The sequence below is a fragment of the Streptomyces sp. NPDC048623 genome, assembly GCF_040650755.1.
Lineage (GTDB): Bacteria > Actinomycetota > Actinomycetes > Streptomycetales > Streptomycetaceae > Streptomyces.
In genome coordinates this window covers 1-57,025 of sequence record NZ_JBEZHV010000006.1, presented here as the reverse complement: position 1 = coordinate 57,025, position 57,025 = coordinate 1, and the positions used below count along the sequence as shown (strand labels likewise).

49 protein-coding genes and 1 tRNA gene (1 of these 50 cut by a window edge) are annotated in these 57,025 nt (G+C 72.7%); 27 read left to right on the top strand and 23 right to left on the bottom strand.

Features of this window, described 5'->3' with window-relative positions; all coding sequences use genetic code 11:
• Together AB0C73_RS10955 and AB0C73_RS10950 are read right to left on the bottom strand one after the other, a co-directional pair.
• Positions 1-1,062: the 5' portion of an STM4014 family protein gene (locus tag AB0C73_RS10955; RefSeq protein WP_362528015.1), read on the bottom strand. It extends 45 nt beyond the left edge of the window; the window shows 1,062 of its 1,107 coding nt (coding positions 1-1,062); the start codon lies at positions 1,060-1,062; its stop codon lies beyond the left edge, outside the window.
• A gap of 113 nt (positions 1,063-1,175) precedes the next feature.
• The gene (locus AB0C73_RS10950) at positions 1,176-2,141 is read right to left on the bottom strand and encodes an STM4015 family protein (protein WP_362527372.1); all 966 of its coding nucleotides are present in this window, start codon (positions 2,139-2,141) and stop codon (positions 1,176-1,178) included.
• A gap of 294 nt (positions 2,142-2,435) precedes the next feature.
• Here AB0C73_RS10950 and AB0C73_RS10945 point away from each other — a divergent pair, with 294 nt between their 5' ends.
• The 5 genes from AB0C73_RS10945 to AB0C73_RS10925 all read left to right on the top strand — a co-directional run bounded on the left by AB0C73_RS10945 (position 2,436) and on the right by AB0C73_RS10925 (position 11,107).
• Positions 2,436-3,251, top strand: coding sequence for an SIMPL domain-containing protein (locus AB0C73_RS10945; protein ID WP_362527370.1), 816 nt, complete (start codon positions 2,436-2,438; stop codon positions 3,249-3,251).
• Between the two features lie 272 nt (positions 3,252-3,523).
• A complete protein-coding gene (locus tag AB0C73_RS10940) occupies positions 3,524-4,723 on the top strand; it encodes an MBL fold metallo-hydrolase (protein ID WP_362527368.1) in 1,200 nt (399 codons plus the stop codon).
• A gap of 112 nt (positions 4,724-4,835) precedes the next feature.
• Positions 4,836-5,957, top strand: coding sequence for a substrate-binding domain-containing protein (locus tag AB0C73_RS10935; RefSeq protein ID WP_362527366.1), 1,122 nt, complete (start codon positions 4,836-4,838; stop codon positions 5,955-5,957).
• Between the two features lie 126 nt (positions 5,958-6,083).
• On the top strand, positions 6,084-9,860 hold the full coding sequence (locus tag AB0C73_RS10930) for an endo-alpha-N-acetylgalactosaminidase family protein (RefSeq protein ID WP_362527364.1): 3,777 nt from the start codon (positions 6,084-6,086) through the stop codon (positions 9,858-9,860).
• Positions 9,861-10,048: 188 nt separating this feature from the next.
• Positions 10,049-11,107, top strand: coding sequence for a LacI family DNA-binding transcriptional regulator (locus tag AB0C73_RS10925; RefSeq protein WP_362527361.1), 1,059 nt, complete (start codon positions 10,049-10,051; stop codon positions 11,105-11,107).
• A gap of 16 nt (positions 11,108-11,123) precedes the next feature.
• Here AB0C73_RS10925 and AB0C73_RS10920 read toward each other — a convergent pair whose 3' ends face one another.
• A complete protein-coding gene (locus AB0C73_RS10920; protein WP_362527359.1) occupies positions 11,124-13,058 on the bottom strand; it encodes a DUF2264 domain-containing protein in 1,935 nt (644 codons plus the stop codon).
• Positions 13,059-13,357: 299 nt separating this feature from the next.
• On the opposite strand from AB0C73_RS10920, the gene AB0C73_RS10915 reads away from it, so the two are divergent.
• The 4 genes from AB0C73_RS10915 (at position 13,358) to AB0C73_RS10900 (ending at position 17,659) form a co-directional block, all read left to right on the top strand.
• A complete protein-coding gene (locus AB0C73_RS10915) occupies positions 13,358-14,707 on the top strand; it encodes a sugar ABC transporter substrate-binding protein (RefSeq protein WP_362527356.1) in 1,350 nt (449 codons plus the stop codon).
• A gap of 35 nt (positions 14,708-14,742) precedes the next feature.
• Positions 14,743-15,645, top strand: coding sequence for a sugar ABC transporter permease (locus AB0C73_RS10910; RefSeq protein ID WP_362528012.1), 903 nt, complete (start codon positions 14,743-14,745; stop codon positions 15,643-15,645).
• Entirely contained in the window at positions 15,642-16,556 is a 915-nt protein-coding gene (locus AB0C73_RS10905) for a carbohydrate ABC transporter permease (protein WP_362527354.1), read from the top strand. Before AB0C73_RS10910 ends, AB0C73_RS10905 begins: the two co-directional genes overlap by 4 nt.
• A gap of 122 nt (positions 16,557-16,678) precedes the next feature.
• Positions 16,679-17,659 carry a hydroxyacid dehydrogenase gene (locus AB0C73_RS10900; RefSeq protein ID WP_362528010.1) on the top strand — a complete coding sequence of 327 codons (981 nt, stop codon included), beginning with the start codon at positions 16,679-16,681 and terminating at the stop codon, positions 17,657-17,659.
• Positions 17,660-17,712: 53 nt separating this feature from the next.
• Here the strand turns inward: AB0C73_RS10900 and AB0C73_RS10895 are convergent, their stop codons facing one another.
• Positions 17,713-18,000 carry an alpha/beta hydrolase gene (locus AB0C73_RS10895; protein ID WP_362528007.1) on the bottom strand — a complete coding sequence of 96 codons (288 nt, stop codon included), beginning with the start codon at positions 17,998-18,000 and terminating at the stop codon, positions 17,713-17,715.
• A 20-nt stretch (positions 18,001-18,020) separates the two neighbouring features.
• Entirely contained in the window at positions 18,021-18,998 is a 978-nt protein-coding gene (locus AB0C73_RS10890; RefSeq protein ID WP_362527352.1) for a winged helix-turn-helix domain-containing protein, read from the bottom strand.
• Positions 18,999-19,087: 89 nt separating this feature from the next.
• Between AB0C73_RS10890 and AB0C73_RS10885 the strand changes: the two genes are divergently transcribed.
• From AB0C73_RS10885 to AB0C73_RS10875, 3 genes are all read left to right on the top strand, one after another.
• Positions 19,088-20,425 (top strand): MFS transporter, encoded by a 1,338-nt coding sequence (locus tag AB0C73_RS10885; RefSeq protein WP_362527349.1) that lies wholly within the window; start codon positions 19,088-19,090, stop codon positions 20,423-20,425.
• Positions 20,422-21,006, top strand: coding sequence for a DinB family protein (locus AB0C73_RS10880; protein WP_362527347.1), 585 nt, complete (start codon positions 20,422-20,424; stop codon positions 21,004-21,006). The genes AB0C73_RS10885 and AB0C73_RS10880 overlap by 4 nt, the downstream gene beginning before the upstream one ends.
• Before the next feature lie 193 nt (positions 21,007-21,199).
• A complete protein-coding gene (locus AB0C73_RS10875; protein ID WP_362527345.1) occupies positions 21,200-21,952 on the top strand; it encodes a class I SAM-dependent methyltransferase in 753 nt (250 codons plus the stop codon).
• Between the two features lie 42 nt (positions 21,953-21,994).
• Here AB0C73_RS10875 and AB0C73_RS10870 read toward each other — a convergent pair whose 3' ends face one another.
• From AB0C73_RS10870 to AB0C73_RS10845, 6 genes are all read right to left on the bottom strand, one after another.
• Positions 21,995-23,104 carry a peptidoglycan-binding protein gene (locus AB0C73_RS10870; protein ID WP_362527342.1) on the bottom strand — a complete coding sequence of 370 codons (1,110 nt, stop codon included), beginning with the start codon at positions 23,102-23,104 and terminating at the stop codon, positions 21,995-21,997.
• Positions 23,105-23,313: 209 nt separating this feature from the next.
• Positions 23,314-24,150, bottom strand: coding sequence for an SAM-dependent methyltransferase (locus tag AB0C73_RS10865; RefSeq protein ID WP_362528005.1), 837 nt, complete (start codon positions 24,148-24,150; stop codon positions 23,314-23,316).
• 8 nt (positions 24,151-24,158) lie between these two features.
• Positions 24,159-24,803 (bottom strand): cysteine hydrolase, encoded by a 645-nt coding sequence (locus AB0C73_RS10860; RefSeq protein WP_362527339.1) that lies wholly within the window; start codon positions 24,801-24,803, stop codon positions 24,159-24,161.
• Complete coding sequence (locus AB0C73_RS10855; RefSeq protein ID WP_362527336.1) at positions 24,800-25,891, bottom strand: isocitrate/isopropylmalate family dehydrogenase; 1,092 nt, start codon at positions 25,889-25,891, stop codon at positions 24,800-24,802. Before AB0C73_RS10855 ends, AB0C73_RS10860 begins: the two co-directional genes overlap by 4 nt.
• Before the next feature lie 77 nt (positions 25,892-25,968).
• Positions 25,969-26,502: an EF-hand domain-containing protein gene (locus tag AB0C73_RS10850; protein ID WP_362527334.1), complete on the bottom strand. Its 534-nt coding sequence runs from the start codon at positions 26,500-26,502 to the stop codon at positions 25,969-25,971.
• 177 nt (positions 26,503-26,679) lie between these two features.
• Positions 26,680-28,068 (bottom strand): DUF3533 domain-containing protein, encoded by a 1,389-nt coding sequence (locus AB0C73_RS10845; RefSeq protein ID WP_362527331.1) that lies wholly within the window; start codon positions 28,066-28,068, stop codon positions 26,680-26,682.
• 224 nt (positions 28,069-28,292) lie between these two features.
• On the opposite strand from AB0C73_RS10845, the gene AB0C73_RS10840 reads away from it, so the two are divergent.
• From AB0C73_RS10840 to AB0C73_RS10810, 7 genes are all read left to right on the top strand, one after another.
• Positions 28,293-28,970 carry a MerR family transcriptional regulator gene (locus AB0C73_RS10840; RefSeq protein WP_362527329.1) on the top strand — a complete coding sequence of 226 codons (678 nt, stop codon included), beginning with the start codon at positions 28,293-28,295 and terminating at the stop codon, positions 28,968-28,970.
• A 124-nt stretch (positions 28,971-29,094) separates the two neighbouring features.
• Positions 29,095-29,547, top strand: coding sequence for a YbhB/YbcL family Raf kinase inhibitor-like protein (locus tag AB0C73_RS10835; RefSeq protein WP_362527327.1), 453 nt, complete (start codon positions 29,095-29,097; stop codon positions 29,545-29,547).
• A 505-nt stretch (positions 29,548-30,052) separates the two neighbouring features.
• Complete coding sequence (locus tag AB0C73_RS10830) at positions 30,053-32,071, top strand: ATP-binding protein (protein ID WP_362527324.1); 2,019 nt, start codon at positions 30,053-30,055, stop codon at positions 32,069-32,071.
• A 6-nt stretch (positions 32,072-32,077) separates the two neighbouring features.
• Entirely contained in the window at positions 32,078-32,512 is a 435-nt protein-coding gene (locus AB0C73_RS10825; RefSeq protein WP_362527322.1) for a roadblock/LC7 domain-containing protein, read from the top strand.
• A gap of 2 nt (positions 32,513-32,514) precedes the next feature.
• Positions 32,515-32,886, top strand: a complete 372-nt coding sequence (locus AB0C73_RS10820; RefSeq protein WP_362528002.1) for a DUF742 domain-containing protein — start codon at positions 32,515-32,517, stop codon at positions 32,884-32,886.
• Entirely contained in the window at positions 32,864-33,517 is a 654-nt protein-coding gene (locus AB0C73_RS10815) for an ATP/GTP-binding protein (protein ID WP_362527320.1), read from the top strand. Before AB0C73_RS10820 ends, AB0C73_RS10815 begins: the two co-directional genes overlap by 23 nt.
• Positions 33,514-34,086 (top strand): GAF domain-containing protein, encoded by a 573-nt coding sequence (locus tag AB0C73_RS10810; RefSeq protein ID WP_362527317.1) that lies wholly within the window; start codon positions 33,514-33,516, stop codon positions 34,084-34,086. The genes AB0C73_RS10815 and AB0C73_RS10810 overlap by 4 nt, the downstream gene beginning before the upstream one ends.
• Before the next feature lie 90 nt (positions 34,087-34,176).
• Here the strand turns inward: AB0C73_RS10810 and AB0C73_RS10805 are convergent, their stop codons facing one another.
• On the bottom strand, positions 34,177-35,385 hold the full coding sequence (locus tag AB0C73_RS10805) for an acyl-CoA dehydrogenase family protein (protein WP_362527314.1): 1,209 nt from the start codon (positions 35,383-35,385) through the stop codon (positions 34,177-34,179).
• Positions 35,386-35,905: 520 nt separating this feature from the next.
• On the opposite strand from AB0C73_RS10805, the gene AB0C73_RS10800 reads away from it, so the two are divergent.
• Positions 35,906-35,982, top strand: a tRNA-Pro gene (locus AB0C73_RS10800).
• A 103-nt stretch (positions 35,983-36,085) separates the two neighbouring features.
• Here the strand turns inward: AB0C73_RS10800 and AB0C73_RS10795 are convergent.
• A complete protein-coding gene (locus AB0C73_RS10795) occupies positions 36,086-36,739 on the bottom strand; it encodes a DUF1326 domain-containing protein (RefSeq protein ID WP_362527312.1) in 654 nt (217 codons plus the stop codon).
• Positions 36,740-36,860: 121 nt separating this feature from the next.
• Here AB0C73_RS10795 and AB0C73_RS10790 point away from each other — a divergent pair, with 121 nt between their 5' ends.
• From AB0C73_RS10790 to AB0C73_RS10780, 3 genes are all read left to right on the top strand, one after another.
• Positions 36,861-37,673, top strand: a complete 813-nt coding sequence (locus AB0C73_RS10790) for a DUF2182 domain-containing protein (protein ID WP_362527310.1) — start codon at positions 36,861-36,863, stop codon at positions 37,671-37,673.
• A gap of 335 nt (positions 37,674-38,008) precedes the next feature.
• Positions 38,009-40,099: an RICIN domain-containing protein gene (locus AB0C73_RS10785; RefSeq protein WP_362527308.1), complete on the top strand. Its 2,091-nt coding sequence runs from the start codon at positions 38,009-38,011 to the stop codon at positions 40,097-40,099.
• An 89-nt stretch (positions 40,100-40,188) separates the two neighbouring features.
• Positions 40,189-40,785 carry a hypothetical protein gene (locus tag AB0C73_RS10780; protein WP_362527306.1) on the top strand — a complete coding sequence of 199 codons (597 nt, stop codon included), beginning with the start codon at positions 40,189-40,191 and terminating at the stop codon, positions 40,783-40,785.
• Here the strand turns inward: AB0C73_RS10780 and AB0C73_RS10775 are convergent.
• The 8 genes from AB0C73_RS10775 to AB0C73_RS10740 all read right to left on the bottom strand — a co-directional run bounded on the left by AB0C73_RS10775 (position 40,782) and on the right by AB0C73_RS10740 (position 49,269).
• Positions 40,782-42,257, bottom strand: coding sequence for an NADH-quinone oxidoreductase subunit C (locus AB0C73_RS10775; RefSeq protein ID WP_362527303.1), 1,476 nt, complete (start codon positions 42,255-42,257; stop codon positions 40,782-40,784). The genes AB0C73_RS10780 and AB0C73_RS10775 overlap by 4 nt on opposite strands.
• A 2-nt stretch (positions 42,258-42,259) precedes the next feature.
• A complete protein-coding gene (locus AB0C73_RS10770; RefSeq protein WP_362527300.1) occupies positions 42,260-43,891 on the bottom strand; it encodes a proton-conducting transporter membrane subunit in 1,632 nt (543 codons plus the stop codon).
• The gene (locus tag AB0C73_RS10765; protein WP_362527297.1) at positions 43,891-44,583 is read right to left on the bottom strand and encodes a hypothetical protein; all 693 of its coding nucleotides are present in this window, start codon (positions 44,581-44,583) and stop codon (positions 43,891-43,893) included. The genes AB0C73_RS10770 and AB0C73_RS10765 overlap by 1 nt, the downstream gene beginning before the upstream one ends.
• Positions 44,584-44,600: 17 nt before the next feature.
• Entirely contained in the window at positions 44,601-45,545 is a 945-nt protein-coding gene (locus AB0C73_RS10760; RefSeq protein WP_362528000.1) for an NADH-quinone oxidoreductase subunit H, read from the bottom strand.
• 5 nt (positions 45,546-45,550) lie between these two features.
• Positions 45,551-47,590 (bottom strand): proton-conducting transporter membrane subunit, encoded by a 2,040-nt coding sequence (locus tag AB0C73_RS10755; RefSeq protein WP_362527295.1) that lies wholly within the window; start codon positions 47,588-47,590, stop codon positions 45,551-45,553.
• The gene (locus AB0C73_RS10750; protein WP_362527293.1) at positions 47,587-48,069 is read right to left on the bottom strand and encodes an oxidoreductase; all 483 of its coding nucleotides are present in this window, start codon (positions 48,067-48,069) and stop codon (positions 47,587-47,589) included. The genes AB0C73_RS10755 and AB0C73_RS10750 overlap by 4 nt, the downstream gene beginning before the upstream one ends.
• 159 nt (positions 48,070-48,228) lie before the next feature.
• Complete coding sequence (locus AB0C73_RS10745; RefSeq protein ID WP_362527291.1) at positions 48,229-48,591, bottom strand: metalloregulator ArsR/SmtB family transcription factor; 363 nt, start codon at positions 48,589-48,591, stop codon at positions 48,229-48,231.
• 180 nt (positions 48,592-48,771) lie between these two features.
• Positions 48,772-49,269, bottom strand: coding sequence for a pyridoxamine 5'-phosphate oxidase family protein (locus AB0C73_RS10740; protein ID WP_362527288.1), 498 nt, complete (start codon positions 49,267-49,269; stop codon positions 48,772-48,774).
• A 227-nt stretch (positions 49,270-49,496) separates the two neighbouring features.
• On the opposite strand from AB0C73_RS10740, the gene AB0C73_RS10735 reads away from it, so the two are divergent.
• From AB0C73_RS10735 to AB0C73_RS10725, 3 genes are all read left to right on the top strand, one after another.
• Positions 49,497-49,988, top strand: coding sequence for a hypothetical protein (locus tag AB0C73_RS10735; protein ID WP_362527285.1), 492 nt, complete (start codon positions 49,497-49,499; stop codon positions 49,986-49,988).
• A 222-nt stretch (positions 49,989-50,210) separates the two neighbouring features.
• A complete protein-coding gene (locus AB0C73_RS10730) occupies positions 50,211-50,894 on the top strand; it encodes a vitamin K epoxide reductase family protein (RefSeq protein WP_362527282.1) in 684 nt (227 codons plus the stop codon).
• Between the two features lie 62 nt (positions 50,895-50,956).
• The gene (locus tag AB0C73_RS10725) at positions 50,957-53,131 is read left to right on the top strand and encodes an NB-ARC domain-containing protein (RefSeq protein WP_362527281.1); all 2,175 of its coding nucleotides are present in this window, start codon (positions 50,957-50,959) and stop codon (positions 53,129-53,131) included.
• Here the strand turns inward: AB0C73_RS10725 and AB0C73_RS10720 are convergent.
• Positions 53,119-54,819 (bottom strand): translation initiation factor 2, encoded by a 1,701-nt coding sequence (locus AB0C73_RS10720; protein WP_362527279.1) that lies wholly within the window; start codon positions 54,817-54,819, stop codon positions 53,119-53,121. The two genes, AB0C73_RS10725 and AB0C73_RS10720, sit on opposite strands and share 13 nt — an antisense overlap.
• A 182-nt stretch (positions 54,820-55,001) precedes the next feature.
• The gene (locus AB0C73_RS10715; RefSeq protein WP_362527276.1) at positions 55,002-55,664 is read right to left on the bottom strand and encodes a class I SAM-dependent methyltransferase; all 663 of its coding nucleotides are present in this window, start codon (positions 55,662-55,664) and stop codon (positions 55,002-55,004) included.
• 558 nt (positions 55,665-56,222) lie between these two features.
• Here AB0C73_RS10715 and AB0C73_RS10710 point away from each other — a divergent pair.
• The coding region (locus AB0C73_RS10710) for a cyclic nucleotide-binding domain-containing protein (protein ID WP_362527274.1) at positions 56,223-57,025 on the top strand (803 nt) is incomplete at its 3' end.

Here is a 57,025-nt window from a genome sequence, read left to right as displayed (position 1 = left end):
TCGGGTACGAGTGCGGGTACGGGTACGGGTACGGAGCAGGGCGGCGACCTGGGCGGCGTAGGTGTCCAGGCCCTCGGCGGCGCCGCCCGGCAGTCCGGTGAGGCCGGGCAGCAGGTCGCCGAACGCGTTGACCTCGCCGACCGAGAAGCGCCGCCAGCCGGCGGCGGGCAGCAGGTCGACGCCCACGCACCGGGTGCCGGGGAAGGCGGCCGCGGCCCGCTCGCAGACGTCGAGCGCGTCGGCGAACCGGCCGCCGGCCGCGACGGTCGCCGCCCGGATGGCGGCCAGGTCGCCGCGGGCGCCGCCCAGATGCAGGTTGGTCAGGGGGGAGCGGCTGGTGCGGACCACCGCGTGGGTGGCCCGGCCGTCGACCACCACGACCCGCAGGTCGGCGGCCCGGCCGTCGAGCGCGGCCTTCGGTATCCAGCGTTCGATGTGCAGCCCGTCCGGGGCCAGGGCGTCCACCAGGGCGGCGACCTCGGCCTCCGTACCGTAGCGGCGCACCCGCAGCGAGTTGAACAGACGCCCGTCCGCGGCCCGTTCCACCGAGGTGGTGGCCTGGGCCCGGCCGCCGCCCGCCGTCTCCACGGCGAGGACGCCCGAGGCGGACGACCCGTGGGCGGGCTTCACGAACACCCGGGCCAGTCCCGCGTCGGCCATCAGCGCCCGCACGTCCGCCCAGCCCCGTACGGGCGGCGCGCCGGAGCCCGAGGTGGGGGAGTCCGGCACGGGGACGCCGGCCGCCCGCAGCCGCCCGTGGGTCAGCCGCTTGTCGAACAGGACGGGCGTCTCGGCCGGGTCGTCCACCAGGACCGCCCCGGCCGCCGCCACCCGCGCGGCGAGCTCCGGCAGGGCGTCGGTGAACCGCTCGTACCAGCGCCGCGAACCCTCCACCCGGGTCGGGTCCTCCTCGCCGCGCAGCAGCAGGTCCACCTCCGGGTCCTCCCCGGGGGTGTCCACCCGGACGGTCTCGCCGGCGTGGAAGACCGCCGTGCCGCGCAGCACGTCGAGCCACGGCACCACCCGCGCCGCGGGCAGCCCGGCGGCCGCCACCGCGTCCAGGAAGAACCGGACCCGGCGGCTCCCGGCGTTGCCGACGACGGCGAGGCGGAGGTCCGATTCGAGGTCCGAGCGGAGGCCCGAAGGGAGGCCCGAGCGGAGGTCCGCGGCGGAGGTCACTCGCCGACCGCGGTGTAGCGGTAGAGCCGGCCGTCGTACTCGTCCGGGACCTGCCGGTCGCTCACGTCCACGTCGACGCCGTGCGGCGCGAGGGCGTCCGCGACCCGCTCGGCGGTCTCCTCGGACAGGTAGTGGTGCGACAGGTCGAGCCGCCTCAGATGGGTGAGCGGCTGCCCCGCGAGCAGCGCCTCGGCGCCCTTGTCGGTCAGCTCGCCCATCGACAGGTCCAGTTCCTCGACGCGCGCGACGACGGGGGCGTTCGCGACGGCGGCCGCCACGTCGTCCTGGGTCTCGCTGTTGCGCAGTCCCAGATACCGCAGCGCGGGCAGCCGGGTGCCGGCCAGGATCGGCTCCAGGTCCGCGGGCGTGCAGTCGTTGCCGTAGTCCTGGCGGCCGAGCCACAGCTCCAGGTGCTCCAGGGCAGGGAAGTCGCAGGCACCGATGTCCCGGACCACGGCGGCCGGCAGACCGCCGCTCTGCACGACGAGCCGGCGCAGGCCCTCGTGTCGCAGCGGCGGGAACGCGAGTCCGCTGGCACCGCGCACGGCGAGGGTGCGCAGCCCGGGGTAGGCGGCGAGCAGCGGGGTGACGTCGGACTGGATGATCCAGGAGATCTCGCAGTCCTCGGACAGCATGTCGCCGAGGAACACCGCCTCCAGGGCGGGCAGTCGGTCCTTGGCCGCGACCAGCGCCTCGACGATGGCGGCCGAGGAGTTCTCGTACGCCTCGTCCCAGCCGCCGACGACGACGGCCCGGACCTTCGTGGTGTCCACGGTGTCGAGGAAGCGCGGGAAGAGCTGCTCCCACTCCTCGTCCTCCGGCTCGCTGTACGTCGGCGCGGAGAGCCGCCAGGCCACCGAGGCGGGATCGGGCAGCGAGGCCGCCTGGGCCTCCCCGCCGGGAGCGGGGAACTCGAACACGGGCAGGTCGTGGAACACCCGCAGGTAATTCCCGATGGTCATGAACGCTCCAGACACCAGAGGGGCCGCCGGACGGCGTGGACGGCGATGTCAGAAGTTCTACCAAGCGGCACTGACAACGCCCGTACCGGGCCGGGGGCGTGGGCGGCGACGGGCTGCCGCGGCGGCCCGTCGCCCTCCCCGAGCCGCTCAGGCCCTGGTACGGAGAGGTGAAGGACGCCGTCGTACGGTCGTGGCGCGGGGGCGGGGCGGGCGACTGCTGGTGGGATGTGCGCGGCCGGAACGCCGACATCCGGCCAGGCCGTGAACTCGGAACCACCCGCGAAGGGAACCTCCATGACACCCCGTCACCCACACGACCTGCCCGCGAGACCGACAGCGGCAGCGCGAGCGACACTCCTCGCCGGAACGATTCGCGCCCTCGCCGTCGGCGCCGCCCTCGGCGGCGTGCTGTTCGGTGCCGCGGCCCCCGCGACCGCCGCCGCGCCGGGTGCGGTCGCCCCGCCGGCCGCCGTACGGGCCGCGGAGCCGGGCACCGTGACGGTCACCGGCAGCGGGCGGGCCGCCGCCGCGCCCGACCTGGCGGTGATCTCGGTCGCCGTCGAGGCCGGCCGCAAGACCGCGAAGGAGGCCATGGGCGCCCAGAACACGGCGTCGAAGGCCCTGGTCGCCGCGCTGCACGCCCAGGGCGTCGCCGACCGTGACATCCGCACCGAGAACCTGTCCCTCACCCCCGTCTACACCCAGACCGCCGGGGGAGAGAGCAAGGTCACCGGCTACCAGGCCGGGCAGATCTTCTCCGTCAAGGTCCGCGACATCGACCGCACCGGTCAGGTCATCGGCGCCGCCAACGACGCCACCGGCGACGCGGGCCGGGTGAACGGCGTCGTCTTCGACGTCTCCGACCCCACCGCGCTGCGCGCCACCGCCCGTGAGGCCGCCCACCGCGACGCCCACGACAAGGCCGCCCAGCACGCCGAGCTCAGCGGCCGGCGGCTCGGGCGCCTCGTCTCGCTCACCGAGGGCGAGAGCGTCCGCCCGGCGCAGGGCGCGGCCCCGGCCGCCTCCGCCGACGGCGGCGCGAGCGTGCCGCTCGCACCGGGCGAGATCGAGGAGCACGTGACGGTCACGGCGGTGTACGAGCTCCTCTGAGGCTGTGCGGCGCCGTGCTGTGCCGTGCGGCGCCGTTCCGCTCCGGTCCTGCCGGCCCGGCCACGGTCCCGCTCCGGTCCTGCCGGTCCCGCCGGCCCGGCCACGGTCCCGATCCGGCCCGGCCCGGCCCGTGTCCCGCACGGGCCGCGGGCATCGTGGCGGGCGGGATAAGCGGGACCGCCGCGCCCGGCACATGACAAACACCTGATCGCCACGGCGCCGGAACCGGCGGTCCGCCCATAATGAAGGGACCCCCAACCTCAGGAGGCCCTGTGACCCGCACTGGCTCCGACCCCTCGCTCCGGGCCCGGCTGCGCGCGCTGCGCCCCGCGGCCTTCGGCGCCGACCCGAGCGGAGAGCGGCTGGAGCGCATCCGCCGCTCCCCCAACTTCGCCGACGGGGTCTTCCAGAACCCGGAGCAGGCCAGGACCCGGCCGTCAGGCTCGACCCTGGAGTTCGCCAAGATCTACTTCGAGGCGGAGGCACGGGCGCACCGGGCCCCGCACGCCCGCATCCCCGTGCACCCGACCACGATCGCCGACCTGGCCAAGCCGCCGGCCACCGGCCTGCGCCTCACCTGGATGGGCCACTCCAGCGTCCTCGCCGAGATCGACGGGCGCCGGGTGCTCTTCGACCCGGTCTGGGGCGAGCGCTGCTCGCCCTTCGCCTTCGTCGGGCCCAAGCGCCTGCACCCGGTCCCCGCGCCGCTCGCCGCGCTCGGCCCGGTCGACGTCGTGGTGATCTCCCACGACCACTACGACCACCTCGACCTCCCGACGATCAAGGCCCTGGCCGGTACCGACACCCTCTTCACGGTCCCGCTCGGCGTCGGCGCCCACCTGGAGCACTGGGGCGTGTCCCCGGCGCAGCTGCGCGAGCTGGACTGGAACGAGTCCACCGAGGTCGGCGACCTGCGCCTGACCGCCACCCCGGCCCGCCACTTCTGCGGCCGCGGCCTGCGCAACCAGCAGCACACCCTGTGGGCCTCCTGGGCCGTCGAGGGCCCGGAGCACCGGATCTACCACAGCGGCGACACCGGCTACTTCTCCGGCTTCCAGGACATCGGCGCCGCCCACGGCCCCTTCGACGCCACCATGATCCAGATCGGCGCCTACTCCGAGTACTGGCCCGACATCCACATGACCCCCGCCGAGGGCCTGCGCGCCCACCTCGACCTCCAGGGCGGCCGCCCGCACGGTGTGCTGCTGCCGATCCACTGGGGCACCTTCAATCTGGCGCCGCACCCGTGGGCGGAGCCGGGGGAGTGGACCAGGGACGAGGCGGAGGAGGCCGGCCAGACGGCGGCGTTCCCTCGTCCCGGCGACCCGTTCGAGCCCGCGGGCAAGCTGCCCGAGGACCCGTGGTGGCGCGGGGTGTCCCGTCCCCTCGCCCGCCCGTGGCGCCGCCCCCGGCCGGTGGAAGCTCCGGCGGAGGCGCCCAGGCGCGATCTCGACCTCGCGGGAGACCGCTGACGGCGGGGGAAGGGGAGGATGACTTCAAAGAGGCCGTGCGCCGGACCGCACCCCGCTTGCGCCCCGGGCGGCCGGACGGGTCAGCGATCGAGCTCTGTGAACGGGGGAGTGGATGGAAGCCCGACCGCAGTCCGCACGCGAGCTGAAGTTCCGGCGACTCGCCGCCGAGCTGCGACGGAGGGTTCTCGACGGGACCTGGCCCCAGGGCAGCAAGCTGCCCACCGAGCAGGCGCTGGCCGCCGAGACAGGGCTTTCGGTGACCACGGTCCGGCGGGCCTACGAAGTGCTGGTCGAGCAGCGGCTGATCGAGCGGCGCCAGGGCGCCGGGACCTTCGCCGCGGTACGGCCGGGCGAAGGCCGTTCCCCCGGCCGGGTGGTGGGGGTCCTGGTGCCGACGACATCGTTGTACTACCCACGGGTGCTCCAGGGCGTCGAGATGACGCTGGCGGCGGCCGGTGCGCGTATGGTGCTCGCCTGCTCGCAGTACGACCGGGCCGTCGAACGCGAAGCGGTCGAACGTCTCGTGGGGTCCGGCGTCGACGGGCTCCTTCTGGTGCCCCTCCTGCACGAGTTGGCCGATCCGCTCGAGCGCGCCGCCGAGTTGATGCGGCTGCCCGTGCCCGTGATGCTGATGGAGCGCCGGCTTGCCGCGGCCGGGTCACGTGATACCACCGAGCATGTGTGCACGGATCACGAGAGCGGTGCCTATGACGCCGTGCGGCACCTGTACGACCTCGGGCACCGCAGGATCGCTCTGCTGCTGCGCGGCGACGGTCCGCACGCCGCGGCGATCACGAGCGGCTTCGACGAGGCGGTGGCGGAGCTGGGTCTGCCGGAGACCGTTCCCGTCAGCGAGTCCAGGGACGACTGGGATGCCGAGCAGGCCGACATGGCCGTCGACATGATCAGGGCCGACGGGGCGACCGCCGCACTGTGCTTCGGCGACCGGGAGGCCGCACTGCTGCTCGGGGCCGCACGCCGGGCCCGCGTGCGGGTGCCCGAGGACCTCGCCCTGATCAGTTACGACAACGAGTTCGCGGACGTGGCCGAGATACCGCTCACCGCTGTCTCCCCGCCGAAGCACCGCCTGGGACGGCTCGCCGCGGAGCTCCTGCTGCAGCGGCTCGCCGACGACGGAACCGGTCCCGTGCACCAGGTGCGGTTGCGGCCGAGGCTGGTGGTGCGGGCATCCTGCGGCGGCGCGTCTCCCTGGTCGTCGCGCAGTTCTCGTTGATTCCTCTCTTTCCCCCTCAGCAGCATGGGCCGCCGTCCCCAGGGAATCACGGAGGAACTCCCCATGCCCCGAAGAGCACGACCACGCATACCCCGAAGGCTTGCCGCGGCGGTGGCCTGTCTGGCCGTGACCGCTCCCCTGCACGCGGCGACCACGGGTACCGCGTACGCGGACACCGGCTCGCTCACCCTCTCCACGCCGGAGATGACCGTCCAGGTCGACCCGGCCTTCCCGGCCGTCCAGCGCTACACATGGACGGCCGACGGCTCGGTCCTGTACGGCCGCGCCGGCGGTGCCGACCAGATCGTCGTCAACGGGAAGGCGTACACCCCCACCGTGCACAGCACGGCCGGGGCCGACGGCGTCGACTACGTGCTCCAGGTCGGTGAGCTGAGTCTCACGCTCCGGGCGCGGCTGTCGGTCAGCGGCCACGTCCTGACGTTCAACGTCACGGGCATCGAGGAAGGCGGCGCCGAGAAGCTCCGCACCCTCGCCATCCCCGACCAGGGGCTGATCTCCGCGCACGCCGACCAGCCCGGTGCCGAACTCGCCGACGCGCGACTGGCGTTCAGCGGCGCCTACGAATCCGAGACCGACATCGACCGGCACACCGCGCTCGTCGACGCCCCGCTCGACGCGGCACCGCGCGGCACCAGCTACGCGATCCTCACCACGGGCCGGCTCGCCGCCTCCGTGGAGTCCAACTCGCTGGAGGACCAGTCGCGTCTGCTCGTCCGTACCACGCAGACCGACGGAACGAAGTCGACCTCGGTGTCCAGCGGCACCTGGACCTGGCGGCCGGAGCCCGTCGCCGGCCAGGACCCCGAGCCCACCGAACTTCCCCATGCCAAGGTCGTCCTCACCGGCGACCGCAACGCCGACGCGGCCGTGGACTGGCAGGACGGCGCCATGGCGTACCGGGAGATCATGTACCGTCCGCTGGGCGCCGAGAAGACCAAGGACTACGTGGTCTCCAACATCGAGTACAACACCAACAGCTTCGCCAGCCACCCCTTCACCCGCGTTCTCGACGACATCAAGAAGGGCAGTCTGCTCACCGACGGGCTCGGTCAGCTCGTCCAGTTGAAGGGCTACCAGGCCGAGGGGCACGACAACGGACATCCCGACTACGGCGGGCACCTGAACGAGGGCGCGGGCGGCCGGAAGGACCTCGCACTCCTCGTCGAGAAGGCCAAGAAGTACGGTGCCGCCGTCGGCGTGCACATCAACTCCACCGAGGCGTACCCGGACGCGAAGAACTTCCGCTGGGACATGACCAACGGCGAGAAGGACACCGGCTGGATCTACCGGGACGTCTCGTACCACATCAACCGCGACAAGGACGTCCAGTCGGGCGCCTTCGGCAGGCGCCTCGACGCCCTCGCCGCCGACGTGCCCGGCCTGTCGTTCATCTACAACGACGTGTACTTCGGCCGCGGTTACAACGCCTACCAGCTGGCCCGGCTCCAGCACCGCAACGGCTGGATGGTGCACACCGAGTTCGAGGACTACCTCGACCGGGACACGCTCTGGTACCACCGTGCCGGACAGTACGAGGGCAACGGGGTCCGGTCGCAGATCGTCCGCTTCATCCAGAACACCGACCGCGACATCTGGTACCGCAAGGACGCCACGCTCCTCAAAGGCCTGTCGAACCTCTCGTACGGCGGCTGGATGGGGCAGACCGACCTCGACGCCTGGCAGCGGAAGATCTTCACCAACAACCTGCCGACCAAGTTCATGCAGCACTTCCCCATCACCCGGTGGACGGACCACAGGGTCGACTTCACCGACGGCGTGTACTCGACGGACGCGTCCGGCACCTGGCAGCTCTTCCAGGGCGACACCAAGCTCGCCGAGGGCGACACGCTGTTCCTGCCCTGGGACCCGAAGAAGCAGGACAAGATCTACCACTGGAACGACGCGGGCGGCACCAGCACATGGAAGCTGCCCCCGGCATGGCGGGGCCAGGACTCCGTCGTGCTGTACCGCCTCACGGACACCGGACGCCAGGACCGCACCGTCCTCAAGGTCGAGGACGGCACGGTCACGATCACGGCCGACGCCCGCACCGCGTACGTCCTCTACCGGCACAAGGCCGCGCATCAGAAGACCGTCTGGGGCGAGGGGGCGATCGTGAAGGACGGCTCCTTCAACAGCCACACCTTCGACGCCTGGTCACGGGAGGGCGACGCCCGGATCGAGACCAGCGCCAAGGGCTGGCAGTTCGCACGCTTCGACGGCCCGGAGGCCGGCCGGCTGACGCAGACCCTGAAGGGGCTGGCGCCCGGCACCTACGCGGCCTCCGCGTACGTCCGGGTCACGGGCGGCCGCACGGCCACGCTCGCGGTGGACGCCCCCGGCGCCGCACCGGTGAGCCGGTCCACCGACACCTCGCCCGCCGACCTGAAGGACCCGGTCAACGTCTGGTCGGGCACCCGGTTCCAGAAGGCGACCGTCACCTTCACCGTGCCGGAGGGACACGGCACCGCCGAGATCGGCCTGTCCGGCGCCGCGGGCGCGGACGGCACCTCCGCCGACTTCGCCGACGTACGGGTCACCCCCACGAAGGTCTCCCCGAAGGCCGCGGAGCACTACTTCTACGAGGACTTCGAGGCGGCCGACCGGGCCTGGGGCCCGTTCGTCAACAGCGAGGGCTCGGGCAGCGACAACCCGCACAGCCACCGCGCGGAACGTCACGAGGGCTACACCCGGGACACCATCAGCGGCGACTTCTCCTTCAAGTCCTTCCAGATCGGCAGCGGCGAGGTGTGGCGGACCGTTCCGCAGACGCTGGAGTTCAAGCCGGGCCGCACCTACCGTGTCGGGCTGAGGTACCAGTCGGACCGCGCCGGCCAGTACCGGCTGCAGGTCCGCTCGGGCGGCGCGGGTGCGGGGGACCGGGCCCTGGTCGACGACCCGTTGCCCGCCACGACCGACCGCGCGCTGGACAGCTGGCCGTCCGCAGCCGATCCCCGGCCCGCGGGCTGGGACGACAGCGCGCCTCCCCAGGACAGCGCGCCCGGCAAGGAGTACGGCACGGTGTTCTCCACCGGCGCGGAGGCGTGCGGCGACGCGTACCTGGCGCTGACCTCGGCCGGCGGCAGGGGCGCGGTGACCGTGGACGAACTCGTGGTCGACGACCTCGGCCCGGCCCCCGAAACCGGCTCCGGGTGCCCGCTGACGGGCGCCCTGACCCTGTCCGTCGACGGCGTCAAGGCGAGCCCGGGCCTTGAGGTCCCGTTCACGGCGACCTTCACCAACCACGGCGCCGCCCCGGCCACCGACGTCGAGGTGAAGCTGACGGCGCCCGCCGGGTTCACGCTGAAGCCGTCCTCTCCCACCACCGCACGGAGCGTGGCGCCCGGCGAGACGCTGAAGATCTCGTACACCCTGCTGGCCCCGGCCGGCCTGAGGCCCGGCTCGTACGACATCACGGGTGAGGCGACCACCGGCTACCTGGGCCTGTCCGCCACCGCCCTGACCCACCAGAGGATCACGGTCGACTGCCGGCCCGGTATCCGCTGCGAGGCGGAGGACGCGGTACTGAGCGGTGCGTCGGTGGAGACACTGGCGCGAGGACAGAGCGGCGATGCCTACGTCAACTACCCGTCCGGAGCGGGAAGCTTCATCGAGTGGACCGTGAACGCGGCCGATGCCGGCGACCACACCCTGGCGATCCGCTACGCACTGCTGTCCGGCGTCCGCCCGCTCACCTTGTCGGTCAACGGCCGCACGATCAGCACGAGCACCTACCCGGTCACCGGGTCGTGGTCCACCTGGTCCGACGTGACGGCGACGGTGCCCCTGAAGGCGGGGGCCAACACCGTCCGGCTCACGGCGGCCGAGAACGACGGACCGAACATCGACTACCTGACGGTCAGGGCGGGCGGTGACGGCTGAGTCCCGGCCCGCTGACCGACGGTCCGTGCCCGGCGGTCTCCACCGCCGGGCACGGACCGTCGCCGTTCGCCCGGCCCGACGGCAGCGCACGCCTGCCGCACCACGCCGATCGAATGATACAAATTGATCTGACAGGGGCCGCGCACAGCGGCGATTCGCCCACGTACGCGCGGCAGGCAGGGGAAATCATGGCTCTCACCGCCGAGGAACGTCGGGCGCGGATCCTTGATGCTGTCCGCGAACTCGGTACGGTCCGCGTGGTGGACCTCGCGGAGCGCCTCGGGCTCGCCGCCGTCACCGTACGCCGGGACATCGCCGCGCTCGCCGACAACGGGCTGCTGCACCGCTCGCACGGCGCCGTGTCGCTGCCGCGCGGAGCGGCCGCGCCGGCCCCCACCGGTCGTGACCGGGTCATCGGCATGCTCGTGCCCACCGTCGGCTCGTACTTCGACGAGATCATCGACGGTGCCCGCACGGCCGCGACCGCCGCCGGGGCGCGCCTGGTCCTCGGCATCGCGCCCTACGGGGCCACAGAGGACCGCGCCCAGGCCGAGCAGCTGCTCGAGTCCGGTGTCGACGGTCTGCTGGTCACCCCCAACTGGACCCCGGAGGGCCCCGGCGGCGTCGGCGCCTGGATCGGCGAACTCCCCCTGCCCACCGTCCTCGTGGAGCGCCGCGCCCCTGCCGACAGTGCCGGGGCGGGCCTGGACTCGGTGGCGTCCGACCATCGCCACGGCGTCATCCTCGCCCTGCGCCACCTGACCGGACTCGGTCACGGTGCGGTGATGCTCGCCGCGCGACAGGACACCTGGACGGCCTTCCAGGTGCGCGCGGGCTACGCCGAGGGCGTGCGGCTGCTCGGTCTGGAGCCGCAACCGGTGATCGGCATCGAGCACCCCGGCCAGGACTCCGAGGCCGTCGCGGAGCGGATCGCCGAGGGTGTCGCGCAAGGGGTGCGGGCGGTTCTCGTGCACAACGACCAGGAGGCCATCCAGCTCGTCCCGATCCTGCGTGCGCGTGGCCTCCGCGTGCCCGAGGACGTGGCGATGATCTCGTACGACGATGTGTTCGCGGCCCTGGCCGCGCCGCCGCTGACCGCCGTGGCCCCACCGAAGCGGGCCGTCGGCGGGGCGGCCCTCGAACTGCTGCTGCGCCGGCTGGACAGCGGCGACGCGGGACTGCCGGTGCATCATGTGGAGCTGCTGCCGGAGCTGAAGATCCGTACCTCCTGCGGCGGCGTCGGCTGATCCCCTCGTACGGCGGTCAACTCGCCTTGCGTACGGTCACGGTGACGGCCTCCGGTGCGAGCAGGGCCTCGACTTCGGTGCCATCGGGCCGGTGCACACGGATCCGGGTTCCCGTGACGCGCACGCGGAGTGCCGCGTGGGACTGGGACCCGGTGCCGGTCAGCCTCGCCGTGCCGACGAACAGCGAGTCCCCACCGCTCGTCCGGCCGTCGAGGGCGGGTACCGCGCCCACCGTTCCGTAGGCGGTGCCGGCCGGCAGGGGGTGGGTGTCGGCCGCGGTGAAGCCGTGGACGTTCTCCATCGACGAGAGCAGTCGCGTGCCGTCGGCGGTGGTGGCCACGACCCGGGCGGACAGGCCGTCCGCGCGCTCCTCGACCGCCGTGCCCGCCGCCGCCCAGCCGCTGTGCCGCACCTCGGTGCCGGCGTGGGCCCCGGTGACCAGGTGCGCGTGGACCTCGTCGGCTCCCGCGACCAGGACCACGGAGGTGACGGTGACTCCGGGGAGTTCACCGCCCCGGACGCGCGGGTGGTGCGCGGAGGCGGCCCAGCCGTCGCCCGCGCCCAAGGGGCTGATCCGGCCGCGCCGGCTGAGCTCGCCGCCGACCAGCACGCCGAAGTGGTTGTCGGGCGTGCCGTCGAGGACCGGGCCGGTGACGGTGGAGTGGGCGAGGCGGGCGTACAGCGGGTTGTCGGGCTCCACGTGATCGGCGGGCTGGTCGTCGCTGCCGTGGTTGTGGAGCCGGACGATTCCGTCGGCGGCTGTGGACTGGATCAGCCACCCGGGCCTCGGGAGCGGGACCACGGCGTCGGCGCGTTCGACCGGGGCCGGCTCCTCCACCGCCGTCCACACCGGATGTCCGGGGGGAAGGAGGAGCCCGAGGAAGCCCTTGCTCGCCCAGTACGGCGAGGCGGGCCCCGAGTACTCCTGCACGAGTGGCAGGTGGGGGCCGTGCCAGCCCAGGGTGAGCAGCCCGTTCTCGTCCAGGGCGCCGCGGTCCATGAAGTGACGCAGCACGCCGGAGGCGACACGGCGGGTCGCGCCCGGTGCCAGCGGGGTGCTGTCGGTGAGGGCTCCGGCCCACAGGGGCGCGGTGGCGGCGAAGCGATAGGTGAGGGAACGGCCCTGGTGCATCGGGGAGCCGTCGGCGCCGAAGGTGCGGGCATAGCCGTCGAGATGCGCCGCGAGCCGGGGACCGTACACATCGAGCAGGCGCGTGTCGTCGCCGAGGTGGGCGTGCAGGACGGGGTAGAGGTGGAAGGCCCAGCCGTTGTAGTGGTCGAAGGCGCGCGGACGGCCGTCGGTGTACCAGCCGTCGCCGAGGTACCACTGCTCGATCTTCGCCAGTCCGCGGGCGACGGCGGCCCGCGCCGCGCCGTCCTGGTCCGCGCCGGCGTCGGCGAGAAAGCCCCCGACCGTGAACGGGAAGAGCCACCAGTTGTTGTCGACGGGGGTGTGGCGCAGGGCGCCGGTCAGCCAGGCCCGCGTCCGCTCGCGCACCTGCTCGTCGAGCCGGTCCCAGAGCCAGGGGCGGGTGATCCGGAGGGCGAGCGCGATCGACGCGGCCTCGACCATGGCCTGGCCGCGGTCGCCGATGGCGAGCCAGGAGGCGGGATCGCCCGGGGTGAGGTCGGGGTCGGTGGTCGGGGCCCTGGTCCCGGCTGCCAGACCCTCGGCGTAGCGGGGCAGGAAGCCGTGCGGATCGTCGCCGCCGGCCCCCGCGATCCGGAAGGCCGCCAGCAGGAAGGTCCGGGCGAACCCCTCGAGGCCGTCCGAGCGCGTCCCCGAGATGCTCGGGCGGGGACCGGGCAGGGAGATCAGGGCGTGTTCCGGACCGGCGTGGCGCAGGACCGCCGTCAACAGCCCGTCGGCGACCGCCTCCCAGTGCCGTCTGGTCCAGCCTGTGTACGGGCTGAGCACGCGGTCTTCCGGCGGAAGCGGGATCGAGGACATGGGGCCGCTCCTTGGTCCGATCAGGCGGACCGAATCTAGGGAGAGTCAGATCGAACGTCAAGGGATCGACCGAATGCTCTGACAACCGCCAGGTTGAGCTGCCATCAATCCTGTTGAAATCAGGGGTTGTTCCCCTTGGGGCGCCACCCCTGGGTGATCACATGGGCTCATTTGATCTGAATCTCTTGACTTCGATCAGAGGGAGTCGCACGATGGCGCCACTCGCACCGGCCGGCGACGGTTCGCCGACCGGGGCCCCTCCCTCACGGGCGCGCCGCCCCATCCACAGGAGCCGAGCCATGTCCTTCAGAAGCAGCTCACGCCGCGGTCGCAGAACCCTCCGGCTCGCCGCCGCCGTCACCGTCTCCGCGTTGTCGATGGGGCTGGTCGCGGCCTGCGGCAACAGTGACCCGGCCGGCGACGACGCGGGCGGATCCCCGGTCACGATCACCTTCTGGGGATGGGCCAAGGGCACCGAGGACGTGGTGAAGGCGTTCAACGCCTCCCACAAGGACGTCCGGGTGGCCTTCGAGCAGATCCCGTCCGGCAACGCCGGCGGCTACGCCAAGATCTCCAACGCGGTCAAGGCGGGCAACGCCCCCGACGTGTACAACGTCGAGTACGGTGCCCTGCCGGACTTCGTCAGCCAGGGCGCCGTCCAGGACATCACCCCGCTCGTTCCGGACACGCTCAAGGCGAAGTACCTGCCCCAGTCGGTCGAGCTGACCACCCTCGGCGGGCGCACCTGGGCGCTGCCCCTCGACGCCGCCCCGCAGGCGTTCTTCTACCGCAAGGACCTGTTCGCCAAGGCGGGCATCACCGCCCCGCCGAAGACCTGGGACGAGTACCGCACCGCTGCCGAGAAGCTCAAGGCCATGTCACCGAAGACCCGGATCGGGACCTTCTTCCCGGACGACCCCGGCGTCCTGGAGGCACTGGCCTGGCAGAACGGGGCGCGCTGGTTCGCTGCGTCCGGCGACACCTGGACCGTCGACCTCGACGGCCCCGAGACCAAGCAGGTCACCGACTTCTGGCAGCGGCTGGTCTCCGACGACCTGGTCCACTCCCAGGCGTCGTTCAGCCAGCAGTGGACGGCCTCGCTGCAGAAGGGCGAGACCGCGGGGTACGTCGGGGCCGCCTGGGGCGGCGGCGTGCTCAGGAGCACGCTCGCCGACACCCCCGACGCGAAGGGCAGGTGGGCGGTGGCCCCGGTCCCGACCTGGGACGGAAAGCCCGCCGGCGGCATGCTCGGCGGCTCCACCTTCGCCGTCTCCAAGGACAGCAAGAAGGCCAGGGCCGCGGTGGAGTTCGCGACGTGGGCGACCACCACCCCGGAAGGGATCCGGGCCCGCATCGCCTCCGGTACCTCCTCGATGTTCCCCGCCTCCCCTGACCTGGTACCGGTGGCCAGGGCCGCGTTCAACACCGACTTCTACGGTGGCCAGGACATCTACGCGGTCTTCGTCGACGCCGCCAAGTCGGTCAAGCAGGGCTGGCATTGGGGTCCCGCCATGGGCACCACCAACTCCTCGATGAAGGACGCCTTCGGCAAGCTCGGCGCGGGCGGCACCATCCAGTCCGCCGTCGACGCGTCCCAGCAGGCCACTCTCACCGAGATGAAGAACCGCGGACTCAAGGTCGCCCAGTGAGCCGGCCCGACACCACCGCCTCCCGCGCCGTCGCCATCGGGCGGCGGCGCGGGAGGCGCGGGGCCCCGGCGCTGCTGCTCGCCCCCTTCTTCGCGCTGTTCACCGCGGTGACGCTGGTCCCGATCGGCTACGCGGTCCACCTGAGCCTGTTCACCGAGCGTCGCTCCGGACTGGGATTCGGGGACGCCGAGACGGTCTTCACCGGTCTCGGCAACTACACCCGGGCGCTCGGGGACGGGGCCTACCGGGACGGATTCCTGACCATCGGCCGGTACTGCCTGATCTACCTCCCCCTCATGCTCGGCCTGTCGCTGGTCATGGCCCTGCTCCTCGACTCGGCCCTCGCCCGGGCCAAGCGCTTCTTCCAACTGGCGCTGTTCCTGCCGCATGCCGTACCGGGCATCATCGCCGCCCTGATCTGGACGTACCTCTACACCCCCGGCATCAGCCCGGTGATCAGCGCGCTCGACTCGGCCGGCGGCCGGCTCGACCTGCTCGGCCATCCCCTGCCCGCCGTGGTGAACATCGCCGTGTGGGAGTGGACCGGCTACAACATGGTCATCTTCTACGCGGCGCTCCAGGCCATCCCCCGCGAGGTGCTGGAAGCCGCGGTCGTGGACGGCGCGAGCCCGTTGCGGACGGCCCTCAGCATCAAGATCCCGCTGATCCACGCCTCGATCACCATGGTCGGCATGTTCACCATGATCGGTTCGCTCCAGCTCTTCACCGAACCGATGATCCTGCACGCCACCACGCCGGCCGTGGTCAGTTCCTGGACGCCCAACATGTACGCCTACACAGCGGCCTTCGAACGCAACGACTACGGCCTCGCCGCCGCCTCCTCCGTGCTGCTCGCGCTCGTCGCGGCCGCCCTGTCGTTCCTCATCACCCGGGCCACCCGAGTCCGGTCCCAGCCTCGCGCGGAGGCCGCCGCATGACCACCCTCGCACCCGGGAAGCGGGCCGTCACGCGTCCCTCCCGGCCGGGACCGGCCCCCGGAACGCGCGCGGGGCGGCCCTGGACCCTCTCCAAGGCGGCCGTCAACGGCGCGCTCCTGCTCGCCACCCTCTACACCCTGCTGCCGCTCGGCTGGCTGCTCACCGCCGCCGCCAAGAACACCCCCGACCTGCTCGGCGGCAACGCCCTCACTCCGTCCGCCTTCCACCTCGGACAGAACCTGCACGACCTCGCGACCGCGGACGGCGGCATCTACTTCCGCTGGTACCTCAACTCGCTGCTCTACGCCGGACTCGGCGCCCTGCTCTGCGCGTTCCTCTGCGTCTGCGCCGGCTACGCCTTCCACGTCTACGCCTTCCGCGGCAAGGAGAAGCTGTTCGGGCTCGTGCTGCTCGGCGTGCTGGTGCCCACCACCGCGCTCGCTCTGCCGATGTACCTGCTCGCCTCCGAGGTCGGCATCGTGAACACCTTCTGGGCCGTCTTCATCCCCTGCCTGGTCAACCCCTTCGGGGTCTACCTGGCGCGGGTCTTCTGCGCCGGATACGTGCCCGGTGAGGTCCTGGAGGCGGCCCGGGCCGACGGCGCCGGCGAGCTGCGCACCTTCTGGTCGATCGGCCTGCCGATGGTGATGCCCGGCTACGTGACCATCTTCCTGTTCCAGTTCACCGCGATCTGGAACAACTTCTTCCTGCCTCTGGTGATGCTCTCCGACAACCGGCTCTTCCCGGTCAGTCTCGGTCTCTACTCCTGGAACGCCGAGACCCGCGCGTTCCCCGACTTCTACCCGCTCGTCGTCACCGGTTCCCTGCTCGCGGTCGTTCCACTGGTGGTCGCGTTCATCGCCCTCCAGCGGCACTGGAAGGCCGGCCTCACCGCAGGCAGCGTCAAGTGACGCTCCCGCCCCGCCACTTCGACCCCCTGCCGGAGAACCACGTGCCCCACCGGACGAACCCGCCCGTCGCGCCACCGCGCGCCCCCGAGCCGCCGGACCACCGCCCCAAGGCGCTTCTTGCCATGCATCCGTGGCTCGCGCCCCGGCTCATCGACCGCCCCACCCTGGACCGCCTCACCCGGCTGGCCGATCTCGACCCGTCGCTCGTCCTGGACGATTTCACCACTCCTGAGGCGGTCGCCGCCCTCGCCGACACCGAGGTCATCATCAGCAGCTGGGGGTGCCCGCCGATCACCGAGGACGTGCTCGCCGCCGCACCCCGGCTGCGGGCGGTGCTGCATGCCGCCGGATCCGTGAAGCACCACATCACCGACGCCTGCTGGGAGCGGGCCGTCCGGGTCACCTCCGCCGCCGATCTCAACGCCCTGCCCGTGGCCGAGTACACCGTCGCCGCCGTGCTGTTCGCCAACAAGAAGCTGCTGCGGATCAGCAGGGACTACCGAGAACGGCGTGGCCCGTTCGACTGGGAGTCCGAGTACCTGGACATCGGCAACTACCACCGCACCGTCGGCATCGTCGGCGCCTCCCGGATCGGCCGCCGGGTGATCGAGCTGCTCCGCCCCTACGACCTCCGGCTGCTGGTCCACGACCCGTACCTGGACGAGGACGGGGCCGCGGCCCTCGGCGCCCGTCTCGTACCCCTCGACGAACTGTGCGCACAGAGCGACGTGGTGAGCGTCCACGCCCCGCAGCTTCCCGAGACCCGGCACCTGATCAGCCGGGAGCGGCTCAGCCTGATGCGTGACGGCGTCACCCTGATCAACACCTCGCGCGGATCGCTGATCGACCAGGAATCGCTGGTCGAGGAGCTGGTCTCCGGCCGGCTCGACGCGGTGCTCGACGTCACCGAACCCGACGTCCTGCCGGCGGACTCACCGCTGTACGACCTGCCCAACGTCCTGCTCACCCCGCACATGGCCGGCTCGCTCGGCAACGAACTGCACCGCATGGCCGCGGCCGCCGCCGACGAGCTCGCCCGCTACACCGCGGGCCGGCCCTTCGCGCACCCGGTCCACCGCGAGCAGATCCACCGGACGGCCTGACAGGCCCGCCCCAGGAGGAACTTCGTGGGCACATCCGGCCACGCGGCCAGGGGTCATGGCTTCATGAACGGTGTGGCCGACTGTGCGCGCGTGTGCTTCTGGGCCTCGGCGGCCAGTGCCGGCGGTGTGTCGTGGTGGAACAGCAGGTCCACCGGCACGCCGTCGCACACCAACGGCGCGGTGAACCCGCCGAAGGAATGGGCCACCAAGATCAGGTCGGTGCGATCGCCGATGGCGTCGACCACGGTGTCGGCGTACTCGGCCAGCCCGGCCGAGTCGTCGTCGCAGGGCAGGTCCACCGCCACCACGTCATGGCCCCGCCCCCGCAGCTCGGCCTCCAGCAGATGACTGATCCGAGCCCTCAGCCCGAACCGGCGACCAGTGCCTCGCCGAGCGGGGTGCGCCGGTAGAGCACCGACCGTCCGGAGCGGGCGCGGACGAGCAGCCCCGCGTCTCGCAGGATGGCGAGGTGGTCTCCTACCGCGCCGGGTGCCATGGCGAGACTTCGGGCGAGGTGGCTGGTACTGGCCGGGGCGTCAAGCGCCACCAGCAGCCGGGCTCGGGCCCGGCCGACCAGAGCGGTCAGCGCGTCCGGCCGGGGGACGGTCTCCTGCCCGTCCCACAGGGCGGCGGTGCCGCGGGCCGAGTAGATCAAGGTCCTGGGCCAGGGGTCTTCCATGTGGGCGGCGACATGCCCGACGAAGACCGAAGGGATCACCAGGAGCCCGTCGCCGGCGAGGCGGATGGTTCCGCCTCGGAGGAAGCCGATCTCGATGCCGCCGGCGCGCCAGGCGATGCCCGGGTGCAGGCTCTCGATGGCCGCGGCCCAGCCGTGTTCACCGATCACCCCCACCCGGTGCACGACATCGCGCTCACAGATCGCGCGCAGTTGCGGCCAGTCCGCGGCGAGCAGCTCGTGCCACGCCCGGTCCATCGCCTCGGCGATCCTGGAGACGGCGTCCGGCGAGTCCAGCACCTCGCGTACGCGGGGATCACGGGCGGACGGGCCGGTCGCGGTGGCGGCGCATTCATGGCGGGCCGTTTCCAGCGGTGTGGCCCGGATCATGGCCAGGTCGTCCGCCCAGGTCTGGTTGAGGCGGCGCGGGGGCGGGGCGACGAAGTTCGGTCCGCCCTGCGGGGTCTGCAGGGCGAGGACGGCGTCCAGTTCGGTCTCGCGGCGAAGCCGTTCGAAGGCCGGCAGGAGCCGGGCGGCCCAGGCTCGCGGCAGCGGCCGGCCCTGGCCGGAGAGCGAGCGCAGCAGCAAGCAGAGGTCCAGCGCGGGCGACAGCGCGAAGCGGCTGCGCAGCAGGTCATCGACGGAGACTTCGAAGCGCAGCACCCGGCCAGGCTACCGCGGCACCTCTGCTCCGATTCGTCCAGCGACGAATCATTGGTGAGTGGCACGGGCGCACGCCGAGGCTGGGCGTCATGACCCCGACCGCCGAACCCGCGCAGGGCGACCACCGTGCCACCTACCGGGAGGTGCTGGCCGAGCCGCGATTCCGGCTGCTCTTCTCGACCCGTGCCGTCGCGATCACCGCGGACGCGCTGCGGATCACCACCTTCTCGGTGCTGGTCTTCGCGGCCACCGGCTCCGCGCTGTTGAGCGCACTGGCCTTCGGCATCGGCTTTCTCCCGCAGTTGCTCGGCTCGCTGCTGCTTGGCTCACTGGCCGACCGACTGCCGCCCCGCGCGCTCATCGTCGGCGGCTACGCCCTGGAGTGCGCCGCCGCCCTGCTGCTCGCCCTGGTGCGGATGCCGGTCGCGGCGAGCCTCGGGGTCGTGGGGCTGGTCGCCCTCGCCACACCGGTGTTCAGCGGCGCGTCGGGTCGGCTGGTCGCGCAGTGGCTGGAGGGCGACGCGTATGTCCTGGGCCGTTCACTGAACAACATCGCCGCCTCCGGCGCGCAATTGTCCGGTCTGGCGCTGGGAGGCGCGGCCGTCGCGGTACTCGGCCCGCACCGGGCACTCGGGGTGAGCGCCGCCCTCTACCTCGGCTGCGCGCTCGCCATCCGCATCCGGCTGCCCCGACTGCAGCCGGGAGAGTCCGACGGCGGGGCCGTCCGCGCAAGCCTGCACGGTGCCGGCCGGCTGCTGCGCGGACGCACCGTACGACGTCTGATGCTGGCCCAGTGGCTACCGCCCGCGTTCGTAGCGGGAGCGGAAGGCCTGATCGTCGCCTACGCGGGAGGACGCCACTTCGCGCCCGGCTGGTACGCGGTGCTGATGGGCTGTCTGCCGGTCGGCATGCTGGTCGGTGACCTGCTGGTGGGGCGACTGCTGCGGCCACCCACCCGGGAGCGACTGGTGGTCCCGTTGACCGCGCTGATGGGACTGCCGCTGGTCGGCTTCGCCGCCGAGCCCGGAGTGGGCGTCTCGTCCTGTCTGCTGCTGCTCTGCGGCTTCGGATTCGCCTACGGTCTCGGCCTGCAACGCCCGTTCCTGGACGCCCTGCCGCCGGACGGCCAGGGCCAGGCCTTCGGCCTGCTCGGCTCCGGCAGCATGACGCTGCAGGGCGTCGGGCCGGCCTGCTTCGGCGCGGTGGCCGCAGGCATCGGAACAGGCGGCGCCATCGCCCTGGCAGGCGGCGCGGCGGCGCTCACCGCCGGCTGGATTCACTTCTGGCACCCGCCCACCTCCCGGGTCCCCGTCCCGAACTGCTCAACGGGATCGGAGAACGGCACCGAACAGCATGCGCCGGCCGTTGCGGACCATGTACGGGATCTTGAGACCACGAACAACCGAAGGAAGGCTCATTCCGCATGATCGATGAATTCGCGAAGGACAACCTGCACGGGAGACTGCGGCGGGACCGCGAGGCACTGCTCTGGAAACTCGACGGGCTGTCCGAGTACGACGCCCGCCGGCCTCTGACGGCGACCGGGACCAACCTCCTCGGCCTGGTCAAGCATGTGGCCACCGTCGAGGCCAGGTACTTCGGCGAGGTCTTCGACCGCCCCTCCCCGGAACCGCTGCCCCGGTGGCAGGACTCCGACGGCAGCGACCAGTGGGCGGCCGAGCACGAGACCCGCGACCAGATCATCGCGTTCTACCGGCGCACGTGGGAACACTCGGACGCGACGATCGACGAGCTCGCCCTCGACGCCCCCGGCCACGTGCCGTGGTGGCCGGAGCCTCACCTCAACACGAACCTGTTCGCCGTCATGATCCACGTCCTGGGCGAGACCGTCCGGCACACCGGACACGCCGACATCCTGCGCGAAAGCGTCGACGGCCGGACCGGGATGCGCCCCGAACACGAGAAGCCGATCGACGTCGAAGCCCGTGCCGCCCACCGCGCGAAGATCGAGCAGGCCGCCAGGTCGGCCGCACAAGTCAAGGCGTAGCCGTGGTCATCGGCGTGAGCGGAGCATGGCGGAGCTTCGCGGTCGCCGAGTTCGAGACGTACGCCGGCTGGCCCAGGGGCAGAGCCGAAGCCGCTGATCGAGTGAGGGCCCGGCCGGGCCGCCGGGCCCTCGTCGCGCTCGTGGACGCAAAATGCGTCGACAGCGCCCTCGATTCCCGGCAGAGTGGCCGTCCGTGACGAGCAGTGAGCTGTGGAGCCGTGCGACCGCCGACCGCTACGACGCCGAGGACGCCGAGATGTTCTCCGCCGCCGTACTCGGACCGACTCTCGCCTTCCTCGCCGAACTCGCCGGAGAGGGCCGGGCGCTGGAGTTCGCCATCGGGACCGGACGCGTGGGCGTCCCGCTCCGGGAACGCGGCGTGCCGGTCGTGGGCATCGAACTGTCCGAGCACATGGCAGCGGTGCTGCGGCGCAAGATTGACGAGGACACGCTCCCGGTGGTCATCGGGGACATGGCCACCACCGTCGTTCCCGGCGGGTTCACCCTGGTCTACCTCGTCTACAACACCATCACCAACCTGCTCACGCAGGACGAGCAGGTCGAGTGCTTCCGCAATGCCGCACGTCACCTGGAGCCCGGCGGCCGATTCGTCATCGAGCTGGGTGTGCCGCCGCTGCGGTTCCTGCCGCCCGGCCAGGTCGCGGTGCCGTTCGACGTCTCCGAGCGGCATCTCGGCTTCGACACCTTCGACCTGGTCGAGCAGATCCTCGTCTCGCACCACTTCACCCGCGACGGCGAAGGCGAGGGCGACGACGGCCGCTACCGTCGCGACAACTCCCGGCACCGCTATGCCTGGCCGGCCGAGCTCGACCTGATGGCGAGGATCGCCGGGCTAGAGCTCGAACGGCGCGTCGCGGACTGGGACGGGGCTCCGTTCACCCAGGACTCCGCGAAGCACATCTCCGTATGGCGCAAGCCGGCCTGAGGCCGCCCGGACGAGGACGGGCGGCCGTCGGGGCCGTTCGTGTCAGCGGCTGCCGAGCAGCGTCCGCCAGGTCTGCGGGCCGACGATGCCGTCTGCCTGCAGGCCGTGCTTCTTCTGGAAGGCGAGCACGGCCGACTTCGTGTTCGCGCCGAACGCGCCGTCGACCTTGAGGGCGTAGCCGTAGACGTTCAGCTGCGTCTGCGCCGCCTTCGCCGCCGGGCCGGACGAGCCGTACTGCACCGTCTGGATCAGCTTGGACCAGGTGTTCGGGCCGATGACGCCGTCCGCGGCCAGGGACCGGGACTTCTGGAACTGGACCACCGCGGCCTGGGTCTTGGGGCCGAAGGCGCCGTCGGCGTCGACCTTGTAGCCCCGCGAGGTCAGCAGCTGCTGGGCGGACTGCACGTCCGCGCCCCGCGAGCCGCTCTTGAGCACGGGCCAGGAGGCGCTCGGGGCCGGGAGCTGCCCACCGCCCCCGCCCGTGCTGCCGCCGTTGCCCAGCTTGACCGGGCGGAACGGGTCGTAGTGGTCGTTGCCGATCCCGTATCTGAGCTGCCGGTGGGTCGTGCCGTACGTACCGCGCTGTTCGAATGCCCAGTAGGCGCTGTGGGACGTGTCGGCCCACTTCTCGAAGATCACCACGTGCCGGAAGTCGCCGTCGTCGGTCCGGTAGTCGATCAGCAGGTCACCCTTCTGGAGCTGGCTCACGCTGCTGAGCCGGGTGGTGACGCCGTTGCGCGAGTCGGCGAGGCCGACGGTGTTCAGACCGGGCTTGCCGAGTCCGAGGGCCATCGAGACGAAGCCGGAGCAGTCCTGGCGGTAGCCGTCCTTCCAGACGCGCTCCATGCTGTACGGGACAGGGCCCCCGCCGTTGGCCGTGAGCCAGGTGCGGGCCCGGTTGATCATGGTGTCGCGCGAGAGCGTGGCGGTGGCCAGGGTCGTGAGTTCGCCGGGCTGGGTGACGAGTTGGCTGTCGGCCTCGGGCTCCGGCCCGTACGCCGCCTCCTGCTGCCCGGCGGCCGACGCCGGATCCGAGGCGCCGTTGTCGGCGAGCGACGGGACGACGGCGATCGCGGCGGCCACGACGCCTCCGGCGGCGACGCCTATGAGCGTGAGCCGTGCGCGGCGGGTGAGCCGGCTGGGAAGAGACATGATTCCCCCGAATTCCCTTTGTTGTGGGAGGACTTGGTGAAGCTGAAGTCCCTGACGAGGCATCACGATGGCAAAGTTTGCGGGCAGCGCCCAGCGTTGTGCGGAAGCCGGATCGGGTGGTGACATGGCCGCGACATTGTCCGGACTGCGCGGCGGATCGCGTCACAGCCGCCCCCGGAGGGCGACAAGCGCTCCGGGGGCGGTGAGCGTCACCGGCGGGGTTTGCGGGCGAGGACCCAGCGGTTGGCGGCGAGGGCGTCGTCCGGTTCGGGGAGCGGGCCGCGGCCGTGGCGGCGGCTGAAGTCGTACGGGGTGTGGTCCGCGGCGGACCAGCCGCGCCCGACCAGGTCGGCGCGGGTGTCCGGCCGGGGGTCGCCGTCGAACAGGGCGAGGAGGTCGACGCCGATGCGGACGCGCGCGGCCGTGTAGACCGGGTGGGAACGGACGGCGTCCGACTCCAGTCCGATTTTGGCCTCGTAGGCCAGCGTGCTGCCGCCGGCGCTGAGCCGGTCGACCGTGTCGACCAGGGACCGCTCGGCGGCGGACGGCAGGTAGAGCAGCAGGCCCTCGGCCAGCCAGGCCGTGGGTGCCTCGGGGCGGAGGCCCGCCGCGAGCAGGGCCGCGGCCCAGTCCTCCCGCAGGTCGACCGCCACGGGGACCCGGCGGGTCGCCGGTGCGGCGCCCCGCCGGTCGAGGACGTCCTGCTTGAAGGCCAGGACAGCGGACCGGTCGAGCTCGAAGACCGTGCACCCGCGTGGCCAGCCCAGCCGGAACGCCCGGGTGTCCAGGCCGGCCCCGAGCAGGACGACCTGGCGGGCGCCGGCCCGGGCGGAGGCGAGGAGATGGTCGTCCAGGACCCGGGTGCGCAGACCGAAGTAGCGGCCGAGCCGCCCCCAGAGCGGGTCGGCCTCGCCGCCTGGGACCTGCCGGGGGTGGACCGGCCAGTGCGCGGAGGCGTGGGCCGCGCGCACGAAGTGCTCGGCGTACGGATCCGTGGCCAGGGCATCGGGGCGATGGGTCTCGATCGCCCGGGCCGCAGCGACCATCAGCGCGGTCAGACCGACGCCGGACTCGACTCCCGCGCCCACTCGTCCTCCTCCCCGGGGCCGCGCGTCCACTCGCCGGTCCGGTCGTGGGTGGTGACGCGGGCCCCGTAGAACCGGCTCATGAACCGCAGGACCGACTCGTCGGGCAGGAGGAGCGCCGCGGTGCAGTCCCGCAGCACGGTGACGTGGAAGCCCTTCTGGAAGGCGGTGCGGGCCGTGGAGTCCACGCAGACATCGGTGAACAGCCCCGTGAGGACGAGATGCCCGACCCCGCCGCCGACGAGGTGCTGCTCGAAGCCGTCGGCGAGGAAGGCGTCGAAGCAGGCGTGCTTGGTGAACACCGCCTCGCCCGGGGCCGGCTCCACCCGGTGGAACTCCGCACCCCGGCTGCCGTCGAGGCACTTCGGGCGCTTGCCCTGGACGGCGTCGCGGTGCCGCCAGCTCGCCCGTTGGAGGCGCACGTCGCCGAGGAAGCGGACGAACACGACCTCGATGCCGTGCGCGCGGGCAGCCGCCACGGCCCGCTCGGTGCCGGCCGCCACCCGCTCCAGGCGGGCGGGGTCTCCGGGGAAGCGGGCGGCGGCGACCGGCCCGGTGCAGAAGTCCTTCTGCAGGTCGACCACGACCAGTGCCGTGCTGCTCGCGGCGCTCATGGGCGGAGCCGCGATGCGAGCGCGTCGAGGAGGGCGGTGACCGTCGCACCTGTGGAGTGGCGGCCACCGAGGTCCGGTGTCCGGATGCCCCGGTCGTACACGGCGGCCAGCGCCGTCTCCACGGCGGCCACCGCACCCTCGCACCCGCCGTGCCGCTCCGCGACCAGCGCCGCGGCCCGCACGGTCGCGGTGGGGTTGACGGTGTCGGTCCCTTCCAGGTCGTCGGCCGATCCGTGCACCGTCTGGTACTCGACCAGTCCGTTCAGCTCCGGGTGCAGGTAGACGTTCTCGGTGCAGCGGTTCTCCTGCCGCTCGGAGCCGAACCGGTCGAGCAGCACCACGTGCATGATGTCGGCCCACTCGTTGCCCGCGACGATGACGGTGCGGTCCGCGAGACCGTGCGCGATCATGTTGCGGTTCACGGTGTCGGGCTGGAACAGCCGGACGTCGACACCGTGCCGGGCCCGGAAGGCGGCGACCCAGTCGTCGAGGACGCCGTCCAGGAGATGGAACTTGTACGCCATCAGCACCTGGTCCGGCCCTTCCCCGGGCCACTCGTCCCTGGCGCGCTCGACCGCGAACCGGAGGATCTTCTCGGTGGTCTCCCGGCTGAACTCCATGGTGCGGGTGACCGATCCGGGCGCGTGGCGGTTCTCCCCGGTGTAGAAGCCCTGGGCCTGGTCCCGGACCAGGAGCACCGAGGCGTCCCCGGCGGCGAGCCTCTCGACCTTGACCGCCTGCAGGCGCTGCCGCACGAGGTAGAGCGACTGGGCGTTGATCGCGGTACGGAACACGGCGGCGGTGCCGAGCCGCGCCTGCTCGCGGCAGAACCGCTCGTAGTGGACCGCGTCCTCGTCGGTCAGCCGGGCGATCTTCCCGGCGTCCCCCTCCTCGGCCTTGAGCGAGACGTACGAGTGGTACGTGCGCGGGGACCGTACGACCTCGATCCCGGTCCGGGTCCCGGTACGGCTCCCGGTCCGGGTCCCGGTCCCGTCAAGGTGCGTGATCCTGTTCAGGACCTGCTCGAAGACGGCGGCGAGCTCCGCCCCCGTGCCCCGGCCGACGGCGAGTCCGATGACCGGCTTCACCCTGTTCCCCTCCTGCGGTGTGCGACGGCGTCCCGGGACGGCCTGTGCCGCCCCGGGACCTTGGCGAGCGGGCTGGATCAGACGGCCGGTGCGGCCACCAGCCGGTCGCCCGGGATTCCGGCCTTGTCCGGCGCGTAGTAGTCCTTGATGCCGGCGGCCCAGGCGGCCACGGTGATGCGGTCCTGGGCGTCCCGGCCGAAGGCGTCGAAGAGCGCGTGGACGTTGGCGTCCTCGAAGCCGATCGCCGTCATCAGCGCCACGAACAGCGGACGCTCGACCAGGCCGTCCCCGTCGGGGTCGCCGAGCGTCGAGAGAGCCCTGGCGAACTCGGCCACCGTGGGGCCGAAGCGCGCGGGGTCGAGCACGAACGGGCGGAACTCGTCGGCGGTGATCACACCGTCGCCGTCGGCGTCCAGCTCGGTGGCCAGCGTCGTCCAGTAGCGGCGGAACGCGGCCCGGACGGCTTCCTTGGCGCCGTCGTCCGATGCGGCCGCCGCCTCCAGAACGCGGCCTGTCATGAGGTCGAAGTCGTCGGAGTCGATGACCCCGTTGCCGTTGGTGTCGAAGAGGGAAAAGACCAGTTCGACCCGCTGGGTGGCCTCGGTGCGCATGCCCGTCACCTGTCTTCCACGGCCCGTCCGTCCGGGCCTGGTTCGATACGTGCCCCTTCGTAACTGTGCAGTGAGGGACAGGTGACGGTGGCGCGGTGGCCTCCACCGGAAAGGGGGAGTTCGTCGAGCATCCGTCCGGGGCGGGGCGGGGCGGGGCGGGGCGGGGCGGGCAGCGGGTCAGCCGACGGGGACGGGCGTCGGGGTGGGAGCGGGCGCGGGCGCGGGGGCCGGGGTCGCGGACCGGTGCAGTCCCCTGCGGTCGTAGAGGCGGGTGACGACGAGGCCGAGGAGGAGCGAGACGGTGAAGCCGAAGCCGACCATGGCCCAGGCGCGGGCGAGCCCGGCGTCGGCCTGCGCGTCGAAGTAGAGGAGGGCGCGGACGCCGTCGACGACCTGGCGGAACGGTTCGAAGTCGGCCAGCCAGCGGTAGAAGCCGGGCAGGGCCTGGAGCGGGATGGTGGCGCCGGCCGACGGGATGGCCAGGCCGATCAGCACGAGCATGGAGACGATCGGCCCCGGGCTGCCGAAGGCGGCGAGCAGGGCGAGCGCGGTGATGCCCATCGCGGCCGTGGCGCACGTCCCGAAGATCCACAGGTGGGCCAGATGGGCCGCGTCGATACCGACGACTCCCATGGCCGCCGCCATGGCGAGGGCGGAGGTGAGCATGGACAGGACGCACATGAGGACCGAGCCGACCAGGAAGTGGCGTACGCGGCTGATGTGCTGCACGGGCTTGACGGTGCGGAACGGGCCCGTGTCGCTGGGCAGATAGCCGAGGGCGGTGTCCACCTGGGCGTGGATCACGTTGGCGCCGAGCATGCCGCCGAGGACCAGGACGAGGGTGTAGAAGAACGCGCTGAGTCCGAGGCCGCTGTGGGCGCCGAGCGGGTGGCCCTCCGTGACGACGGCCCTGACCGGGTCGGCGATCATCAGCTGCGCGGCCGCGCCAGGCGCGGCGGGCCGCTCGGCGGCGCCGGACGCGGCCCGGCTCCCGGCCTGCCGTTCCAGCTGCCGGGTGAGCTGGTCGCCCACCTGGGCGGAGGTCGTCCTGACCACCTCGCGGTTGATCTCGGCGGCCATGGACGAGCCGAAGCTGCCCGCGGCGGGGTTGGTGAGCACCGTCATGGTCGGCGGGTGCGGCTCGTGCTGGAGCGGGCCGGCGAGGGCCGCGACGGAGGCGGAGAAGTCCTTCGGGACGACGAGTGCGCCGAACACCTTGCCCTGGCCCATGAGGTCGTCGGCGCTGCGGCGGTCGACCTGCTTCCAGGCGACCTTGCCCTTCAGATCGGGGGATGCGGCGATCCGCGCGGTGATCTGCGCGCCCAGGTCGACCTCCCGGCCCGAGACCTGGGCGCCCCGGTCCTCGTCGACCAGGGCGATCGGCAGGTCCTTCATCGAGCCGACCGGATCGTTGTTGGCGCCCAGGTAGAGCAGCGACAGGACGAACGACAGCAGCCCGAGGACCACCGCCGACGGCAGCCACAGGCTTCGCCTGCGCAGCAGTCCGCGCGCGCTCACCCTGAGCGCGCGGGGCGGAGTGGTTCCGGTGGGGTGTGGGGCCGGCATGGTGCTCCCGTGACGAGGCCGCGCCGTGGTGGCGCTGGATGGGTGTGGACGGGGAAAGGGACTGGTTCCGGGCGCCGTGACGGGTCGGGCGCACACTGGAAACCACGACTTTCCAGCTCGATAGTGGCACTATCGAAGAGGGGCGTCCACCTGGGGGAGTGGGAGACAGGTCACACTGGGAACGTGGTCGTACACAGAACAGAACCGTTCGAGCGAGTGAGCGCATGAAGATCTCCGACCTGAGCCGCCTGACCGGTACGCCGATCGGGACCATCAAGTACTACCTGCGGGAAGGGCTGCTGCCGCCCGGCCGCTCCCTGGGAGCCACGCTGACCCTGTACGGCGACGAGCACGTCCGGCGGCTGCGGCTGATCCGCGCCCTGACCGCCCGCGGCGGTCTGTCCATCGCCGCCACCCGCGAGGTCCTCGCGGCGATGGACCAGCCCCTCGATCCCCTGAGCACACTCGGAGTCGTCCACTACGCCCTGCCCGTGCCGGTCGACGCCGCGGAGACCGACGCGGTCGACGAGCAGACGCCCCAGGTCGACGAACTGCTGCGGGCCATGGGCTGGGAGATCTCCGAGACGTCCCCGCACCGCCGGGCGCTCGCCGCCGGCCTGATGGACCTCAGCCGTCTGGGCATGGCCTTCGGCACCGAGGACCTGCTGCCCTACGCCGAACTGGCCGCCGCCGCGGCGCGGCTGGACCTCGACCTGCTCGACGGCGTCGACGACCTCGACGACCGCCTCCGGCTCGCCGAGCACGCCGCGATGGTCGTGCTCCTCCTCGAACCGGTCCTGGCCGTCCTGCGCCGCCTCGCCCAGGAGGACGAGACCCGTCACAGGAAGCCCTGGGCCCGCCCCGAGGTCCGTCCGGAGGCCCGCCCAGAAGCCCGCGGCTGAGGGCCGGCCGCCGAGAGCCGCGAAGACCCGCCCGGCGCGCGTCCGGCGGGTGGGGCGCCGCTGATCGGGTGGTCGGCGCGGTGGGCCGGTGTCCGCGGCACCGCACGCGGGTAGGGCGCCGCCCATGACCGGAATGGAACTCAGCAGTGCCGCGTTCGGCGACCACACCGCCATCCCGCGGCGGTACAGCGGGGAGGGGGAGAACGTCTCCCCGCCCCTGACCTGGTCGGGGGTGCCCGAGGGGACCGCGGAGCTGGTGCTGCTCTGCGAGGACCCGGACGCACCGGGAGGCAGCTTCCTCCACTGGCTGGTCACCGGCATCGATCCGGGGATCACCGCGGCCGAGGAGGGGCAGAAGCCCCGGGGCGGGCTGCCGTGGCCCAACGGGTTCGGACGTCAGGGATGGGGCGGCCCGATGCCTCCGCCGGGCCACGGGCCGCACCGCTACTTCTTCCGGCTGTACGCGCTCTCCGCGCCGCTCGCCCTGCACGACCGGCCGACCGTCGACACCGTGCACCGCGCGGTCAAGGGCAGGGAACTGGCCGTCGGCACCCTGGTCGGCACGTATCAGCGCTGACCGGGGGCGTGAGCAGGCGCCGTCGTGCGCTGTGCGTCGCACGCTCCCGGTGTCCGTCCGCCGTGTTCGTACGGGACGCGAAGATAGCGAAGATCGCCTAGAACGCGAAGGATGCGATAGCGAATACGGACCGGGCCGGTCCGCACCGGAATGCGGTGCGGACCGGCCCGTGACATAGGAACCGGAGCGTGGCATGCACCGGATTCCGGTCAGGGCCGATGCGGGTCCCGGGTGACGCCGAACGGGCCCTGGCCCGGCCTCCGGCCGGTGTGCGCGCATCCGTGAGCGACGAGTTTCGGCCAATCATTCCCGGCCGATGGCGCATCGGCGATACCAGACCGGGGCGGTCTACGGGTAAGTTTGCCAACTGCGCACCGGACGTGAACGGTTGACGACTATCGTGGCTGCTTGGTGATCATCGGTAGGCTCATCTCACTCACGTAACACCTCCCCCGAAGTGCACCCCCGTCGTACGCCGATTCCTGGGCACGTACCAAGGACACTCATGTCTCAACTTCGCGCACCCGCCGCGCGGTCCGACCGCCGCGAGGGCGGGCGGCACGGCCGGTCAGGCGCCCGCACGCCCGCCGGCCCGACCGGCGCCGGCCCCACCCAGTCCCCGGCGCCGTCCCCCGCGCCGCTTCCGGCCGAGGCCCGGATCCGCTCCCAACTCCTGCGTACCTCCGTGCTTCCGGCGGTCGCCGTCGCCCTCGGCGGCGCCGCGGCCGAGCTGTTCACGATCCGTACCACCGGGGCCGAGGCCGGCCCCGGCCTGTGGGCCGCGCTCACCGGAGCCGCGGCGATCACCGTCGCCTCCGTGACCGCCGCCGCCATCGGCGCCGACCGCGCCGCCAAGGGCATCCTCGACCGGGCCGGCGCGCTCCGCCGCAACAGCGTCCGCGGACAGGACGAACTGCGGGCGATCGTCGAGCAGTTGCGCAGGGGCGAGACCCCCGCGCCGCGGCCCGCGCTGCCCGCCGGCACCCCTGCCGGTGACGAGTTCGACCGCCTCGCCGAGGAGCTGACGCGCTCTCACGAGGCCGCCCTGGACGCCGTGGTGCAGGCCTCGCAGCTCTCCAGCAGCGTGGGCAACGAGCAGAAGGTCGAGGTCTTCGTCAACCTGGCCCGGCGCCTCCAGTCCCTCGTCCACCGCGAGATCCAGCTGCTCGACGAGCTGGAGAACGAGGTCGAGGACCCGGAGCTGCTCAAGGGCCTGTTCCACGTCGACCACCTCGCCACCCGCATCCGCCGCCACGCCGAGAACCTCGCCGTGCTCGGCGGCGCCATCTCCCGCCGCCAGTGGTCGAATCCGGTCACCATGACCGAGGTGCTGCGCTCCTCCATCGCCGAGGTCGAGCAGTACCCGCGGGTCAAGCTGGTCCCGCCGATCGACGGCACCCTGCGCGGCCACGCCGTCGCCGACGTCATCCACCTGCTCGCCGAACTGGTCGAGAACGCCACCCTGTTCTCCGCCCCGCACACCACCGTGCTGATGCGCGCCCAGTACGTCACGGCCGGCCTCGCCATCGAGGTCGAGGACCGCGGACTCGGCATGCCCGTCGCCGAGCAGAACAAGATGAACGCGCTGCTCTCCGACCCCGACCAGGTCAACGTCGCGCATCTGCTCCAGGACGGGCGCATCGGACTCTTCGTGGTCTCCGCGCTCGCCCGGCGCCACGGCATCGCCGTACGGCTCCAGTCGAACATCTACGGTGGCGTCCAGGCCGTGCTCGTCCTGCCCCAGGGCCTGCTCGGCGCCGACCCCGAGGGCCTGGCCCGCGGCGAGGCCGACCGGGCGCAGGTCGCCCAGGCCCAGGCCGCGGCGGCACAGGCGGCCGCCGCGCAGATCCCCGCGGGCCGGCCGGGGCAGCAGCCCGCCCAGCCGGCCCCCGCGCCCGTACCGCACCACCAGCCGCAGCACCAGCCTCAGCCTCAGCCCCAGGCACCGGCAGCGGCCCCGGCCCCCGCTCCGGTCCACGCCGGTTCCGGGCTCCCGGGCGACCACCCGACGGCCCCGCTGATCCTGGACCGGACCACCCCTGTCACCCCGGCCCCGGTCCAGGCCCCGGTGCCGCAGTCCCCGGCCGCGCCCGCGCCCGTCCCCGTCACCGCGCACGCGCAGTCGCACCACCCGGCCCGGCCCGGCGTACCGCACCAGCACACCCCCGCCGCGCCCGCCGGGCACGGCACGGCCCACACCGCACACACCGCTCACCCCCATCCCACCGCTCACCCCACCCACCCCACTCACCCCGCAACCCCCGCAACCCCCGCTCCGGCGGCCGTGGTCCCCCCGGCCGCACGCAACGGAGCACCGGGCAGGCCGGACCTCCCCAAGCGGCGCGCCCAGGAGCACCTCGTACCGCAGCTGCGCGAGGAGCCCCTGGTCCGCCAGGACGAGGGGGAGCCCGCTCTGCACGACCCGGGTCTGATGGCCGCCTTCCAGCGTGGCATCGGACTCGCCGAATCCCAGCCCGCCCCCCGTGAATCGCTGCGTCCCCACGGCGACGCGCACAAGGAGTAGATGTACATGGCGAGCAATGTGCCGCACGGCCATTCCTCGGATCTCGACTGGCTGCTGAGCGGCCTGGTCCAGCGGGTCCCCTACACCCGCAACGCCGTACTGCTCTCCTCCGACGGCCTCGTGAAGTCCGTGCACGGACTCGACCCCGACGCGGCCGACCACATGGCGGCGCTGGCCTCCGGCCTGTACTCCCTGGGCCGCAGCGCCGGCGCCCGGTTCGGCGACGGCGGCGAGGTCCGCCAGGTCGTGGTCGAACTGGACTCCACCCTGCTCTTCGTCTCCACCGCCGGCTCCGGCACCTGTCTCGCGGTGCTGGCCGGCCGCGAGGCCGACGCCGCCGTCCTCGGCTACGAGATGGCCATGCTCGTCAAGAGCGTACGGCCGTATCTGGTCACCCCGGCCAGGCAGGCCGCCGGCGCGGCGGGCAGTGCGGCCCAGTGACGATGGGCTCCCACCAGGAAGGGCCCTGGCTCGACGACGCGGCCGGCCGGCTGATCCGCCCGTACACCGTCAGCGGTGGGCGGACCCGGCCGACGGCCGCGCTCGACCTGCTCTCGATGGTGATGGCGACCGGCTCCCTGCCGCAGGCCCACCTGGGTCCCGAGCACAGCCTGGCCCTCGGGCTGTGCGAGGGGCCCACCTCGGTGGCGGAGATAGCGGCGCACTTAAGGCTGCCGGCCGTCGTCACGAAGGTCCTCCTCTCCGATCTCGTGGACTGCGGGGCGCTCACCGCCCGCGCCCCCCGCTTCCACGCCAACCCAACCGACCGTTCCTTGCTGGAGGCAGTGCTCGATGGCCTACGACAACGGCTCTGAGCGCCACAACGGCCCCGAGCGCCACGACCGAGGTCACGAAGGCTTCGCGAGCGACCCGTTCCCGACCGCCCTGAAGATCCTGGTGGCGGGCGGGTTCGGGGTGGGCAAGACCACCTTCGTCGGCGCGGTCAGCGAGATCGAACCGCTCAGCACGGAGGAGCTGCTCACCTCGGTCAGCGCCGCCACCGACAGCCTGGAGGGCGTGGAGTCCAAGACGACCACCACGGTCGCCATGGACTTCGGGCGCATCACCCTCGACGGGCGCAACGTCCTCTATCTGTTCGGCACCCCCGGCCAGGAGCGCTTCTGGTTCATGTGGGACGAGCTCTCCGAGGGCGCCCTGGGCGCGGTGGTGCTCGCCGACACCCGTCGCCTCCAGGAGTGCTTCTCCGCCGTGGACTTCTTCGAGCGGCGCGGCATCGGGTTCGTGGTGGCGGTCAACGAGTTCGACGGCGCCTACCGCTACGACCCCGACGAGGTGCGGGCGGCGCTCGACCTCAAGCCGGACGTGCCGGTCGTGCTGTGCGACGCCCGGATCTCCAGCTCCGCCATCCAGACCCTGCTGACCCTCGTCCAGCATCTGCTCACCAACATCCCGGCCAGCGCGCCGACCTACGGAGCCACGACATGACCTACGACCCGACCGGTCATCTGCTGCTCACCCCGATCGACCGGGACGCGCCCGCCCGGGTGCGCCGCCTGCGTGAGCTGGGACTCGGCGAGCAGCCCGACCCGGCCTTCGACGAATTCGCCCACCGGCTCGCGGAGGTGACCGGCGCCCCGTACTCGATGGTCAACTTCATCGACGAGAACCGGCAGTTCTTCGCGGGCCTGCACACCCCGGCCGGCACCCACTCGGGCACCGACCTCGGCGCCACCGCCGCCGGCAGCGGCGGCGTGGGCCGTTTCATGGCCCGCGACCACGGCTACTGCCCCCACGTGGTGGTGCGCCGCAAGGCGCTGGTCCTCGAAGACGTCTGCGACTACCCGCGGTTCGCGGGCAACCCGGTCGTGGACGAGATCGGCATCCGCTCCTACATGGGCGCGCCGCTGATCGACCGCAGCGGGATAGCGCTGGGCACGATCTGTGTCGTGGACACGGACGTACGTCCCTGGGGCCGGGCCGGCCTGGAGACGATCAAGGCGATGGCCGCCGAGCTGGTGGAGCAGATCCACCGGCGCGAGGACGGTCTGATCTGACGCTCGGTCGATCCGGCCCGTGTCGCAGGGTGCCCCGGTGTCCGGCCTACTCGCCGGACACCGGGGCATCTCTTGCTTCTTGACTGAACGTCAGACGTGCGCGGGCTCCATGGGCTCCATGCGGACCACGTCGGAGAGCCGCTCCGACCAGCTGCCCTTGTCCTGGCCGAGGGCGATCTCGGCGAGCCGGACGAGCTGGATGTCCGAGGTGCCCGCGGGCGCGAAGATGTGGAACGCGTCGCGCAGGTACCGCTCCAGGGGGCGGTCCGTGTACAGACCGGCCGCGGAGTGGATCTCCATGGCGGCGCGGCCCGAGTCGATCGCCGCCTCCACGTTGACGAGCTTGGCGTTCATCAGCTCGGCGTCGCAGGACAGGCCCTGGTCGAGCAGATGCACGGCGTGGTACGCGGCGAGCCGGGCGGTCATCAGACGCGACTGCATCTGGCCCAGCTTCAGCTTGATCGTGGGGAGTTCGGAGAGGGGCTTGCCGTAGCGGATGCGCTCGGTGGCGAAGCGGGTGGTCTCCTCCAGGATCGCCTGGTGGACACCGAGCGACACGGCCGTGAGGTTGGACCGGCCGTAGAGCACGCTGGAGGAGTACGCGACGGCGAGGCCGTCGCCCTCGTCGCCGAGCCGGTTGGCGGCGGGGACCCGGCAGTTCTCGAAGATGAGCTCGCCGAAGCTGAAGCCGTGCAGACCCATGGCGGGCTTCTGCTCACCGGTCCGGAAGCCCGGGCGGTCGGCCTCGACGAGGAAGGCGGTCAGGCCCTTCGAGCCGGGGCCGGTCCGCACCACGACACCGTGCAGGTCGCCGACATGGCTGTTGCCGACGTAGACCTTGCGGCCGTTGAGGATGTAGTCGTCGCCGTCGCGGACCGCGCTCGCCTCCATGGCGAGGACATGGCCGCCGGACTCGTACTCGGTGACCGCGATCGTGGGCAGGCACTCGCCGGCGGCGATGGCGGGCAGCCAGGTCTTGCGCTGCTCGTCGCTGCCGTAGTGCACGATCTTGGCGGTGCCCAGCTGCGAGGCCTGCACCATGGCGCCCATCGCGCCGCTGACCCGGGCCAGCTCCTCGATGATGATCGTCTTGGCCAGGTGGCCGGCGTTCATGCCGCCGTACTCGCGGCCGATGGTCGCGCCGATCCAGCCCTGGGCGGCGATCAGCCGCGACAGCTCGTGGTGGACCGTGCGGGACGCCTCCATCTCCGGTATGCGCGGCCGGACCTCACGCTCCGCGAAGTCCCGCACCTCCTGCCGGAGCTGATGATGCAGTCGGCTGCTGAAGTAGCCGTCCATACGAGTCCCTCACTACGAATCGCCTGCCCGTCGATTGGTTCGAGCAGGTGGAACATCGGCAGTGGTCCCGTCCCGAACAGGCCGACGGCTTCATCGTTCTTGATCTTTCCGGGAAGGTTCAATATCGGCACCAAGTTTGTCCGAAACCTGAACGGTTGACGTTTGTTTCTGAGTGTGTTTGGTGCGGTGTCGGCCTGCCCGGCCCGGGCGGGGGCCGTTCGGCAAGGTCGACTTTCTGCCACATGCCGACGGCAAGGGATACATGGGCATATGCGGTCGAGAGGGTGTGGGTCGGCGCATAGATCGTTTCGTCGCCGAAGGGGTGCTATGCCGGATCCGCCAGAGTCACCCGCACGTTACGGAGCGTGCGCGGTCGGCCGTGGTGTGTTCGTCCCGCTACTCACCGTGCCACCTCACGTCCGCTTGAGGGCGACCGGCAAACCGGTTCGTGAGCACCCGCCGAAGTGCGGTATTGTTCTCATGCGCGTTCGGCCAGGGAAACCCCAGGTCAGACGGGCACCGGGACGTGGCGCAGCTTGGTAGCGCACTTGACTGGGGGTCAAGGGGTCGCAGGTTCAAATCCTGTCGTCCCGACCATGCGGAAACGCAGGTCGGAGGCCGTTCTCTCATCCGTGGGAGGGCGGCCTTTCGTGCGTCCGGGGGCGCCCGGGGGCGACCGGGAGCCGCGCGACGCCGGCGCTCAGTCGGGGCCGGACCAGTCGAAGGTGATCGTCTTGCTGGACTTGCCGGTGCGGTTCCAGGCGAAGCCGAAGGCGTCGGCCTGGTCGGTGATGGCGCGGCCCCAGGTGGCGAGCTGGCCGGGGCCGGTTTCGCAGCCGGGGAGGTTGGTCGACTGCACGCGGGCCCCGTCCGGGGTAGTCGGGCCGGTGAGTGCCTCGGCGCGGGCCTCGACCCGTCCCGGGACACTGGCCCGCCAGGTGGCCAGGTCCTCGTCGATCTCCACCTCTATGGGGGCGAAGTCCATGCCCCGTACCTCGAAGGCTCCCATGCTCACCAGCTGCGCCGGCCAGCTGCCGGCCTGCCCGCTGAAGATCATCTGCAGGGCGCCCCGCTGCCCGTCGTCGGCCCGCTCGTCGAAGAGGAACGCCGCGTACGAGTCCGAGTGCTCCGCCCAGACATTGCCGACGAAGGAACCCAGCATCACCATGTTCAGGCCGTCCAGCCGGGCGTCGCCGTAGTTCCCCTCACGTATGTGCCACACCAGGATGCCTTCGCAGTCACCGGTGGACGGTGGCTGGGCGAACGAGCACGGACACGGAATGTCGCACTTGCACACGTCGAACCAGTCGCCTGCCAGATGCCAGGCAGGCACGGCTTCTGCCGCCTGTGTCATCGCTCTCACCCCTCATGCTCTCTCTTCCATCGTGCGCTCGGGCCGCGCGGGCAGCCAGTCGCGGGCGAGTGTGCGGGGCCGGGATCCGTGCTGTGCTGGAAGGGGCGGACGGGAGTGCGTCATGCGTACGGTTCAGCGGCCGGACACGAAGAGTCATCCGTTGCGGCGGGGGGTGCTGCTGCCGGTCCGGGACCTCGCCGTGGCCTGGTCGCTGATCGTCCTGATCGCGGTCCTGGCCTGGGTGCTCACCGTGGGCCAGGCCCGGGACATGGGGGTCGAGCCCGGCACGATGGGGATGGCGCTGCCGCTCTTCCTCCTGCTCTGGGTGGCGATGATGGCGGCGATGATGCTGCCCTCCGTCGCCCCGGTCGCGCTGACCTGGGTCAGGGGGATAGCCCGCCAGTCCAGCGGTGCCGGACGGGCGCTGCGCACCACCGAGTTCATCGTCGGCTACCTGACGGCGTGGACGGTGTTCGGCCTCCTCGCGTACGGAGGGCTCGCGCTGACCGGTGCCCTGGTCGACCGGGACCCGGACGTCGGGAGGTGGATCGGGGCGGCCGCCTTCGCGCTGGCCGGGCTGTATCAGCTGGGCCCGCTCAAGGACATCTGCCTGCGGCACTGCCGCAGCCCCATGGCCCAGCTGATGCGGTACGCCTCGTACCGGCCTCGGCTGCGCGATCTGCGGGTGGGGCTGCACCACGGCGCGTACTGCGTCGGCTGCTGCTGGGCGCTGATGGTCCTGCTGATCCCGCTGGGTGTCATGAACGTCGCGGCGATGGCGGGGGTGGCGGCACTGATCTTCCTGGAGAAGCTCTGGTACCGGGGTCCGCAGCTGGCCCGGGTGGCCGGTGTCGGGTTCCTGGTGCTCGCGGTGCTCGCACCCTTCCAGGACTGGCTGCTGCCGGGCCTGCAGAGCTCGATGACCCCGATGTGACGGGCCCCGCCCCCGCCAGGAGCGCCGTTGCCCCCGTGCCGGGAGCACCGTTCGTGACCGCTCCAATTCACACGGTGGAACCGTGAATTGATGCTGCGTCAATGAAACTTTCCCGCTTGTCACGGTCTTGTCACGAGATTCTGGAATTGGACTCGACCACTGGTGAGCGACGCGCGTAACTCCCTTGAAAACAAAGCGACTTGATAGGTCATCAATTCAAGAACGCTCGTGACCGGACGGACCGCACGCGGTCCGTCCCTTTTTTCTGAATACTCCGCAAAAGCCGTCTGGCAGGCTGCCGCGCACCGTTCCCTGACCAAGGAAGAGGTGCACATATGTCCGGACGGCGAAGACTCAAAAGACCCCAGCGCCGCAGGGCCCGCCGGCTCATACTCGCCGCGGCCGCCGTCGCCGTGATGGCGGTGACGGGCTCGGTCGCTTACGGGAGTCTGAACTCCGGGCCGGGGGAGAGCCGCCCGCAGCCGCTCGCCCTGGGGGAGCCCGCCGCTGCGACGGAGCCGGCGAAGGAGCCGGCGCGCGAGAAGGAACCCGAGCCGCTGACCCGGGTCCCGAAGAGCGAGCCGGGGCGGGGCCTGGTCTACCGGGGGCTGGCCGTCGCGCCCGAGGGTGACCGGTGCACGGGGGTGTACCGCACGGCCCGCGGCGAGTGCACGCACGGCCCCGACGCTCCGCCCAAGGGCGTCGACATCAAGAAGAGCATCGCGCCCGCGGTTCCGGCGACCGCAGCCGCGGTGGACCCCACCAAGGCGGGCAGCGGGCGCGGCGATTCCGCGCCCGCCGCACGCCCGGCCGCCACAGCCCCCGCGCTCGACGCCACCGCGTCCGGCAGCGCTGCCGCGTCCCGTCCGGCCGGGGGGCCGGGCGGTACGTCACAGACTCCGGCGGAGGGGCCCACGGGCCAGACCGTGCAGTGCGACGGCGACGGCAGCACCGGCAACCGCGTGCAGGTCGTCTACGCCCACGCACCCGGACGGGACCGGTACGCGCAGTACTTCGCGTCGTTCCGCAAGTGGGCGGCCGATGCCGACCTCATCTACTCCGAGAGCGCCAAGGACACCGGCGGCGTCCGGCACATCCGCTACGTGACGGCGGCCGACTGCACGCCCACCGTGCTCAACATCGAGCTCTCCGACGCCGCCCTCGCGGAGTTCAGCGCCACCAACAGGGCGCTCGCGGCCAAGGGGCTCGACCGTCGTGACCGCAAGTACATGATCTTCTCGGACACCCAGATCTACTGCGGCATCGGCACCTTCGCCGGAGACGAGCGCCCGGGCCAGAGCAACCTCAGCAACTTCGGTCCCTCCTACGGGCGTACGGACGCGGGCTGCTGGGGCGGACACACCGCGGCGCACGAACTCGGCCACAATCTGGGCGCGGTGAACAACAGCGCGCCCAACACCAGCCGTGGCGCGCACTGCACGGACGAGTGGGACGTGATGTGCTACTCGGACAGCCCGTACTACCCGCGGATGCGCACGGTCTGCCAGGACCAGAACTACGAGAACCGCCTCGACTGCAACCACGACGACTACTTCCACACCAGCCCCCGGCCGGGGAGCTACCTGGCCACGCACTGGAACATCGCCGACAACCAGTTCCTGATGCGGAGCGACAGCGGAACGAACCCGAACCCCGGTCCGACCCCGACCCCGACGCCCACACGTACGCCCACGCCCACACCGACGCCGACCGCCGGCCCCGGCACCGCGCCCACCGTCACCGTCGGACAGATCGCCGCCGACTCCGCCGTCGCCACCTGGAAGCCGGTCGCCGGCGCGGCCTGGTACCAGGTCTTCCTCGACGGGCGGGCGATCGGCTGGGTGCAGACCACCAGCGTCCGCCTCTACAACCTGAGGCCCGACACCGGCTACACCGTGGCCGTCTCCGTACGCGACACCTCCGGGCGTGACAGCGGCCGGGGCAGGGCGACCTCGTTCCGCACCGCGGGCGGCGGGGGTGGCGGCACGACGCCTCAGCCCGGCGCACGCCAGTTGTTCGTCAACGGAGCCACCGGCACGGCCGCCGAGATCTGGGGCGGGCGGAGCGCGGACAACACCGTGCTCGTCGGCTCGCAGCGCAACGGATACGCCCAGCAGCAGTGGTACGTCGACCAGGCCGGCAACGGCTCCAGCCGGATCCGTTCCGCCGTCTCCGGCAAGTGCCTCCAGGTGGGCGGCGCCCCGAGCGCCGGCATGTGGGTGGCGCAGCAGCCCTGCCGGGACGTCGCCGCCCAGCAGTGGCGGATCACGGCCGCCGGGAACGGGCGCGGCGTGACGATCGCCGCGGGCGCGAGCCGTTACGTCCTCGGCGTCAGCAACCGCCCGTACTACGGGTCCTGGCTGATCGAGCTGCAGAGCGCGACCGGCGCACCGGCCCAGTCCTGGACGGTCCAGACCGCGTCCTGAACCGCGCCTTCGGACGGCCGGCGGGCCCTGTCCCGCCGGCCGTCCCCACGCCCGCCCGTCCGAGCCTTCCTCCTCTGGAGCACATCACCATGCGCCGAACGCTTTCCGCCGCCGTCGCCACCACCCTGGCAGGGGCGGCCCTGTCCCTGACCGTCGCCGCCGGGACCGCCCTGGCCCACGGCGACACCCTGAACGTGGAGATCACCGGGCACGACTTCGGCAGGGTGCGCACGAGCGTCGTCTGGGAGAACGACCACGACCCCGTCGAGGGGAACGTCGCCGCCACGGTCAACGCCCGCAGCGCCGACGGCCGTACGGCCGGACCGTGGAAACTGGTCCGCGAACCCGCGCCCGCCACCGGCTGGACCACCGCCGAGGCACTGCCGCCCGGCCGCTGGACGGTCGTCGTCGAGGCCGGCTTCCCGGCCCTCGGCCGGGACGAGGAGGAGATCACGGTCTCCCCCGGGACCCCGGCGTCACCGTCTGCCACCGCACCCCCGGCACCCACCACGCCGCCGACCCCTTCCGCGGAGCCGTCGACCGCCTCCGCCCCGAGACCGGCCGCTGCCGGGCCTGAGCCCGAGCCCGGCCCGGGGCGCGGCCCATGGCTGATGGCAGGCGGCGGCGTGCTCGCTGCCGTCGCCGTCGCCGCCGTTGTCCTGCGCGCGCGCCGACGGCGGGGTTAGAGGTCGTTTCCCGCGTACGACAGGTTGAAGCTCTTGTTCGTCAGCGGGAAGTCGGGAACGATCGTGTCGGTCAGGGCGATAGGCAGGGCCGGCCAGTTGAAGAAGGACGGGTCCACCGGCTTCACGCGGGTGAGGTGGCCGTCGGCGGTGGTCTCGACGCGGGTGGCGAGGGTGCCGCGCCAGGACTCGACGAGGCCGACACCCGAGCCCGCGCGCGGCGTCACGGGGACGACGGCCGGGCCCGGGGCGAGACCCTCGGCGAGGTGGTCGATCAGGGCGAGGGAGACGTCGATCTCCTCGGCGCGGACCAGGAAGCGGGCGAGGACGTCGCCGGTGTCGTGGACGGGGACGGCGAGGTCGGTGTCGTACGAGAGGAAGGGGTGGGCGACCCGGGCGTCGGTGCCGGGCAGGCCGCTCGCGCGGGCGACGTAGCCGAGGCAGCCGATGTCCCGGGCGGCCTCGGCGGTCAGGACGGCGGTGCCGGTGAACCGGTCGAGGACCGTGGAGTGATGGAGGGCGAGACCGGCGATCTCGCGGATGTCGCGGCCGAGGGCGGCGAGCCGGGCGGGGGCCGGGAGGGAGCGCAGGGCCGCGCCGCCCGGGACGACTCCGCCCCTCAGCAGCCGGTGGCCGGTGACCTCCGCGTTGAGCCGGAGCAGCTGTTCGCGGACCCGCTGCGCATGGGCGTTGAGGATGCCGTGGCCGACGTCGTTGCAGAGCATGCCGAGGTCGGCGACATGGTTGTGCAGGCGCTCCAGTTCGAGGAGGAGCGCGCGGGCGCGGGCGGCGGCGGCCGGGATCTCCGTACCGGTGGCCTCCTCGACGGCCAGGCAGTACGCGAGGGCGTGGCCGACGGCGGTGTCGCCACTGATGCGTTCGGCGAGCGGCAGACCCGCGGTGACGGTCCGGCCCTGGAAGAGCTTCTCGACACCGCGGTGGACGAACCACAGCCGGGCCTTGAGCTTGAGGATCGTCTCGCCGACGACGGAGAAGCGGAAGTGGCCCGGCTCGATGAGCCCGGCGTGGACCGGGCCGACGGGGATCTCGTACACGCCGTCGCCCTCGACCTCCAGGAAGGGGTACGGCCCCTCCTGCTCGGCGAACGGCGGCGGCGGCCCGGCGTCGGGACGCATCGGGTACCAGCCCTTGGGCCAGTGGAAGTGGCGCACCAGGCGGCGGGGGAGCGGGTGACCGAGCGGGACGACACCGTGCAGGTCCCGCATCTCGCGCTCGAACCGGCCCGCGGGGAAGGAGAGATGGGCGAGCGTGGGGACCTCGGGCTTGTCGGGGTCCAGGTGCACATGGAGTTCGGTGCGCACGTCCGGAGGGCCGGCGGCGAAGAGGTAGACGACACGGATCCGGTCGCCGTTGTCGTGATGCGCGGCGACGAGGGCCAGCCGGTGTCCGCCGTCCAGCAACTCGGCGGTACGGACGGGGAGTTCGTCGATGCCGATCTCGTGGGTGGTACGCATGGTCAGTGGCCTCCGATCGCGGCGGCGGCATCGTGCAGGAGATCGGTGAGCGGTCCGGTCGCGATGCCGAGCGCGGCGCAGGCGGCCAGCCCGAGGACGAGCGGCCAGACGGCGCCCGCCGGCACCGAGGCCGACGAAGCCGACGAGGCCGACGAGGCCGACGAGGCCGCCGGAGCGGGGGAGTGGGCGGGCGCGGGGCCGAGGACCATCCGTGCGGTACGGGCGGCGAGCGCGGCGAAGGCGACCAGGACGAGCAGCAGCGCGGCCGCCGTCACCCAGCCGAGCCCGGCCGCGAAACCGGCCCGGACGATGCCCAGTTCGGAGGCGAACAGCGCGAACGGCGGGAAGCCGAGCAGCGCGAGGACCGAGAGGCCGAGGACCGCGCCGAGCCAGGGGAGCCGCGCGAGCAGCCCCCGTACCCGCCCGACGAGTGTCGTCCCGGTCAGGTTCAGCACATGGCCCGAGGCGCAGAAGGCGACCGACTTGGCCAGGCCGTGCCCGGCGATGTGCAGCAGGACGGCCGCGAGCGCGAGCGGCGTGCCGATCGCCGTGCCGAGGGCGATCAGGCTCATGTGCTCCATGCTCGAATAGGCCAGCATGCGCTTGTAGTCCCGCTGGGCGAGCAGCAGCGCGGTGGCGAGCGCCAGGGTGAGCAGGGCGATCGTGCTGAGCAGCACCCGGGTCCAGCCGTGCCCGAGGGCGGCGTCCGCGATCGTCTCGTACCGCAGGATCGCGAGGAAGGCGACGGAGAGCAGCACCCCGGACATCAGGGCGGAGACCGGGGCCGGTGCCTGGCTGTGGGCGTCCGGCAGCCAGGCGTGCAGGGGGACGAGGCCGGCCTTGGCGCCGAAGCCCAGGATGACCAGGGAGACGCCGAGCCGCGTGACGGACGGGTCGAACTCGCCGGCGTGCGCGACGAGCGTCGGCCAGTCGAGGGCGTGCGCCTCGTCGATCCCGGCATGCCGGGCGGCGGAGTACACGAGGACCGTGCCCAGGAACGCGAGGGCGATGCCGGCCGAGCAGATCACCACGTACTTCCAGGCGGCCTCGACCGATCGGCGGGTGCGCCGGTGGCCGACGAGGAAGGCGGTGACGATCGTCGTCGCCTCGACCGCCACCCACAGCACACCGAGGTTGGCCGTCACCACGGCCAGGCACATGGCGGCCAGGAACGCCTGCACCAGGGTGTGCAGCAGGGCCGTCGCCCGCGCGGAGAGCCGTTCACCGGACCCGTACGACGGCAGCGTGGCACAGGCGACGAGCGCGACGGCGCCCACGACGAGCAGCATCCACACGGTGGGCGCGTCCGCCCGGAGCAGTCCGCCGAACGCGGTGAGCGCGCCGCCGCGGGGCAGCGCGGCCGTGAGCAGCACCCCGCACACGAGGACGGCGACCGGGGACAGCACACCCCACCACGCCGTGCCCGGAGCGGGCGGCGGTTCGGGGGCCGAAGGGGCCGGCGGGGCGGGAGGCGCCTCCTCGCCCGCCGCCCCGACCAGGGCGGGCACCGGACGTGACACGTCGCGCGGCATCGCGCGCCGCAGCCGGGCGAGGGCGACGGCATGGGCGGCGGCCACGCCGCACGGTACGGCGACGGGTGCGGCGAGCACGGCAGCGGTCATGGTGGCCTGCATCAGTCGTGCAGCTCCCTCAGATCGTCGAGATCGGTGGTGCCGAACGCGGCCCGCATCCGCGCGGTGAGCAGCTGGAGGACGAGCACCGCGAGCAGGACGTCGAAGGAGACGCCCAGTTCGACGATGAGCGGCACTCCGGACGCGGCGAGGAAGGCGGTCGCGGTGATGCCGTTGTCCAGCAGCAGGAAGCCCACCACCTGGGACAGCGCGCGCCGCCGGGTGACCAGCACGAAGAACCCGATGAGCACCACCGCCAGGCCCACCGGCAGCGCACGGGTCGCCGGCGAGGGATCGAGCTCGACCAGCGGACGCGCCACCGCGTAGGCGAGCAGCGTCAGGGCCGCCGCCGCGAGCAGCGACGCCGCCACGTTCACCACGGGCCGGGTCTCCCGGGTCTCCGCGCTCCCGATGTCGTACGGATGCCGGTCCGCGGTCACGGCCGAGAGCGCCCGGCGCATCACGTACGGCAGGACCCCGGCCCGCAGGACGCCGATCCCCACCGCGACCGCGACCAGGTCCGCCCGCTCCTCGTGGATGCCCAGGAGCAGGGCGATCGCGCCCAGGGCGACGCCCTGAAAGGCGAAGATCCGTACGATCACGGAGAGCTCACGCCGCCAGAGGATCAGCACGGCGGCGAGCAGGAACGCCCCGCAGGCCAGATCGAGCAGCTGTACGTACACACTGTCGCTCATACGCGCCTCACTCCGTCTCACTCCCCGCTCAGGAAGAACGAGGCGGTCACCGCGAGCAGCGCCAACAGGAAGGAACCCGCGAGGAGTTCCGGCACCCGGAACAGACGCACCTTCGCCCAGAACACCTCGGCCGCCGCGAGCACCGAGCCCAGGACCGCCACCTTCACCACGAACACGAGCAGGGCGAGCGCGAGGGCGCCCGCCGAGGCCGAGGTGGCGATGCCCCACGGCGCGAACAGCGAGGCGAGCAGCCCGAGCAGCACCATGAGCCGCATCTGCGCGCCCAGTTCCACAAGGGCCAGGTCCCGGCCCGCGTACTCCAGGACCATCGCCTCGTGCACCATCGTCAACTCCAGGTGCGTGGACGGATTGTCGACCGGGATACGGCCGGTCTCCGCGAGCACCGCGACCGCGAGGGCCGCCGCGGCGAGCAGCCCCGCCGGCGACGCCAGCCGGTCCGGCTCCCGCACCGCACCGTCGACGATCTCGGGCAGATTGGTGGTCCCGGCCGGTATCGACAGGGCGAACACCGCCATCAGGAGCGTCGGTTCGACCAGGGCCGCGATCGTCATCTCCCGCGACGCCCCCATGCCGCCGAACGCGGTGCCCGTGTCCAGACCCGCGAGCGCCAGCGTGACGGTGCCGAGCGCGAGCAGCGCCACCACCAGGATCAGATCCGCCCGCCCCGCGACCGGAGTCCGGGTGGAGAGCAGCGGAACGAGCGTGGCGACCACCAGCGTCGTCGCCACGAGCAGCGCGGGCGCGGCACGGAACGCCGGACCGGTGCCCGCCGGGGCGATCGGCTCGCGGCGCAGCAGCTTGCGGGTGTCCCGCAGCGGCTGGAGCACCCCGGCCCCCGCCCGCCCTTCGAGCCGCGCCCGCACCTGCCGCATCAGACCGGTGAGCAGCGGCGCCCCGCCCACCACCGCGCCCGCCTGCACGGCGACCGCCGCGTACCCCATGACGCTCACCAGCCCACCACCAGCACCACGAACAGCGAGAGCAGCCCGAGGAATCCGTATCCGAGATAGACGTGCACACTGCCGCCGGCGAGGCGGCGGGCCGCCCGCCCGGTCCGGGCGAGCCGGGCGAGCAGCGGGTCGTAGAGACGGTGCTCGACCCGGTCCGGCACCCGTGCCCGGAACCGTACGCGCTCGACCAGATACACCGACTCGCGTACGTGGGTGACGTCGACGTCCTGCTCGGGAGCGAGCACGTCGTCGAAGACGCGCTGCAGGGGCTCCGCGAACGAGGTCGCCGTGTACGCCATGCGCGGGGTCGGGGAGCCACCGCCGCAGTCCCACAGCCTGGCCCTGCGCCGCCGGTTGCCCAGGATCCGGGGAAGGGCCGTGACAAGGAGGAACACCGTGGCGAGGCCGAGCGCCACCCACAGCGGCGAGAGCGCGGCCGAGATGTCGCGCAGGCGTACGCCCAGACCGTCGTCCGCCACGGCCCCGGTGCCTGTGACGGAACCGCCGGCCGGCAGCCGCACGGCGGCGACCGCCCGCCCGAGGCCCGGGGCGAGCAGCCCGGGCAGCAGCGCGAGCACCGCGCACCCCAGCGCGAGCAGGCCAAGGCCCGCCAGCATCAACGGCGGTGCCTCCTTCGCCTGTTCGGCCCGGGTGCTGCGCGGGCGGGCGAAGAAGCCCACCCCGAGCGCCTTCACGAACACCGCCGCCGCCACGCCCGCCGACAGGGCGACAAGGCCCACCGCGAGCGGCAGGGCGATCGCCACCTCGATGCCCGGCATCTCCAGACCGTGGATCAGCGACTGCAGCAGCAGCCACTCGCTGACGAAGCCGTTCCCCGGCGGCAGTGCCACGGCGCCCAGCGCACCCACCGCGAAGAACGCCGCCGTCACCGGCATCCGGGACCGCAGCCCGCCGAGCCGGTCGAGGTCCCGCACCCCCGTCGCCCGGACCACCGCACCGGCGGAGCCGAACAACAGGGCCTTGAAGGCGGCATGGTTGACGACGTGCAGCAGAGCCGCGGACAGCGCGAGCGCCGCCAGACCGCCGTCGCCGGACGAGGCGAAGAGACCCGCCGCACCCGCGCCCACGAGCACGAGACCCAGGTTCTCGGCCGTCGAATAGGCGAGCAGCCGCTTCACGTCCGACGAGATCGCCGCCTGGAGGATCCCGTACACGGCCGAGATCCCGCCGATCGCCATCAGACCGAGCCACCACCAGGACGGCCCGCCGCCGAGCAGGTCGAACCCGGTGCGCGCGATCCCGTACACCCCGAGATTGACCATCGCCGCGCTCATCAGCGCCGACACCGGACCCGGCGCCTCGGGATGCGCCCGGGGCAGCCAGGCGTGCAGCGGAACGGCGCCCGCCTTGGAGGCGAACGCCGCGCCCGTGAGCACGAACACCGTGCCCCGTACGGCAGGCGACAGCTCCCCGGCCCGGGCGCGGAGCACGTCGAAGCCCTCCCCGCCGGCCCGCGCCGCGAACAGCGCGAAACCCGCGAGCAGCAGCACCAGACCGAGATGGGTCATCACCGCGTACCAGAGACCGGCCGCGCGCACCTCCGCCCGCGACCGGTGCTCCACCAGGACCAGCAACAGCGAGGAGACCGCCATCAGTTCCCAGGCCAGGAGGAAGGTGGAGACGGAGGCGGCGGCCGGTACGAGCACCAGGGTGAGCGCGAAGAGCGGCAGCACCGCCTGCGCGGTGCGGGACGCGAGCCCGAGCGGCCCGTGCCCGGAGGCGTAACCGATGGCGTACACCGCCACCGCGGCGACCACCGCGCCCGCCACCGCCATGAACAGCCCGGACAGCGCGTCCACCTGCCACACCGTGCCCGCGAGCGGAAGGAGTCCCGGCAGCCGCCCGCCCCACTGCTCCCCGCCCAGGGCGCCCACGCCGGCCGCGCAGCCCGCCGCGCCGACTCCGGCCGTGCACACGCCCGCCACGACGAGCCGCGCCCGGGCCGGCAGCGCGGCCCCCGCCACGGCGCCCGCGGCGGCCAGCGCGCCGGCCGCCCCCAGGCCCGCCGCGATCACCGGCCGGTCACCCGGCGCAGTGCGGCCACGATCGCCGCCGGTTCCGGCGGACAGCCCGGTACGGCCAGATCCACGGCCACGACGTCGGAGACCGCGCCCTCGACCCCGTACCCGCCGGCGAACTCCCCGCAGTCGATCGCGCAGTCGCCGACCGCGACGACGATCGGCGGCTCGGGCATCGCCTGGACCGTGCGCCGCAGGGGCTCGGCCATGTTCCTGGTGACCGGCCCCGTCACCAGGGCCACGTCCGCGTGCCGGGGCGAGGCGACGAGCCGGGCGCCGTACCGCTCGGCGTCGTACACGGGGTTGAACGCGGCGGTGATCTCGATCTCGCAGCCGTTGCACGAGCCCGCGTCCACACAGCGGACCTGGGCCGAACCGCCGAGCGCCCGGGCCTGTGGGAGTGGCGCGTCGGCGGGCGCGGGCGGTGCCGGTTCGGCCACCCGCCCGGTGGTACGGATCTTGCGCAACAAGCCCATGAACGCCCCTCCCAAGGGTGGTGAGGACACTCCTCCGCGGCGGCTAACGGAGTTCTCGGTAGCCGGAGTTACGGAACTTTCCCTGCGCTTTGCGTGCTTTGTTGAGATTTTGATCTACGAGGGGGTTACGGGACCGGGACCGGGACCGGAGCCGGGGCCTCAGGCGGGTGGGGCGGAACCCGGTGGCGGAACCGGAGACGTCGCGCGGAGGTCGGCGAGGAGTTCGGCCTGGCCGGCGAGCACGCCCGAGAGGATCGAGCGGGCGACGGTGAGCAGCTCGGCGACCTGCGGGTCGGTGAGGGTGTAGTGCACGGCCGAGCCCTCGCGGCGCGCGACGACGAGGTTCGCGCGGCGCAGGACGGCGAGCTGCTGGGAGAGGTGGGCGGGCTCGACGCCGACCTCGGGGAGCAGCTCCGAGACCGCGTACTCGCGCAGGCTCAGGAGCTCCAGGACCCGGATGCGGACCGGGTGGCCGAGCGTCTTGAAGAACTCGGCCTTGAGCTGGTACAGCGGTGTGCTCACGCGGCCCACCGCCCGCAGGGCCTCCCGCGCCCTCGCCCTGTGTGTCGTGTGCGTTCAGAACCGTTCGTCATGGCACTCATCCTCGCGGCTCCAGGTGGTGCTCATGAAGTCGACAATTGCCAAGATTAGCAATTCGGAAGGTCAAGGGCGGGGCGTTTCGTCGTTTCGGGGAGGGGGCCGTCAGTCGGTCTCGGCGACGTGGACGAGGCGGATGCCGGTCACCAGGTCCGGGCGGATGCGGACGACCTGGTCCATGGTCTGGTCCGACCACGGGGTGAGCAGCCGCTCGTAGCGGGCGAGGTCGTCGGGGTCGGTCACCAGGTGGCAGTAGCCGGTCACCACGGTGCTCCAGCCGAGGCGCGTGGTCGTGTCGATGTCGTCCGCCTCGTAGGCGACGACGACGCCGCGCGTACCGGCCTCCTTGGTGCTGAGCACCAGCGCACCGCTCTCGTGCGTGCGGATGATGATGTGCCCGTCGTCGACGATGTGGTTGACCGGGCGGATCGCGGGCAGCGCCTGCCGGGTGAACACGATCCGGCCCAGGGGCGCACCGGCCAGCAGGCGCAGGGCCTCGTCGGGATCCAGCGGGACCGTGCGGCGGCGCCCGCTGTCGGGCGCGGCGGGGGCGCTGGGCGCCGGGCCGGCCGGAGCGGGGAAGCGGGTCGGACTGTCGTTCATCGGGTGCGTCCTGAGGGCGGAAACGGAGGGGGAACGGAGGCAGAGGGATTGCCGGCGGGAATGCCGGAAGGAATGTCGGAGCGGCGGGCGGACGGATGGACGGTTTCAGTAGACGACCCGCCGGGCCGGGGCGGAAGGGTCGTTCGGCCCTTGTCGTGCGTCCGAGCGGGTCGGTTCACTGCCGGGGGTGAGGATGTCACAGCGGACACGCGAAGGGTGAACAGACGGTGATCGTCGCGGTGGGACACATCGATCTGAGCGGGGCGGCGCGGGCCGCGGTCGAGGCGGAACTGAGTGCCAGACTGGCGGAGCTCCCCGCGGGGCAGGCCGGTCTGGTACGGGCCGGGCGGGGGATCCCGGCCCTGTTCGCCCGGGCGGCGAAGGCCGCCGGACACCGCCTCGTCGTCACGTTCCCCGCCGGTGCCGCCGCTCCTGAGGAGCTGCCGCCGCGCGACCGCCTCGCGGCCGGGGACCTGCTCGCGCTGGCGGACGAGGTGCGCCTGCTCGCGTACGACCCCGCCGACCGTGACGCCTGTGTCTGCGCCGACGAGCAGCTGGTCAAGGGATGCCGGCACCTGATCGCCGTCTGGGACGGCTCGCCGTCCAACGGCAAGGACGCCACGGCGCACCTCGTGGCCTACGCCCTCGCCCGCGGCATCCCCGTGGATGTCGTCTGGCCGGACCACGTCCGCCGCGAGGCGGCGGCGCCCACGCGCTAGCGGCGCGGCGGCGGCGCGGCGGCGTACGGGCACGTGACCTGGGACCGGGGACCCGGCACCGGGACCTGGAGCCTGGGGTCGAACACCTGTGGGCGGGCCGTTCGGCCCTTGGGAGCGGTGGCGCGGTTCGGCTTCACTGCGGAGCATCCCTGGCATGGCGGCCGCCGGGCCACCCGGGCCGGGGCACCCATTCCCCGACGTCACTGAGGCGGTACGAACCCGATGGCCCACACCCCCACGACCGCCCGGCATCGCCCACCCCGCAAGCGGGAGGAGGGCGCGCCGGGAACCGGAGCGGCACCCGGGACCGCGGCGGCGGGCGCCGCTGTCGCCGGATCGCGTGCGTTCGCCTGGCTGCTGATCGTCACCGGCGCCCTGGGCACGCTCGCCTCGTTCGTGATCACCATCGACAAGTTCGAGCTGCTCGCGAACCCCGGCTTCAGCCCGTCCTGCAACCTCAGCCCGGTCGTGTCCTGCACGAACGTGATGACGAGCGACCAGGCCTCCGTGTTCGGCTTCCCGAACCCCATGGCCGGCCTCGCCGCCTACCCCGTCGTCGCCTTCATCGGGATCGCGCTGCTCGCCGGCGCCGCCTTCCGCCGCTGGTTCTGGCTCGGCCTGAACGCGGGCACCGCGATCGGCTCGGTCTTCTGCATGTGGCTGATGAGCCAGGCGCTGTACGAGATCGGCGCGCTGTGCCTGTGGTGCGCGCTCGCCTGGGCCGCCACCATCGCCATGTTCTGGTACACGACCGTCCACAACCTGCGCCACGGAATCCTCCGGGCACCGCGCGGACTCGTCGCGGGCGCGCAGGAGTTCCACTGGGTCGTGCCGGTCACCTGGTACCTGGTCATCGTGATGCTGATCGCCACCCGCTGGTGGGACTACTGGCAGACGCTGCTCTGACCCGAGCCGTGTCCGGGCGGTGGCGCCCCGTCAGACGGCCTGCCACCCCCTAGGGTTGGGGCATGGCGGACGAGACGCGCAACAGTCTGGACGGGCGGGCCGAGGTCGTGGTGCAGGCCGGCCGCATCGGGGAGCTGCACCAGCATGTGTACGGGGACGGCGCGGCCACCAGGGCCCCCGTCCCCTTCCAACTCCCGCCCGCGCCCGTACGGTTCGAGAACCGCGACGTCGAACAGGCGCGCATCGCACGGGCCGTGGAGGCGCACGCGGCCGAGGCGGGGCCGCTCGTCGTCGCGCTCACGGGGATCGGCGGGGTCGGGAAGACGGCCCTCGGGTTCCATGTGGCGCGCCGGCTCACCGACGCGTATCCCGACGGAGTGCTCTACGTCGACCTGGACGCGCTCCGGAGGGACGGAACCGTCGAGGTCGCGGACGCCGTCGGGGAGCTGCTGACCGGCCTCGGGGTCGACCCCGACTGGCTGGAGCGGTCGTTCGCGGGGCGCACGAAGCAACTCTGGACCCGCACCCGGGACAAGCGGCTGATCGTGGTCGTCGACAACGCGCGCCTCGGGAGCGAGGTGCTTCCGCTGCTTCCCGCCTCGGACCGGAGCCTGGTGATCGTCACCAGTCAGGGCGTGCTGTACGACCTCGACGGGACGGCGGCGGTGGAGGTCCCGGTCGGTCCGCTGGGCGTCGAGCACGCGGTGCGGCTGCTGCGGCACCTCGTGGCGGATCCGCGCCTCACGGACGAGCCGGACGCGGCGGCGCGCCTCGCCCGGGAGTGCGGCGGACTGCCGGCCGCCCTGCACGTGGCGGGCCGGTGGGTACGGCGCCACCGCAGGCGGAGCCTGTCCCGGCTCGTCACCGAACTGACCACGGAACTGCACGGGAAGGGCATCCCGATGGTCGAAGCCGTGTGGGACGCGGCCTACGCGTCGCTGCCTCCGGAGGCAGCGCGCCTCTACCGGCTCCTCGCGGAGCTGCCCGGCCCGGCGGTCGAGGAGCCGGCGGCCGCGGCGCTGCTCGGCGCGGACCCGGAGACGGCCGCGGACGCGCTGGAGGAACTCCACACCGCGGGGCTGATCGAGGAGGCTGCGGGTGCGGGTGCGGGTGCGGGTGCGGGTGCGGGCGCCGGCGCCGGCGCCGCGTGGCGGATGCACGACCTCCTGCGCGGTCACGCGGGGCGCCGCGCACGGCGCGACGACCCGGACGGCGCCGACCGGGACCGCGCCCGCCGTGCCCTGATCCGCTGGTACCGGCGCCAGGCCGCCCGCGCGGACCTCCTGGCCGCCGGCCCGCGGATGACCTTCGGCGAGATCCCCGAGGCGGTCTCCGACCTGGTGCCGGACATCGAGTTCGCCGGCAAGGCGGAGGCCCTGCGCTGGCTGGAATCACAGCGCCTGGCCCTGTACGGATGCGTGCGGCTCGCTCACGAGGCCGAGCTCTTCGAGGACGCGTGGGCGCTGTGCGAGCCGCTGTGGACCAGCTTCCTCGACCATCCCCACTACGCCGACGCCATCGACGCCTTCCGGACGGGCACTGCCGCGGCCGACCGGACGGAGTTCCTGCCGGCGATGATCCGCATGCGCTGCCAGCTGGCCCGCCCGCTGTGGGAACAGGAGCGCCACGAGGAGGCCGCGGAGCACCTGCGGCACGCCCTCCACGCCTCCGAGTCCCTGGGCGAGGACCCCGCGGAGCGCAGGCTCAGGGCCTCGGCCGTCGAGTTCCAGGGCCTCCTGAAGGCCGAGACCGGGGACTGGGCGGGTGCCGCCGCCGACTTCGAGACGGCCAGGGCCGTCCACGCGCGGATCGGCAACGCGTACGGCGTGATGCTCCAGACCTACCTTCTCGGCCGCACCGCCCTGCGCAGCGGCGCGTACGAGGAGGCCGTCAGGCATCTGGAGACGGCCCACGCGAGTGCGGCGGAGCAGCGCCGCGAGCGGATGACCGCACGCACCGGCTTCGAACTGGGCCGCGCCCTGCGCCTGGCCGGACGGCCGGACGAGGCGCTGCCCCTGGTGACCGCCGCGCTCGACAGTGCCCGCGCCCGTGGCTCCCGTACGGACGAGGTCCGGGTCCTCACCGAACTCGCCGCCCTGGCGGAGGAGCGCGGCGACACCGAGACCGCCGAAGGACACCGCGCGAGGGCCCGGGACATCACGGTGCGGGCCGGCGGCGTCGTACCGGACGAGCGGAACTCGTCGGACTCGTCGAGCTCGTCGTCTCAGAGCTCGTAGTCCAGGTCTTCCGGGCGGGCCGGGCCGAGCCGCACGCGGACGACCGCGGTCCCGACGACGCACGTCAGCGACCGCTGCCCGGTCGCGCGGCCCCCGGCTCCGAGCCAGGCGTGGACCGCCGACGCCACGGCGGGCGGATCGGGGTACGTCACCCGGCCGCCCTCCCGGTGGGGCTCCACGCTCACGCTGAACAGCCCGGCCGCGCGGTGTCTGAGCAGCAGCCGCCCGTGCGTCAGGACCGCGGTGGCCGTGCGGCACCCCGGGTACTCCGTGAGCGCACGGGCCGTCCAGCCCTCCGCGGTCCATGCGGTGCGTGCGTACGGCGTCTCGGGGGCGCCGGTTCCGGCGCGCCGCCACAGGACGGCCGCGCTCTGGAGCGGGCGCGGACCGGCCGTGGGGTCCTCGGCCGCGAGGTGGTGGGGCGCCTGCCGGCTGTGGACGGGGAAGCGCCGTACGGAGACCTGTCCGTCCGTCGGCTCGGCCCGGACGACGAAGGCCGGCGGGCGGCGGGGCGCCGAGCCCGGGCTCGGGAAGGCGGCCGCTTCCAGGGAGTGTGCGGGTGGGCGCAGCCCGAGGAGCGGGTAGAGCCGTTCGCGCAGACGCGTCAGTGCCTGCCCCTCGTCCTCGCGTGCGAACGCGTGCGCCGCGTGGGCGCGCGGGTCGTCGGCCGGGGAAGTCGTGTGCAGCGCCGCCTCCAGATCGGTGGCGGAGGCGAGCTTCGGCGCGGAGTCGAGGAGCCGGGCCATCGGGCTCCCGGGCAGCAGCTCCTGCCCGCCGTCGTAGGCGTTGACGACCCGCCGCCCGAGTGCGGCGGCGTAGAGCGCGGTCGACCCGTGGTCGCTCACCACCGCGTCCGCGGCCACCAGGAGCGCCGCCCACTCCTCGTACGGACGGGCGAGGACGAGCCCCGCGTCGAGCGCGGGCGCGAGATGCCGGGCCAGGTCGAAGGACCCGGTACCGCTGTACGTGTTGGGGTGGACGACCAGAGCGAACTGGTACGCGTCGTGCGGGTGGTGCCCGGTGAGTTCGGCGGGCAGCTCCGTGCGTCTGCCGAGCAGCGATTCCGCGCCCCAGGTGGAGGTGAGGACGACGAGCCGGCGCGAGCCCGTACCGAGCGCGTCGCGGTACGCGTCCCGGCGCGGGACCGAGGCGAGGAGCCGGTCCAGGGTGGGGTCGCCCACGACGGCGGCGCGGTCCGCGGCGGGCGGGCAGTGGGCGGCGAGGCGGGTGACCTGGTCGCCGTGCGCGAAGGCGTGGAGGTCGGCCCAGGGGGTGCCGTCGGTCCGGAGGAGATAGTGGGGGTCGAGCCCGGAGGCCACACCCGTCGAGCCGTCGTCACGGACCGCCTTGTTGAACCCGGCCCCATGGGGCAGCAGCACCCGCGGACCGCGCAGCTCGTGCAGATCTCCCTTGGGGCTGGCCGCGAGGATCAGATCATGGCGGGCCCGGCGGGCGTCCTCCCAGGCGAGGACCCGGGCGCCGGAACGATCCAGCGCGGCGAGCGCGTCGACCCCGAAGTCCGACCCGGGCACGAGCGTGAAGCGGACCTTGACCCGGGCGTCCCCCCGGAACACGGGCAGCACGTCAAGGACCCGGTGCAACGCCGCGGCCGACCGTACGGCCACGAGCACGACCCGCTGCCGGCTGCCTGCGCGCTGCCCGCTGCCCGCTGCCCGCTGCCCGCCCAAATGGTCAAGCCTACCCTGACCAGGCGTTTTCCGGGGTACGGAATCAGCCGAGGAAACGGGATCGTGGGCGGACGCCTGCTGCGGCATGGCGTTGATCGTACCGCTGGCGACCACGGAGGCCGGACGGGGCGGCGGACCGCCAGGGGCGAGCGGCACGCTCGACGGCTTGAGATCGCGGTGGATCAGCCCTCCGCCCCGGCCGGGCGCCGCGCGTAGCAGAACAGGTGCTCCTCCGGAGCGGCGGACGGTCCGGCGGGACGGAACTCGGAGACGGCCTGGTGCAGGATCTCCAGGCCGCAGTCCTCGCACAGCAGCCGCACGTACTCCTCGGCGGAGAAGCTGGAGACCCGGGCCCGGTGGCCCATGAAGACGATCTCGACGTCCTCGACGTCGGCCGGGACGGTCGCGCCGACCAGAAGGCCGCCCGGCTTCAGCCAGCCGGCCATCCGGTGCAGCGCGCCGACGGCGCCGGCACGGCTCATCATCAGGAGCGGGAAGAAGGAACAGACGGCGTCGAAACCGCCCTGCGGGGCGTCGAAGTCCCGTACGTCGCACTGCTCGAAGCGGGCCTCCGGCACCTGGCGCCGGGCGAGCTCCACCATCGCCCCCGACACGTCGATGCCGGTGACCTCGTGCCCGGCCCGGGCGAGGAGCTCGGCGACCGGGCGCCCGGTGCCGCTGCCGACGTCCAGGACCCGGGCACCTCGCGGGAGCCGGGCGTCGAGCCACTCGACCGCCGCCAGCTGCTCCGGCACCTGCCCGAACGCCTTCTCGTAGTCCGCCCCGAGCCCGTCGAACAGCTCGGCCGCCGACAACACCCGCTCCCCGGCGCCCACTTCATCCATGTCGCGTCCCTCCCGCGGGCCGCGCGGCCCGCTCGTGGACCCCTACCCAGGAGTGCGGAAGCCGACGCCCGCCTGCCCCGACCCCGCTCGGACTCCTCTTCGCCCGGTAGGGGCACTCTGGGCCGTCCGGGGGTGTTCACCTCCCCGGACCCGTCGCACGCGCGGGCGGACCGAAGGGCGTGGCCGAAACCGGGCGGCCCGACCCGAATCGCACCGCTCGTTCGGCGCAGGCCGTCGTGCGCCCCCGGCCGGCGGCTCTCCGATGCCTGACCAGACGGATCGTCAACCCCATTCGTTCACAGGTGAGTTGTGAGAGGGGCGCGCGGCATTCTCCGTGCGCCCCGACGCACCCTCCCGGGGTGGCTCGAATGTCGTCACCGGCCGGATAAACCCCGCGATCTGCAAGATCACTGCTTCGAGGTAACGGCGCCGTTCCGGCTGGGCAGGGGGTCTCTCCCGGCGGCTACTGTTCCCCCGGATCTGGACGGAATCCCACGTAATCCCACGGAATCCCAGAGATCGTGTCGGTTTTTCCTCTTTCCAAGGAGCGCTCGACCCATGACCGTTGAGACCGGCCCGGACACGGAGCTGGAGCCGCCGCGGCCGCAGTCCAGCCTGAGCACCGCGGCAGCCCGGAACCTCGCCACCACGACCAAGTCCGCCCCGCAGATGCAGGAGATCACCTCCCGGTGGCTGCTGCGGATGCTCCCCTGGGTGGAGACGAAGGGCGGCGCCTACCGGGTGAACCGCCGGCTGAGCTACACCGTCGGCGACGGCGTGATCGAGTTCGTGCAGGACGGCGCCAGCGTCCGGGTCATCCCCCGGGAGCTCGGCGAACTCGCCCTGCTGCGCGGCCTCGACGACGAGGACGTGCTGCGCGCCCTGGCCGACCGCTGCGTCCAGCGCGACTTCCGCGCCGGAGAGGTCATCGTCGAGCGCGGCGCCGCCGCCGAGCAGATCCACCTGATCGCCCACGGCCGGATCAGCCAGACCTCGGTCGGCAAGTACGGTGACGAGGTGGCCGTCGCGGTCCTCGCCGACGGCGACCGGTTCGGCGAGAACGCCCTTCTGGACACCGACTCCAGGTGGGACTACACCGCCACCGCCGAGACCCCCGGCACCCTGCTCACCCTCTCCCGCGCCGACTTCGCCGCCGTACAGGCCCAGTCCCCGGCGCTCGCGGAGCACATCCACGAGTTCAGCTCGCTGCCCGCGCAGCGCCAGAACAAGCACGGCGAGGCCGAGATCGCCATGTCCTCCGGGCATGTCGGCGAGGCCGAACTCCCCGGCGCCTTCGTGGACTACGAGCTCAAGCCGCGCGAGTACGAGCTCTCCGTCGCCCAGACGGTCCTCAAGGTCCA

Excerpts from the sequence above, each read along its gene's own strand:
- AB0C73_RS10950 (WP_362527372.1), bottom strand. The coding sequence starts at position 2,141 with ATGACCATCGGGAATTACCTGCGGGTGTTCCACGACCTGCCCGTGTTC.
- AB0C73_RS10945 (WP_362527370.1), top strand. The coding sequence starts at position 2,436 with ATGACACCCCGTCACCCACACGACCTGCCCGCGAGACCGACAGCGGCA.
- AB0C73_RS10935 (WP_362527366.1), top strand. The coding sequence starts at position 4,836 with ATGGAAGCCCGACCGCAGTCCGCACGCGAGCTGAAGTTCCGGCGACTC.
- AB0C73_RS10925 (WP_362527361.1), top strand. The coding sequence starts at position 10,049 with ATGGCTCTCACCGCCGAGGAACGTCGGGCGCGGATCCTTGATGCTGTC.
- AB0C73_RS10920 (WP_362527359.1), bottom strand. The coding sequence starts at position 13,058 with ATGTCCTCGATCCCGCTTCCGCCGGAAGACCGCGTGCTCAGCCCGTAC.
- AB0C73_RS10915 (WP_362527356.1), top strand. The coding sequence starts at position 13,358 with ATGTCCTTCAGAAGCAGCTCACGCCGCGGTCGCAGAACCCTCCGGCTC.
- AB0C73_RS10905 (WP_362527354.1), top strand. The coding sequence starts at position 15,642 with ATGACCACCCTCGCACCCGGGAAGCGGGCCGTCACGCGTCCCTCCCGG.
- AB0C73_RS10900 (WP_362528010.1), top strand. The coding sequence starts at position 16,679 with ATGCATCCGTGGCTCGCGCCCCGGCTCATCGACCGCCCCACCCTGGAC.
- AB0C73_RS10885 (WP_362527349.1), top strand. The coding sequence starts at position 19,088 with ATGACCCCGACCGCCGAACCCGCGCAGGGCGACCACCGTGCCACCTAC.
- AB0C73_RS10880 (WP_362527347.1), top strand. The coding sequence starts at position 20,422 with ATGATCGATGAATTCGCGAAGGACAACCTGCACGGGAGACTGCGGCGG.
- AB0C73_RS10870 (WP_362527342.1), bottom strand. The coding sequence starts at position 23,104 with ATGTCTCTTCCCAGCCGGCTCACCCGCCGCGCACGGCTCACGCTCATA.
- AB0C73_RS10865 (WP_362528005.1), bottom strand. The coding sequence starts at position 24,150 with ATGGTCGCTGCGGCCCGGGCGATCGAGACCCATCGCCCCGATGCCCTG.
- AB0C73_RS10860 (WP_362527339.1), bottom strand. The coding sequence starts at position 24,803 with ATGAGCGCCGCGAGCAGCACGGCACTGGTCGTGGTCGACCTGCAGAAG.
- AB0C73_RS10850 (WP_362527334.1), bottom strand. The coding sequence starts at position 26,502 with ATGCGCACCGAGGCCACCCAGCGGGTCGAACTGGTCTTTTCCCTCTTC.
- AB0C73_RS10845 (WP_362527331.1), bottom strand. The coding sequence starts at position 28,068 with ATGCCGGCCCCACACCCCACCGGAACCACTCCGCCCCGCGCGCTCAGG.
- AB0C73_RS10840 (WP_362527329.1), top strand. The coding sequence starts at position 28,293 with ATGAAGATCTCCGACCTGAGCCGCCTGACCGGTACGCCGATCGGGACC.
- AB0C73_RS10835 (WP_362527327.1), top strand. The coding sequence starts at position 29,095 with ATGACCGGAATGGAACTCAGCAGTGCCGCGTTCGGCGACCACACCGCC.
- AB0C73_RS10830 (WP_362527324.1), top strand. The coding sequence starts at position 30,053 with ATGTCTCAACTTCGCGCACCCGCCGCGCGGTCCGACCGCCGCGAGGGC.
- AB0C73_RS10825 (WP_362527322.1), top strand. The coding sequence starts at position 32,078 with ATGGCGAGCAATGTGCCGCACGGCCATTCCTCGGATCTCGACTGGCTG.
- AB0C73_RS10820 (WP_362528002.1), top strand. The coding sequence starts at position 32,515 with ATGGGCTCCCACCAGGAAGGGCCCTGGCTCGACGACGCGGCCGGCCGG.
- AB0C73_RS10815 (WP_362527320.1), top strand. The coding sequence starts at position 32,864 with ATGGCCTACGACAACGGCTCTGAGCGCCACAACGGCCCCGAGCGCCAC.
- AB0C73_RS10810 (WP_362527317.1), top strand. The coding sequence starts at position 33,514 with ATGACCTACGACCCGACCGGTCATCTGCTGCTCACCCCGATCGACCGG.
- AB0C73_RS10805 (WP_362527314.1), bottom strand. The coding sequence starts at position 35,385 with ATGGACGGCTACTTCAGCAGCCGACTGCATCATCAGCTCCGGCAGGAG.
- AB0C73_RS10795 (WP_362527312.1), bottom strand. The coding sequence starts at position 36,739 with ATGACACAGGCGGCAGAAGCCGTGCCTGCCTGGCATCTGGCAGGCGAC.
- AB0C73_RS10790 (WP_362527310.1), top strand. The coding sequence starts at position 36,861 with ATGCGTACGGTTCAGCGGCCGGACACGAAGAGTCATCCGTTGCGGCGG.
- AB0C73_RS10785 (WP_362527308.1), top strand. The coding sequence starts at position 38,009 with ATGTCCGGACGGCGAAGACTCAAAAGACCCCAGCGCCGCAGGGCCCGC.
- AB0C73_RS10780 (WP_362527306.1), top strand. The coding sequence starts at position 40,189 with ATGCGCCGAACGCTTTCCGCCGCCGTCGCCACCACCCTGGCAGGGGCG.
- AB0C73_RS10775 (WP_362527303.1), bottom strand. The coding sequence starts at position 42,257 with ATGCGTACCACCCACGAGATCGGCATCGACGAACTCCCCGTCCGTACC.
- AB0C73_RS10770 (WP_362527300.1), bottom strand. The coding sequence starts at position 43,891 with ATGCAGGCCACCATGACCGCTGCCGTGCTCGCCGCACCCGTCGCCGTA.
- AB0C73_RS10765 (WP_362527297.1), bottom strand. The coding sequence starts at position 44,583 with ATGAGCGACAGTGTGTACGTACAGCTGCTCGATCTGGCCTGCGGGGCG.
- AB0C73_RS10760 (WP_362528000.1), bottom strand. The coding sequence starts at position 45,545 with ATGGGGTACGCGGCGGTCGCCGTGCAGGCGGGCGCGGTGGTGGGCGGG.
- AB0C73_RS10750 (WP_362527293.1), bottom strand. The coding sequence starts at position 48,069 with ATGGGCTTGTTGCGCAAGATCCGTACCACCGGGCGGGTGGCCGAACCG.
- AB0C73_RS10740 (WP_362527288.1), bottom strand. The coding sequence starts at position 49,269 with ATGAACGACAGTCCGACCCGCTTCCCCGCTCCGGCCGGCCCGGCGCCC.
- AB0C73_RS10730 (WP_362527282.1), top strand. The coding sequence starts at position 50,211 with ATGGCCCACACCCCCACGACCGCCCGGCATCGCCCACCCCGCAAGCGG.
- AB0C73_RS10725 (WP_362527281.1), top strand. The coding sequence starts at position 50,957 with ATGGCGGACGAGACGCGCAACAGTCTGGACGGGCGGGCCGAGGTCGTG.
- AB0C73_RS10715 (WP_362527276.1), bottom strand. The coding sequence starts at position 55,664 with ATGGATGAAGTGGGCGCCGGGGAGCGGGTGTTGTCGGCGGCCGAGCTG.